45 protein-coding genes and 3 tRNA genes (2 of these 48 cut by a window edge) are annotated in these 57,671 nt (G+C 34.9%); 31 read left to right on the top strand and 17 right to left on the bottom strand.

The genetic code is table 11. From position 1 onward, the window contains the following. The 6 genes from E0I61_RS12225 to E0I61_RS12200 all read left to right on the top strand — a co-directional run. Positions 1–2,127, top strand: partial view of a hybrid sensor histidine kinase/response regulator transcription factor gene (locus E0I61_RS12225; RefSeq protein WP_132071739.1) — the 3' portion only. 2,079 nt of this gene lie to the left of the window's left edge; 2,127 of the gene's 4,206 nt are visible here — the last part of the coding sequence; its start codon lies beyond the left edge, outside the window; it ends in the stop codon at positions 2,125–2,127. Positions 2,128–2,333: 206 nt separating this feature from the next. Beyond that, positions 2,334–5,399: a SusC/RagA family TonB-linked outer membrane protein gene (locus E0I61_RS12220; protein WP_205728757.1), complete on the top strand. Its 3,066-nt coding sequence runs from the start codon at positions 2,334–2,336 to the stop codon at positions 5,397–5,399. Between the two features lie 24 nt (positions 5,400–5,423). Continuing rightward, positions 5,424–6,905: a RagB/SusD family nutrient uptake outer membrane protein gene (locus E0I61_RS12215; protein WP_132071737.1), complete on the top strand. Its 1,482-nt coding sequence runs from the start codon at positions 5,424–5,426 to the stop codon at positions 6,903–6,905. Positions 6,906–6,989: 84 nt separating this feature from the next. After that, entirely contained in the window at positions 6,990–8,054 is a 1,065-nt protein-coding gene (locus E0I61_RS12210) for a glycoside hydrolase family 130 protein (RefSeq protein ID WP_132071735.1), read from the top strand. Continuing rightward, positions 8,047–9,339 carry an MFS transporter gene (locus E0I61_RS12205; RefSeq protein WP_132071733.1) on the top strand — a complete coding sequence of 431 codons (1,293 nt, stop codon included), beginning with the start codon at positions 8,047–8,049 and terminating at the stop codon, positions 9,337–9,339. Before E0I61_RS12210 ends, E0I61_RS12205 begins: the two co-directional genes overlap by 8 nt. 109 nt (positions 9,340–9,448) lie before the next feature. After that, on the top strand, positions 9,449–11,170 hold the full coding sequence (locus tag E0I61_RS12200; RefSeq protein WP_132071731.1) for a glycoside hydrolase family protein: 1,722 nt from the start codon (positions 9,449–9,451) through the stop codon (positions 11,168–11,170). 123 nt (positions 11,171–11,293) lie between these two features. On the opposite strand, the gene E0I61_RS12195 is transcribed toward E0I61_RS12200, so the two are convergent. From E0I61_RS12195 to E0I61_RS12180, 4 genes are all read right to left on the bottom strand, one after another. Continuing rightward, on the bottom strand, positions 11,294–11,671 hold the full coding sequence (locus E0I61_RS12195; protein ID WP_132071729.1) for a hypothetical protein: 378 nt from the start codon (positions 11,669–11,671) through the stop codon (positions 11,294–11,296). Positions 11,672–11,843: 172 nt separating this feature from the next. Beyond that, a tRNA-Arg gene (locus E0I61_RS12190) sits at positions 11,844–11,917 on the bottom strand. Positions 11,918–11,939: 22 nt separating this feature from the next. Beyond that, positions 11,940–12,014 (bottom strand) — tRNA-Pro (locus E0I61_RS12185). Between the two features lie 18 nt (positions 12,015–12,032). Beyond that, positions 12,033–12,116: transfer RNA gene (locus E0I61_RS12180), tRNA-Ser, on the bottom strand. Positions 12,117–12,346: 230 nt separating this feature from the next. Here E0I61_RS12180 and E0I61_RS12175 point away from each other — a divergent pair. Both E0I61_RS12175 and E0I61_RS12170 read left to right on the top strand, forming a co-directional pair. Further along, on the top strand, positions 12,347–13,525 hold the full coding sequence (locus E0I61_RS12175) for an acetyl-CoA C-acyltransferase (RefSeq protein ID WP_131995178.1): 1,179 nt from the start codon (positions 12,347–12,349) through the stop codon (positions 13,523–13,525). 72 nt (positions 13,526–13,597) lie between these two features. Continuing rightward, entirely contained in the window at positions 13,598–14,359 is a 762-nt protein-coding gene (locus E0I61_RS12170) for a C40 family peptidase (RefSeq protein ID WP_132071727.1), read from the top strand. 56 nt (positions 14,360–14,415) lie between these two features. On the opposite strand, the gene E0I61_RS12165 is transcribed toward E0I61_RS12170, so the two are convergent. Next, the gene (locus E0I61_RS12165) at positions 14,416–15,687 is read right to left on the bottom strand and encodes a tetratricopeptide repeat protein (RefSeq protein ID WP_131995184.1); all 1,272 of its coding nucleotides are present in this window, start codon (positions 15,685–15,687) and stop codon (positions 14,416–14,418) included. A gap of 48 nt (positions 15,688–15,735) precedes the next feature. Further along, positions 15,736–18,357 carry a DNA gyrase subunit A gene (gyrA, locus tag E0I61_RS12160; RefSeq protein ID WP_132071725.1) on the bottom strand — a complete coding sequence of 874 codons (2,622 nt, stop codon included), beginning with the start codon at positions 18,355–18,357 and terminating at the stop codon, positions 15,736–15,738. A 262-nt stretch (positions 18,358–18,619) separates the two neighbouring features. Between gyrA and E0I61_RS12155 the strand changes: the two genes are divergently transcribed. The 8 genes from E0I61_RS12155 to E0I61_RS12120 all read left to right on the top strand — a co-directional run bounded on the left by E0I61_RS12155 (position 18,620) and on the right by E0I61_RS12120 (position 26,676). Next, positions 18,620–21,166: an ATP-dependent Clp protease ATP-binding subunit gene (locus E0I61_RS12155; RefSeq protein ID WP_131995190.1), complete on the top strand. Its 2,547-nt coding sequence runs from the start codon at positions 18,620–18,622 to the stop codon at positions 21,164–21,166. Between the two features lie 138 nt (positions 21,167–21,304). Further along, a complete protein-coding gene (gene rimK / locus E0I61_RS12150; RefSeq protein WP_131995193.1) occupies positions 21,305–22,678 on the top strand; it encodes a 30S ribosomal protein S6--L-glutamate ligase in 1,374 nt (457 codons plus the stop codon). 57 nt (positions 22,679–22,735) lie between these two features. Then, the gene (locus E0I61_RS12145) at positions 22,736–23,251 is read left to right on the top strand and encodes a DUF421 domain-containing protein (RefSeq protein ID WP_131995196.1); all 516 of its coding nucleotides are present in this window, start codon (positions 22,736–22,738) and stop codon (positions 23,249–23,251) included. A gap of 76 nt (positions 23,252–23,327) precedes the next feature. Then, the gene (locus E0I61_RS12140) at positions 23,328–23,924 is read left to right on the top strand and encodes a Crp/Fnr family transcriptional regulator (RefSeq protein WP_394346066.1); all 597 of its coding nucleotides are present in this window, start codon (positions 23,328–23,330) and stop codon (positions 23,922–23,924) included. Positions 23,925–24,197: 273 nt separating this feature from the next. Continuing rightward, a complete protein-coding gene (locus E0I61_RS12135; protein WP_132071724.1) occupies positions 24,198–25,076 on the top strand; it encodes a pirin family protein in 879 nt (292 codons plus the stop codon). 32 nt (positions 25,077–25,108) lie between these two features. Further along, entirely contained in the window at positions 25,109–25,999 is an 891-nt protein-coding gene (locus E0I61_RS12130; protein ID WP_132071722.1) for a pirin family protein, read from the top strand. Continuing rightward, complete coding sequence (locus E0I61_RS12125; RefSeq protein ID WP_132071720.1) at positions 25,996–26,388, top strand: OsmC family protein; 393 nt, start codon at positions 25,996–25,998, stop codon at positions 26,386–26,388. Before E0I61_RS12130 ends, E0I61_RS12125 begins: the two co-directional genes overlap by 4 nt. 6 nt (positions 26,389–26,394) lie before the next feature. Next, the gene (locus tag E0I61_RS12120; protein ID WP_132071717.1) at positions 26,395–26,676 is read left to right on the top strand and encodes a GNAT family N-acetyltransferase; all 282 of its coding nucleotides are present in this window, start codon (positions 26,395–26,397) and stop codon (positions 26,674–26,676) included. Positions 26,677–26,750: 74 nt separating this feature from the next. On the opposite strand, the gene E0I61_RS12115 is transcribed toward E0I61_RS12120, so the two are convergent. The 3 genes from E0I61_RS12115 to hutH are packed head-to-tail and all read right to left on the bottom strand — an operon-like array spanning position 26,751 to position 30,282. Next, entirely contained in the window at positions 26,751–28,043 is a 1,293-nt protein-coding gene (locus E0I61_RS12115; RefSeq protein ID WP_131995214.1) for an inorganic phosphate transporter, read from the bottom strand. Between the two features lie 30 nt (positions 28,044–28,073). Beyond that, positions 28,074–28,718 carry a DUF47 domain-containing protein gene (locus E0I61_RS12110; protein WP_131995217.1) on the bottom strand — a complete coding sequence of 215 codons (645 nt, stop codon included), beginning with the start codon at positions 28,716–28,718 and terminating at the stop codon, positions 28,074–28,076. Between the two features lie 49 nt (positions 28,719–28,767). Continuing rightward, a complete protein-coding gene (gene hutH, locus E0I61_RS12105) occupies positions 28,768–30,282 on the bottom strand; it encodes a histidine ammonia-lyase (protein ID WP_132071715.1) in 1,515 nt (504 codons plus the stop codon). 638 nt (positions 30,283–30,920) lie between these two features. On the opposite strand from hutH, the gene thrA reads away from it, so the two are divergent. The 4 genes from thrA (at position 30,921) to E0I61_RS12085 (ending at position 37,640) form a co-directional block, all read left to right on the top strand. Continuing rightward, positions 30,921–33,368, top strand: coding sequence for a bifunctional aspartate kinase/homoserine dehydrogenase I (gene thrA / locus E0I61_RS12100; RefSeq protein WP_132071713.1), 2,448 nt, complete (start codon positions 30,921–30,923; stop codon positions 33,366–33,368). A 96-nt stretch (positions 33,369–33,464) separates the two neighbouring features. Beyond that, positions 33,465–34,388: a homoserine kinase gene (locus E0I61_RS12095; RefSeq protein ID WP_132071711.1), complete on the top strand. Its 924-nt coding sequence runs from the start codon at positions 33,465–33,467 to the stop codon at positions 34,386–34,388. A 67-nt stretch (positions 34,389–34,455) separates the two neighbouring features. Continuing rightward, positions 34,456–35,745: a threonine synthase gene (gene thrC, locus E0I61_RS12090; RefSeq protein WP_132071709.1), complete on the top strand. Its 1,290-nt coding sequence runs from the start codon at positions 34,456–34,458 to the stop codon at positions 35,743–35,745. A 464-nt stretch (positions 35,746–36,209) separates the two neighbouring features. Next, a complete protein-coding gene (locus tag E0I61_RS12085; RefSeq protein ID WP_132071707.1) occupies positions 36,210–37,640 on the top strand; it encodes a hypothetical protein in 1,431 nt (476 codons plus the stop codon). Between the two features lie 83 nt (positions 37,641–37,723). Here E0I61_RS12085 and E0I61_RS12080 read toward each other — a convergent pair whose 3' ends face one another. Then, positions 37,724–38,632, bottom strand: coding sequence for an SH3 domain-containing protein (locus E0I61_RS12080; protein ID WP_132071705.1), 909 nt, complete (start codon positions 38,630–38,632; stop codon positions 37,724–37,726). 654 nt (positions 38,633–39,286) lie between these two features. Between E0I61_RS12080 and E0I61_RS12075 the strand changes: the two genes are divergently transcribed. Then, a complete protein-coding gene (locus tag E0I61_RS12075; RefSeq protein ID WP_132071703.1) occupies positions 39,287–39,649 on the top strand; it encodes a hypothetical protein in 363 nt (120 codons plus the stop codon). A gap of 332 nt (positions 39,650–39,981) precedes the next feature. Here the strand turns inward: E0I61_RS12075 and E0I61_RS12070 are convergent, their stop codons facing one another. After that, positions 39,982–40,521, bottom strand: coding sequence for a lipid-binding SYLF domain-containing protein (locus E0I61_RS12070; protein WP_131995238.1), 540 nt, complete (start codon positions 40,519–40,521; stop codon positions 39,982–39,984). A gap of 212 nt (positions 40,522–40,733) precedes the next feature. Here E0I61_RS12070 and E0I61_RS12065 point away from each other — a divergent pair, with 212 nt between their 5' ends. The 4 genes from E0I61_RS12065 to E0I61_RS12050 all read left to right on the top strand — a co-directional run bounded on the left by E0I61_RS12065 (position 40,734) and on the right by E0I61_RS12050 (position 45,088). Further along, positions 40,734–41,243, top strand: a complete 510-nt coding sequence (locus E0I61_RS12065) for a GNAT family N-acetyltransferase (RefSeq protein WP_132071701.1) — start codon at positions 40,734–40,736, stop codon at positions 41,241–41,243. A 148-nt stretch (positions 41,244–41,391) separates the two neighbouring features. Further along, a complete protein-coding gene (locus E0I61_RS12060) occupies positions 41,392–41,880 on the top strand; it encodes an SRPBCC family protein (RefSeq protein WP_132071699.1) in 489 nt (162 codons plus the stop codon). 355 nt (positions 41,881–42,235) lie between these two features. Further along, positions 42,236–43,765: a S10 family peptidase gene (locus tag E0I61_RS12055; RefSeq protein WP_132071697.1), complete on the top strand. Its 1,530-nt coding sequence runs from the start codon at positions 42,236–42,238 to the stop codon at positions 43,763–43,765. Positions 43,766–43,897: 132 nt separating this feature from the next. Then, a complete protein-coding gene (locus tag E0I61_RS12050) occupies positions 43,898–45,088 on the top strand; it encodes a BaiN/RdsA family NAD(P)/FAD-dependent oxidoreductase (RefSeq protein ID WP_132071695.1) in 1,191 nt (396 codons plus the stop codon). A 76-nt stretch (positions 45,089–45,164) separates the two neighbouring features. Here E0I61_RS12050 and E0I61_RS12045 read toward each other — a convergent pair whose 3' ends face one another. The 3 genes from E0I61_RS12045 to E0I61_RS12035 form a co-directional block, all read right to left on the bottom strand. Next, on the bottom strand, positions 45,165–45,548 hold the full coding sequence (locus tag E0I61_RS12045; RefSeq protein ID WP_132071693.1) for a DUF3037 domain-containing protein: 384 nt from the start codon (positions 45,546–45,548) through the stop codon (positions 45,165–45,167). Then, entirely contained in the window at positions 45,526–46,320 is a 795-nt protein-coding gene (locus tag E0I61_RS12040) for a HipA family kinase (RefSeq protein ID WP_132071691.1), read from the bottom strand. Before E0I61_RS12040 ends, E0I61_RS12045 begins: the two co-directional genes overlap by 23 nt. 77 nt (positions 46,321–46,397) lie before the next feature. Then, positions 46,398–47,252 carry an NAD(P)H-hydrate dehydratase gene (locus E0I61_RS12035; RefSeq protein WP_131995258.1) on the bottom strand — a complete coding sequence of 285 codons (855 nt, stop codon included), beginning with the start codon at positions 47,250–47,252 and terminating at the stop codon, positions 46,398–46,400. A 301-nt stretch (positions 47,253–47,553) separates the two neighbouring features. On the opposite strand from E0I61_RS12035, the gene gcvT reads away from it, so the two are divergent. The 4 genes from gcvT (at position 47,554) to E0I61_RS12015 (ending at position 52,507) form a co-directional block, all read left to right on the top strand. Beyond that, positions 47,554–48,636: a glycine cleavage system aminomethyltransferase GcvT gene (gene gcvT / locus E0I61_RS12030; RefSeq protein ID WP_131995261.1), complete on the top strand. Its 1,083-nt coding sequence runs from the start codon at positions 47,554–47,556 to the stop codon at positions 48,634–48,636. 6 nt (positions 48,637–48,642) lie between these two features. Next, positions 48,643–50,685: a S41 family peptidase gene (locus E0I61_RS12025; protein WP_132071689.1), complete on the top strand. Its 2,043-nt coding sequence runs from the start codon at positions 48,643–48,645 to the stop codon at positions 50,683–50,685. An 11-nt stretch (positions 50,686–50,696) separates the two neighbouring features. After that, on the top strand, positions 50,697–51,731 hold the full coding sequence (locus tag E0I61_RS12020; protein ID WP_131995267.1) for an LIC11966 family surface protein: 1,035 nt from the start codon (positions 50,697–50,699) through the stop codon (positions 51,729–51,731). A 62-nt stretch (positions 51,732–51,793) separates the two neighbouring features. Beyond that, entirely contained in the window at positions 51,794–52,507 is a 714-nt protein-coding gene (locus E0I61_RS12015) for a YebC/PmpR family DNA-binding transcriptional regulator (protein ID WP_131995270.1), read from the top strand. A gap of 168 nt (positions 52,508–52,675) precedes the next feature. On the opposite strand, the gene E0I61_RS12010 is transcribed toward E0I61_RS12015, so the two are convergent. Together E0I61_RS12010 and E0I61_RS12005 are read right to left on the bottom strand one after the other, a co-directional pair. After that, positions 52,676–53,716 carry a PLP-dependent cysteine synthase family protein gene (locus E0I61_RS12010; protein ID WP_131995273.1) on the bottom strand — a complete coding sequence of 347 codons (1,041 nt, stop codon included), beginning with the start codon at positions 53,714–53,716 and terminating at the stop codon, positions 52,676–52,678. Between the two features lie 71 nt (positions 53,717–53,787). After that, complete coding sequence (locus E0I61_RS12005) at positions 53,788–55,926, bottom strand: S9 family peptidase (RefSeq protein ID WP_132071687.1); 2,139 nt, start codon at positions 55,924–55,926, stop codon at positions 53,788–53,790. A gap of 70 nt (positions 55,927–55,996) precedes the next feature. On the opposite strand from E0I61_RS12005, the gene E0I61_RS12000 reads away from it, so the two are divergent. Next, the gene (locus E0I61_RS12000) at positions 55,997–56,317 is read left to right on the top strand and encodes a YbaB/EbfC family nucleoid-associated protein (protein WP_099715715.1); all 321 of its coding nucleotides are present in this window, start codon (positions 55,997–55,999) and stop codon (positions 56,315–56,317) included. A 73-nt stretch (positions 56,318–56,390) separates the two neighbouring features. Here the strand turns inward: E0I61_RS12000 and E0I61_RS11995 are convergent, their stop codons facing one another. Next, positions 56,391–57,413 carry a threonine aldolase family protein gene (locus tag E0I61_RS11995; RefSeq protein ID WP_131995279.1) on the bottom strand — a complete coding sequence of 341 codons (1,023 nt, stop codon included), beginning with the start codon at positions 57,411–57,413 and terminating at the stop codon, positions 56,391–56,393. A gap of 187 nt (positions 57,414–57,600) precedes the next feature. Here E0I61_RS11995 and prfB point away from each other — a divergent pair. Next, positions 57,601–57,671 (top strand): peptide chain release factor 2 gene (gene prfB, locus E0I61_RS11990; RefSeq protein ID WP_131995282.1). Its coding sequence is split into 2 segments (ribosomal slippage): positions 57,601–57,663 and positions 57,665–57,671, totalling 1,098 coding nucleotides (it continues 1,028 nt past the right edge of the window); the frame shifts between segments, so codons are not numbered across the junction.

The following is a 57,671-nucleotide window of genomic DNA, read 5'->3' as shown; positions in this document are numbered from 1 at the left end:
TATTTTTTGCCTCAAAAAATAAAAGAATCCTCTCTTGTTCCAGATATTCTTATTGATAAAATTAGCGGACAAAATCAAGCGATTCCATATTATCAGGGATTAGTGATAGCTCCCAATTCTAATACTCACCCTTCAATCGTTTTAAATCACGATCAAAACTTTTTTGACATTGAATTAGCGGCTTTGACATATATCAATAACGAAAAATGCCAATATGCCTATCTATTGATGAATTTTGATAAGGACTGGAACGCAATTAATAATCGAAGAATTATATCTTTTACCAATGTTCCTAAGGGAAATTATTCCTTGTGGATAAAATGGACTAATAGCGATGGGGTTTGGAGTAAACCGGTTCATGCTATTGATATTCGTATCAAACCAGTGTTCTGGCAATCAAATCTTGCTACTGTAATCTATTTAGTATTGATTGCACTTTTTATACTCTTTGTCTTGAGTTATTATAAAAAACGCCAATCATTGAGCCAAAATATGCTGCTTAGACAAAGAGAAGAAGAACTTCACGAAAACAGGCTTACCTTTTTTACGAATGTCGCCCATGAATTTCAAACTCCTTTAACTTTGATTGTTGGGCCTGTTCAAAAACTATCAGAAACAGCAAATCTCAGCGAAAGAAATCAGAAGTTCATTCAGATGATTCAGCGTAATTCTTCAAGATTATTGTTTCTAACACAGCAATTATTGGAATTCAGAAAAGCGGAATATGATTATTTAGAAGTGACTGCAAGGGAATTTGATTTGGTTAACTTGATAGAGCAAATCGCCGAATTGTTTGATGAATGGGCATTAGATAAAAATATAGATTATAATCTCGATATTCCGTCTTCATTACCCGGATGGTTTGATAAGGATAAAATTGAAAAAATAGTATTTAACTTAATGTCAAATGCTTTTAAATATACTCCTGTATATGGAAAGATTGATCTTAAATTCCACATTCAGGATGAGGGTTCAAAAAGATTAACCATCACTATTGTAAATACCGGTAAAGGAATTCCAAAAGAGAAATTAGATTCTCTCTTTGATCGATTTTTTCTGTCTGATACGAATAAAGGGATTGATCATGATATGTTTAGAACAGGTATTGGATTGGCCTATATTAAAAAACTGGTTACAGTATTAAGAGGCGAAATTTTGGTTTCAAGCGTTGCCAATGAGAAGACCACCTTTATCATTCTGGTGCCTTGCAGCAAAGACGCATTCAGCGAAAAAGAATTGGATGTAGAAGCAAGCCCGATTTTGATTTCTCAGCATCTTAAAAATATCCTTGAAGAAATTCCAAGCAAGTCTGATGATACTCCAAATAAAATTTCATCGCTTGAAGGTCTTGAAGACAATCGTAAAACGGTTTTAATAGTCGAAGATGAGAAAGAAATTCATCTGTTTTTGGATGATTTATTAGGAGAAAAATATAAAATTATTACAGCCTATAATGGTGTTGCAGCCTTAGAAATTCTTGAAAAAGAAATCCCTGATATTATCATTAGCGATGTAATGATGCCTTTGATGGATGGTGTAGAACTTTGTAAAAAAATCAAAACAGACATCAAAACCTGTCATATTCCGTTTATTATGCTTACGGCAAAAGATTCGGTTATACATAGAATTGAAGGTTTGGAAAGCGGTGCTAATTCTTATATTCCGAAACCTTTTTATCCCGATCATTTATTAGTGCGAATCCAAAAATTGCTGGAAGAAAAAGAACTCATATTAAAACATTTTTCCCAAGATACTTTGGTTGAAAATTTATCTGCTCTTCCCATAAATAACGAGGAAAAAGATTTTATAAAAAAGGTGATTGAACTTATCCGTAATAATATTGACAATGAAAATCTTCAAAGTTTATTTATTGAGAAAGAATTAGGGATCAGTAATTCGCAATTGTATCGAAAAATTAAACAGCTTTTCGGGTTTACTCCCGGTGATTTAATTCGGACTATACGATTGAAGTATGCAGCGGAACTTTTGCGTAAAAATGTATTGACCGTTTCTGAAGTTTGCTACCAATCGGGTTTTAATAACCGTTCCTATTTTTACCGTGAGTTTAAAAAAATATATAATACCACTCCTAAAAATTACCAATTGAAATACAAAGCTAAGTTTTAGATTGTTTTTGTAAAATACTGAAAAACAACATGATTTAATACAGGTGTACACTTTTGATGAAATAGTGTACACCTTTTTTTGTACTCTGAAATTACTTTTATAAAATGATTTTTGAATCAAAAAAAACCATTATTGCATTTAATTAACCAAATTTTTATTAACATGAAAAAATTAACTCAAATTATTAATAAATTTAACACTTCACTATGATGAGAAAAAATATCATTTATAATTTAGTTCTATTAGGAATAATTTTATCAGGGAGTATCATGCATGCCCAAACCGTTAAAGGTGTTGTTTCGGATAGTAGTGGTCCATTGCCACAAGTAAATGTTACTGTCAAGGGAACAGCTATAAATACCGTAACTGATTTTGATGGTAATTTTACAATTAACAAAGTAGACTCTAATGCTGTTTTAATTTTTAGTTATATAGGATATTTAACCAAAGAAATTCCGGTAAAAGGAAACAGCATTATCAATGCAATATTAACTAGTGATTCACAAAAATTAGATGAGATAGTTATTGTAGGGTATACCAGTCAAAAGAAAGCTTCCATAACTGGAGCAGTTAGTACCGTTGATATGGATGATTTATCCAAAACAAGGGTTGCCGATGTAGCTCAAGCCTTGCAAGGACAGATTGCCGGTGTTTTTGTAGCTGCCAATACTGGAGCTCCTGGTGATGGGATAAAATTACGTATTAGAGGAGAAGGTACACTTGGAAACAATGATGTATTGTATGTTATAGACGGAGTTCCTACCCGTGATATTTCTTTCCTTAATCAATCGGATGTGAAAACAATGACTGTATTGAAAGATGCTGCTGCAGGTGCTATTTATGGATCTAGAGCTGCAGGTGGTGTTGTTTTGATTACGACTAAAAATGGAATAAAAGGGATGACCAGTTTTGATGTTGAGATGTACTCAGGAATACACTTTGCCACTAATCTTCCTAAAATGTTGAATACGGATCAGTACTTAACGGTAAAAGATCAGGCTTGGCATAATACAGCAGGAAATGCGGCATCGGCTATTAGTCCTTATGCAGCAGACAGAAACAGAACCGACTTGGCCAATACCGATTGGCAAGATGAGTTATTCACTACAGGGATATCTAAAAATTTCCAAGCTTCGGCAAGTGGAGCTTCTGAAAACATGCAATATTTAATTTCGGGAGGTTATTTTGGACAAGACGGTATTGTGGTAGAAGACAATGATAAATACCAACGGTTTAATTTTAGAACAAACGTTAATGCGGATATTTCCAGTCGTTTTAAAGTGGGTACCAATGTACAGCTGAGCTACGCAAAACAAGATAAATTATCTTCCAGCGGTGATGCTCCTGGAGTTATACGTAATGCATTGATTCGTCCGCCGGTTTTGGGAGTTTATAAAGATGTAAATGATCCAACGTATTCTCAAAGAAATCCATATACTGATTTACCTTTTTATACCGGTCCAAATGATGGTTGGAGCAAAATTTATGAATATGGTTCAAACCCAATTGCCATTGTTAATTTTACGGATGATAAACGCAATACATTCCAAACCTTTGGAAATTTATACGGAGAGTATACTTTCTTAGGCGATAAATCTTTGAAATTCAAAAGTAATTTAGGTGTAGATATCAAATTTTCTCATAACAAAAATTTTAGTGAAAATTTTGGTGATGCTAATATCAATGACACTTCTAATCAATATTATGGTTTGGGAAGAAACAATAGGCCTAATGGTTTAGATGAAAATAGAGGTCAGGGAATGACATTTACTTTTACGAACACATTGAATTATGTTAAAACATTCAAAGAATTGCATAGCGTAAATGCATTGCTTGGCATGGAAAATATCAATAGCAAAGAGGCAGCAATAGGTGGTAGCAGACAAAATTTTGACAATACTACAGATCCTTTTAGATATCTTGATTATGGAAGTACAACTAATGCTTTCAGTTCAGGATCTGCAAGTAACTGGAGTTTGTTATCTTATTTTGCTTCTGGGACTTATGGATATGACAACAAATATTTTGCTACTGCGACAATGAGAGCGGATGCTTCTTCTCGTTTCGGTCCTAACAATAAATGGGGCTATTTTCCTTCGGTTTCTGCCGGTTGGGTTGTTTCTAAAGAAAATTTTTTGGAGAAAGCAGATTGGATATCTAATTTGAAATTGAGAGCAAGCTGGGGCCAAGCCGGAAATCAAGAATTACCAAATAATGCTTACGAAACATTGGTATCTTCTACAGGAGGAGTTGTAAATGTAGTACGTTATGGTAATCCAGATTTGAAATGGGAAACTACTACGCAAACTAACTTTGGAGTTGATTTAGGAATCTTGAATAACAAATTGACTTTTACAGCTGATTATTTTACAAAAACTACCGATGATATTTTATTAACCGTGGGCTTACCTGCAGTATCAGTGGGAGTTATAGAAAGAACTTACGTAAATGCTGGGGAAGTAAACAATAAAGGACTTGAATTTGGAGTAAATTTTCAAAACAACGACCATGAGTTTAAATACGGTATAAATGCAAACATTGCTACGCTAACAAACAAAGTGAACAAACTTCATGAATTTGTAAAAAATATTTCTGACGATTTTACGCATACTAAAACAGAAGTTGGTCAAGCAATAAGTTCGTATTATGGCTATCAATTTGATGGTATTTATCAAAATACAGGTGAAGTTAGTTCTCATTTATTTTCAAATACTAATGCAACTCAACCTGGGGACATTAAGTTTAAAGATATAAATAGTGATGGACAAATAAATGCTGATGACAGAACTTTTATTGGAAATCCAATTCCAAAAGTAACTTACGGTGTCAATTTTAATGCGAGTTACAAAAACTTTGACATCTCTTTCTTATTGCAAGGAGTAGAAGGGGTAGATCGTTACAATGATTTGAAACAAATCTTAAATTATGATAGCCGTCCGTTCAATTCTACAACCGCCGTATTGGATAGCTGGAATGGTGAAGGAACAAGTAATACAACTCCTCGCGTTACTTTTAATAATAATGGTGGTGGTAATGTTTCTAGTGTTTTTGTGGAGGATGCTTCTTATTTGAGATTGAAAAATTTAGAAATTGGGTATACTTTTAATAAATCTGCTCTTGGTATAAAAGACATGCGTTTGTACGCGTCAGGTCAAAATTTATTTACAATAACTGACTATACAGGCTTAGATCCGGAATCTACTTCGTTGATTGACAAAGGAACATATCCTCAATCTAGGTCGTTTATTTTTGGAGTAAGAGTTAAACTTTAAATAAAAAATTAAAAAATATAAATTATGAAAAATTTATTTAAAACCGGTATTCTAATGAGCTTGATGGTATTGGTAAGTTGTGAAGATGCGCTTACACAAGAGCCTATCGGATTAACGACTTTGGACCAGGCAAACAGCACTCCAACATTAAATACAGTAGAAAGTTCTGTAAACTCTTCTTATCAACTGCTCTCAAACCGATTGAACATATTGGCACAATGGGATTGGGGCGGAGGTCTTGTTTTTCAAAATGATTACATCATGCAGGATATCGCATCGGATGATATGGAGAAAAAATGGGCTTCAGATGGTGATCAGCCCTGGATGGACGAAATCAACAATTTCAGTTACACTTCAACCAATGGTGGTCCAAACGGATTATGGAAATATAACTATGAAGGGATTAAAAGACTAAATATTGCGATTGAATTATTAACAAAATCGGATATTGAAGCTATTACGGGAATTACTACTGCCAGAAAAAACCAATTGCTGGGTGAGGCATATTTCTTAAGATCGTACTACTATTTCTCTTTGGTTAATAATTTTGGGGATGTGCCATTAATTTTAGCTCCTGTAAAAACATACCAGGAAGCTTTTGATGTTGCAGTGAGAGCTGATAAGGCATTGGTTTGGGAAAGACTTAAAGCAGATTTAGTTTTAGCAAAAGGATTATTGCCAAACAGTAAATATTCGTCTACTCCCGAAAAATGGAGAGTTTCTAAAGGTGCTGTGATAGCACTTCAGGCAAAAGCCGCTTTGTATACTGAAAAATGGTCAGAAGTCGTAACTTTAGTTGACGAGTTAACACCGCTTGGATATAGCTTAAATGCCAATTATTTCGATAATTTCAGTACTTCTAAAGAGTATACAGATAATGAAGTCATTTTTTCTTATGACCATCAAACCAATACAACTCCAAGAAAAGGTAATGGAATTTGTGCTCCTTTAGGATGGGGATTTTTTGCTCCAAGCGCCGATTTCTTAAATTCATTTGAACCAAATGATCCGAGAAAACTTTATACAGTAGATGCAGCCAATCAGAATGTAAATAAAATTCTAGGAACTCTAGATGGTGGCAATAAAGGAAATGATGATGCAGTTACTAATAAAGTATACATGCGTTACGCAGATGCCTTACTTTGGAAAGCAGAAGCACTAAACGAAACCGGAAATTATTCAGGAGCGATTGCTATAATCAACCAAATAAGAAATAGAGCAAGAACTACTGTAACAACTACAGGCGGAATTGCACCAGTTGGGACTTTGCTTAACAGACTACCTTCTACAGATAAAGCGACTATAAAAGGCTGGTTGATTTCAGAAAGAAGAGCAGAACTTGGTTTCGAAAATCAAAGAATGCTTGATTTAAAAAGATGGGGAATCGCAAAAGCTGTTATGACCGCACACGGGAAAAATTTCCAAGATAAGCACATGTTGTATCCAATCCCTCAATCAGAAATTGATGCATCAGCCGGAACTTTGAAACAAAATACCGGATATTAATATTCCAAATAAAGGTTAACCCAAATTTACTCTAATATGGATTTGAGTTAGCCTTTTAAATTACAATAAACATTACTAAGAAGTATGAAAGATATAGCAAAACGTTTTACAGAAAACCCTTTATTATCACCGGCAGATATACCTGCCAGTAGCGAAGGCTTAGAAATTACCTGTCTTCTTAATCCAGGGGTATTTAAATTTGAAGGTAAAACTTGGCTTTTAGTCAGAGTTGCAGAAAGACCTGAGCAAAAAAATAATATAATTTCTTTTCCCATATTAACGGAAACAGGTACTATTAAAATTATTGAGATTCCAAAAGATGATCCTGAATTAATAGCAACCGACGCAAGAGTAATTAATTATAAAGGAGTTGATTATTTAACAACATTATCACATCTTCGATTGTTATGCAGTGAGGATGGTCGCCAATTTTATGAACCTGAGAATTATCCGCCATTAGTTGGTGAAGGGATCCTAGAAACATTTGGTATAGAAGATTGCAGGGTGGCTTTGATAGATGGGAAATATTATCTGACTTTCACTTCGGTATCAGATAATGGAGTAGGTGTTGGTTTGCGTACGACTACTGATTGGAAAGACTTTGAAAAACACGGTATGATACTACCAGCGCACAATAAGGATTGTGCCATTTTTGAAGAAAAAATTAATGGTTTGTTCTATGCTTTACACCGTCCGAGCAGTGTTGATATTGGTGGAAATTATATTTGGATTGCTTCTTCACCCGATGGGATTCATTGGGGGAATCATCATTGTATCATTAAAACAAGAAAAGGACTTTGGGATAGTAAAAGAGTTGGTGCCGGAGCTGCTCCCATAAAAACAGATAAAGGCTGGTTAGAAATTTATCATGGTGCCAATGAAAATCATCAATATTGTTTGGGTGCATTTTTAATGGATTTGAATGATCCTACAAAAGTAATTGCAAGAACAGAATTACCAATAATGGTCCCTACGACAGAGTACGAATTAAGCGGTTTCTTCGGAAATGTAGTATTTACAAACGGTCACATTCTAGAACCAGATGGAGATACGGTTACAATATACTACGGCGCTTCGGATGAATTTGTTTGTGGGGCTAAATTTTCTATTAAAGAAATCTATTCACTTTTAAAATTTAGCCATGTTTAAAAAAATCCAAACTGAAATTGATCATTTTCAAAGTCAGACCCATAATTTTCGCATCTTAATTTTTACCAATCTGGTTTATGCTTTGGTGTTACCTGTAATCGATATTTTCGTGGCAGCATACATCATGAGAAACTCCAATGACACTTCTAAAGTGGTTATTTATCAATTGGCAATTTATACTGGGATTCCGCTTACTTTTATATTGAATGGCTTTCTGTTGAAACATTTTAATATTCGTAAGTTATATTCCTTAGGAATGATGATGAGTGGCGTTTCCATGATTATCATGATGTCATTCAAAATATTGGATTTAACTGGAATCGGAATTGCCGGAATCACGATGGGTATGTCTTTTGGATTGTATTGGTCAAACCGCGACTATTTGGCATTGGCTATTACAAATGATAAAAATCGTAACTATTATTACGGTTTAGAGACTTTTATCTATACCATAATAGCTATTGTAATCCCAGCAACAATCGGTTGGTTTATTCAGTCGAAATCAGGGGAAGCAGAGAAACACGATGCCTATCTCATCATCACAGGAATTGTTTTCGCCATTACTATTTTGGCTTCCGTTGTTTGTTTCAGAGGTAAATTTGAAAACCCAGTGCAAAAGCAATATATCTTTTTCAAGTTTCATCCGCTGTGGTACAAATTATTGTCTTTGGCAACCTTCAAAGGTTTGGCACAAGGATTCTTGGTAACCGCTCCAGCTATGCTTATTTTTAAATTATTGGGAGAAGAGGGCGCCTTGGGGAGTGCACAATCTATAGGAGCAATTTTGGCGGCTATTATCATTTATTTCATCGGGCGCTTTTCTAAGCCGTCTGACAGAATAAAAACATTTGCCGCAGGACTTATACTTTTTGCTTTGGGTGCATGTTTAAATGGATTCTTTTACAATAAAACAGGAGTGATTATATTCTTATTGCTATTGCTAATTGCCAAACCATTAATGGATTTAGCCTACTTCCCTATTCAGTTAAGAGTCATAGATATTGTTTCTCATATTGAAAAAAGAGGTGAATTCACCTACATATTGAATCACGAAGCTGGTTTATATGTTGGAAGACTTTGCGGAGCCGGAACATTTTTGGTTTTGTATTACACCCTTTCAGAAGATTTTGCTCTCCGTTATGCCATAGGTATTATTGCGCTTTTGCAATTGTGTTCTATTTACATCAGTAAAAAGATCATTGTCGAAGGGAATATACTTTCTCCAGAAAAAGAAGAGTCTATTGATATTAAAGCTTTAGATCAAGTGGCAGAGCACATCGTGTAGTAATAAAAATTGATTTTTGATTAACGATTATTATTCGCTATCGTTCAGGTCAAAAATCGTTAATCTTCATTCTAAAATCTAAAACAGTTAATCTAAAATCTAAAATCCAATGAAAAAAACTTATTTTAAAATCGCCATTGCGGGTCTGCTGTTTTTCACCATCAATACAGAAGCACAAGTAATCCAGAAAAAAATAGCTCGTGTAGAGCAAATGCCCAATATTCCTGCTCAGCTAGAAATCATCGATTATAAAAAATTAGCACTTGATTTTGATAAAACAGTGTTCGATTTTAATGCCAAAGGCAAATATTGGCCATTAGTTTGGATGGACGATAGCCAGAAAAATTACCCTCAAACCGTGGTGGGATTATATACCGCCATAGCAGATGTACGTCAAGGAACGAACAACAAAGGAATGTTCCACGAAGCTCTAGCCACTATGGGTGCCACATTAGGTGCAACTTTGGTAGGGATTGACAAAAGAAATCAGCAAGACCTGAATTATGTTGGGATGACAAAAAATTATTTCAACAGCGAAACCAGTTGGGACATTATGATGAATAATACCTGTCCCGAAGTAGCCTTACTGGGTGGCGGTTACGGTCGTGACTGGTGGTATGATGTATACCCTAATTTATTGTTTTATGCCATATATGACAAATACCCAAATGAGCCCGGATTAGAAAAAATGGCTAGAAAAATTGCCGATAAATTTTATGAGGCCGATGTAGTATTGAATGGGAATTATGACTATTCCTTTTTTGATTACGCCAAAATGAAACCCATGAAGAACTCCATATGTGCACAACCTGATGCCGCAGCTGGACATGCTTGGGTTCTATACTCTGCTTATAAAAAATTTGGCGATCCTAAATATTTAAAAGGAGCAAAAAGTGCCTTGGCTGCTTTAGAATCACAAAAGATAAACCCAACGTATGAATTATTAATGCCGTTTGGAGCTTACTTATCAGCGAGAATCAATGCCGAAGAAGGGACTCACTATGACACGGATAAGATGCTGGGTTGGACTTTTGACGGAACCGCTATATGCCGCGAAGGTTGGGGTGTATTGGTAGGAAACTGGAATGGATTCGATATTTCAGGTACCGTTGGAAGTACTGTTGACCATGGTGGTTATGGCTTTTTGATGAATACTTATGATATGGCTTGGCCAATGGTTCCGATGGTACGCTACGATCAATCGTATGCCTCCGCTATAGGAAAATGGATGTTGAACGCAGCAAATGCCTCCCGTTATTTTTATCCGCAGTACATGCCAGATGAGCACGAAACCATCCCGCAATTAGCTAGCGCAGGAAAAGGGGTAATTGCCTATGAAGGAATTATCAAAAAATCGAATTACGACAAGTATTCTTATGTTGAAGCTCCAGTAGCACAAGGTGATGGACCTCTTTGGGTACTGGGACAAAATCCTGAAGAATCTCAGCTAAGTGTTTATGGTAGTGGTCATGTTGGAATCTTTGGGAGTATTATTAAAACAACCGATGTTGACGGAATTTTACAATTAAACTTATTGGCAACCGATTTCTTCCATGATAAAGCGTATCCTTCGTTCTTGTATTACAATCCGTATAATGAAACTAAAACGGTAACTATTACTGTTGAAAAAGGTAAAAAAGTAGATTTATACAATACGGTTTCTGGGACTTTTGTAGCTAAAAAGGTTACCACTTCCGCTAAAATAAAAATTGGAGCGTTGAACTCTGCTGTAATTGTATGCGTACCCGCTGGAGGCAAAATCAAATACAAAGGGGCAAAAATGCTCGTTAATAATATTGTAGTAGACTATAACTCACAAACCCAGAAATAAACCTTAAATACCACAATTTATTCCTGGTAGCTGTCTAGTTTTAATTTAAAATTAGGCAGTTGCTTTTTTTAAAATCTATCCTATATTCTTGAATAGACCATAATAAATCATCTTTTTATAACTCTATGCTATACAGCTATGAAAAAGAAACAATTTAAAACAACCATAATCATCTCCATAATCGGAATCACGGTAGTAGTTACTTATTTGCGTTTCATTTTTACAGGAAAATCCAATGACAGTAATCAGCTTATCTGCATAATCCAAAAATCCAATTTGCGAAAAATCTATCGCTAACATATCTTGATACGTTTTTTCGACATCAACAATACCGCTCAAAATCAATTTTCGTGCTCTGATTTTCAACTCCATTATAATAGGAGCCAAAATATCATAATCCGGATGTTTACTTGAAATCGTTTTTCCGTCGGTAATAAAATGATTCGCTTTACAAAAAGTAATTGTTTTAGATTTACGTTTGTTTTGGTGCGCAATTTCCACTAAAGGATACCATCTTGATTTTCTTTTCGAGAGGTAATAAGCTTGATTTCAATTTTCATGTTTGTGATTTGTTCGTGAAAATGTCGCAAAATGTTGCGTTTTGTTGTTGTAAATTAAGAAACGCAAAAATCATTAAACGCAAAAAACCCACTGAAAACAGTGGGTTTTGTTGTGAAGGCAGAAGGATTCGAACCTTCGACCGCCTGCTTAGAAGGCAGGTGCTCTATCCAGCTGAGCTATGCCTCCATTGCTCATGTAAAAAAATTAGTCGGGGTGGCAGGATTCGAACCTGCGGCCTCCTGCTCCCAAAGCAGGCGCGATAACCGAGCTACGCTACACCCCGAAAAGCAAAATTATAAAGCGGAGGGACAGGGACTCGAACCCTGGCACCGATTGCTCGATGACAGTTTAGCAAACTGCTCCATTACCACTCTGGCACCCCTCCAAGCTCAAAGAAACGTGTCCTGTTTTGCGGTTGCAAATTTAAGACATCTTTACGTTTCTCACAACTATTTAAAGTCTTTTTTTTAATATTTTTTATCATTTTTACAAAAACAGTTCACAATCAAATATATAGAATAAAAATAAATTTAAAAAAAGATAATGACAAAATCAAAATTTGAAATTGTTTAAAAAAGATTAAATTTGCTACATAAACCAACATTATAAAAAGTCATGAACAAAAGAGTTGTTATCGTTTCTGCCGTTAGGACACCTATCGGAAGTTTTATGGGGGGATTATCTACAGTTACTGCTCCAAAATTAGGAGCAATCGCTATTAAAGGTGCTTTAGATAAAATAAAGTTAGATCCGAATTTAATTGATGAAGTATTCATGGGCAACGTTGTCCAGGCTGGCGTAGGTCAAGCTCCTGCTCGTCAAGCCGCAATATTTGCCGGTTTACCAAATTCCGTTGCCTGTACCACAATAAATAAAGTATGTGCTTCCGGAATGAAAGCAGTTATGTTAGGTGCACAAGCTATTCAATGTGGTGATGCCGAAATTGTAGTTGCCGGAGGAATGGAGAACATGAGTCTGATTCCACATTACTTGAATTTAAGAAATGGAACTAAATTTGGTCCTGCAACCATGATTGACGGTATGCAGAAAGACGGACTTACTGATGCTTACGATAACAGCGCTATGGGAGTGTGTGCTGACTTATGTGCTGCAGAATATAATTTCACCCGCGAAGATCAAGATAACTTCGCAATTCAATCGTATGAGCGTAGTGCTAAAGCATGGGATTCAGGGAAATTTGATAATGAAATTGTTCCTGTTCCTGTTCCACAAAGAAAAGGAGATCCTATCATAGTTTCTAAAGATGAAGAATTCACAAATGTGAAATTAGATAAAATTCCATCACTAAATGCCGTTTTTACAAAAGACGGAACTGTAACTGCCGCCAATGCATCAACAATAAACGATGGAGCAGCAGCAGTAATATTAATGAGCGAAGAAAAAGCAATTTCACTAGGACTAAAACCTTTGGCTTATATTAAAGGGTATGCGGATTATGCTCAAGAACCAAAATGGTTTACCACAAGTCCTGCAAAAGCACTTCCTAAGGCATTAAAAAAAGCAGGATTATCCATTGATGATGTAGACTATTTTGAATTTAATGAAGCTTTTGCTGTTGTAGGCTTAGCCAATGCTAAAATTCTAGAATTAGAAAACGATAAAATAAATGTAAACGGTGGTGCTGTATCTTTAGGACATCCACTAGGATGTTCTGGTGTTCGAATAATTGTTACCTTACTAAACGTTTTAGAGCAAAATAACGGTAAAATTGGTGCCGCAGCAATTTGCAATGGCGGTGGCGGTGCTTCAGCAATTGTAATTGAAAGAGCTTAAATAATTATAAGTTAAGAGTTATAGGTTTAAAAAACTTATAACTCTTAATTCTTAACTCATAAAAGAACCTAAATGTTCGGAATTTGTAACCTGGCCATAATCCCACTCCGCTTTGAACCCAGTGATAGAAGCGAAATCGTTTCTCAAGTTTTATTTGGTGAACATTTTGAAATTTTAGAACAACTGAGACAATGGTCCAGAATCAGAATGCAATATGATGATTATGAAGGCTGGATAGATTCCAAACAACTACAACTGATTTCCGAATCTAGTTTTAATCAGTTATCTAACGAAGCCATCATTCTAAATGCTGATTTAATAGAATACATTACGGCACCAAATAATGTATTGATACCAATCCCGCTTGGCTCTTCTCTATCTTTTATACATCATAATGATATAAATATCTCAAACTTTGATTTTGAAGGGACTAAAACTAGTGGAGAGAAAACTAAAGAAAGCTTAATAAATACTTCATTTATGTACTTGAATGCTCCTTATCTTTGGGGAGGAAAAACTACTTTTGGTATTGATTGTTCCGGATTTACTCAAATGGTGTACAAACTCAATGGATACAAATTATTACGAGATGCTTCTCAACAGTCAACACAAGGAGAAGCTTTAAGTTTTATTGAAGAAAGTGAACCTGGAGACTTAGCCTTTTTTGACAATGAAGAAGGTAATATCATCCATGTAGGAATAATAATGGCCGATAATTATATCATTCACGCCAGCGGAAAAGTGCGAATTGATCGGCTGGATCATTTAGGAATATTTAATGCCGATACAAACAAGCATACTCACAAATTACGGGTTATCAAAAAAATAATATAAAAAAAGCCTATCCAGAATAATATTCGAGATAGGCTTTTTTAAATTTAAAAATAAAACTATTGAATCTTAGCTTTCAATGCTTTGTATTCTGCAGTCATTTCTAATGCACTGTAAACTCCTAAAAGAGTTTTCGAAACATCAACATTTTTAGGATCTAATTCTACTGCTTTTTCAAGATAAGGAATTGTTGCTTTAAAAAGATCTTCTCTTTTCTTTTTCAATTCATCATAACGCTTCATATCCTTTGTAGACGTTCCAAGTTTGTTCATTTCATCAATGATTACTTTCTCATTTTCTAATTTCAAGGCAGCTAAATTGATATACCCATTAATATATTTTGGGTTAATTTCTAAAACTCTTTTATAATATTTTTCAGCATCTGCAACATTTTTAGCATTTGCACTTAATACTCCCAAGTTAAAAATCAAATCAGCATCATTAGGATTTTTTTCCAATACTTCAGCAATAAGCTTTTTGTACATTTCAAAATCCTTTGTTTCCAAGTAAAGATTAGCTTCTGTTAAAGTCAAAGAAGTATCCTCCGGATTTGCTTTTCTTGCTTCAGAGATTGCTTTTTTAGCTTCTTCCGTTTTACCTTTTTCAACTAAAATCAAAGCCATATTTTTATAAATTTCACCCCTTTTAGAAGAAACAGTTTCCGTTCTTGGTTTTTCATGTGTTCCCATTTTCACCATTCTGTCTCTTTCTTGAAGCGTGATAAAAAAGTCTTCTTGACTTGTTAATTTATTAACCGCAAAATAACTAGTTCCTTTTCCAGAATAGTTTAAGGTTTTTAAATCATCATACAATTTAAGCGCTGCATCATAATCTTTAGCATTTACATAAGTAGAAGCCGCGTAATATAAATTGATAGTGTCTTTTTTATCTAACAAATAAGCGTCATATAATTTTTTAGCACTATCAGAATGCTTATCTACTTTCGAATCAGCAATTGCACCATTAATCAATTTGAATTTAATGTCTGTAATAGAAACTGCAGCTTGAGTTGAAAATTTCACTTTTCCAGAAGTTTTTTCAACAGCAATTAAATCTTGGTATGCTTTTGCAGCAAGCGAAAGATTGGTATTTGCATCAACATTTTTATTTGCTAAATCCAATAAAGAATTTCCTTTTACAAAGAAAAATTGTGCTTTCTCAGCATCTGGAGCATTAGCTATTAAAGATTCCGCCTCCATCAAAATGGTTACTGCTTCTTGAGATTTACCAGCTTTCAAGGCTTTTTCAGCGGCTTTAATTTGATCTTTTTGAGCAAAAGTAGCTACTGATATCAATAATGCTGATGCTAGTAATACATATTTACTTTTCATAATATTCTATTTTTGTTTAATAATTATTCTTGGTTTTCCAATTTTTATTTATGCTTCGTCATCATCTTCTTCTTCTTCTTCAGCCTCATCATTAGCTTCATCTTCTTCAGAATCGTCCTCGTCATCATCTTCAGCACCTTCTTCCTCAAGAACTTCTAAGACCGGTTTCACTCTTTCGATAGCTTCTGTTTCGATGACATTCCCATCTTCATCAACAACAACTTCATTTACATCGTCTTTCATTACTTTTGTAACCGCTGCAATCGAATCGTTTCCTTTAATATTAATCAGTTTCACACCTTGTGTAGCGCGTCCCATAACTCTTAAATCTTCCACAGCCATTCTGATAGTCAATCCAGATTTGTTGATAATCATTAAATCATCAGCATCTGTAACGGCATTTATCGAAATAAGTTTCCCTGTTTTCTCGGTAATATTTAAGGTTTTAACTCCTTTTCCACCACGATTTGTAATTCTGTATTCGTCTAGGCTTGAACGTTTTCCGTAACCGTTTTCGGCAACAACTAAAATTTCACTGCTCATGTCATTAACAGTAACCATGCCAATTACTTCGTCAGTATCGTCTTTTAGTGTAATTCCACGTACTCCAGAAGCTGTTCTTCCCATTGGACGGGTTTTAGTTTCTTCAAAACGAACTAATTTACCAGATTTCACAGCCAAAATAATTTGACTTTCGCCATTAGTTAATTTAGCTTCCAATAATTCATCGCCTTCTTTAATCGTAATTGCAGCAACACCATTTACCCTTGGTTTAGAATATTTCTCTAAAGAAGTTTTCTTAACCTGACCTTTTTTAGTCACCATAATCAAATTATGACTTTTGATGTATTCTTGGTCTTTTAAATCTTGAGTACAAATAAACGCTTTTACTTTATCGTCACTTTCAATATTTACAAGATTTTGGATTGCTCTACCTTTAGCGGTTTTACTTCCTTCCGGTATTTCATAAACACGCATCCAGAAACATTTTCCTTTTTGAGTAAAGAACATCATATATTGGTGATTCGTTGCCACAAACATGTGTTCTAAGAAATCTTGATCTCTTGTTCCTGCACTTTTTTGACCTACTCCTCCTCTATTCTGAGTTTTGTATTCCGTAAGATTCGTACGTTTAATATAACCTGCATGCGAAATCGTAATAACTACATTTTCATCAGCAATTAAATCTTCAATGCTTACATCTCCTCCTGAATATTCTATTACAGAACGGCGCTCATCTCCATATTTCTCACGAATTTCAGTTAGTTCTTCTTTAATCAAGGCAATTCTCAAGTTTACATCCGCTAATAAAGCTTTCAAATGCTCGATTAACTTCATGATTTCATCGTATTCTGTTCTTAACTTATCTTGTTCCAGACCTGTTAATTGTCGCAAACGCATTTCTACAATGGCACGAGATTGAATATCTGATAATTTAAATCTTTCGATTAATTTTTCTCTGGCTTCTTCGGTACTTTTTGAAGCTTTGATTAAAGCAATTACTTCATCAATATTATCCGAAGCGATAATCAAACCTTCTAATATATGCGCTCTTGCTTCCGCTTTTTTTAATTCAAATTGCGTTCTGCGAGTCACAACATCATGACGGTGTTCGATAAAATAATGAATCAAATCTTTCAGATTCAACATTTGCGGACGCCCTTTTACAATTGCAATATTGTTTACACTAAACGAAGATTGTAATTGTGTAAATTTATAAAGCGTGTTTAAAACCACGTTTGGTGTCGCATCACGTTTTAAAATATAAACGATACGCATCCCGTTTCTATCGGATTCATCTCGAATATTTGCAATTCCATCAATTTTTTTGTCATTAACCAAATCAGCTGTACGCTTAATCATATCGGCTTTGTTGACTTGATAAGGAATTTCAGTAACGATAATACATTCTCTTCCGTCAACCTCTTCAAAACCTACTTTAGCACGCATTACAATACGTCCTCTACCAGTTTTGAATGCTTCACGAACCCCTTCATACCCATATATAATACCCCCAGTAGGAAAATCCGGGGCTTTGATATGCGTCATCAATTCATCAATCTCAATATCATTATTATCCATGAAAGCCAATGTACCATTGATCACCTCGGTTAAGTTGTGAGGCGGCATATTGGTAGCCATACCTACCGCAATTCCTGTTGCCCCATTTATTAATAAGGTAGGAACACGAGTTGGCATAACTGTTGGCTCTTCTAGCGTATCGTCAAAATTTAATTTAAAATCTACGGTTTCTTTATCTATATCTGCCAGGATTTCTTCCGAAATTTTTCGCATTCTAGCCTCTGTATAACGCATTGCTGCAGGACTATCCCCGTCCACAGACCCAAAATTACCCTGGCCATCAATCAATAAATAACGCATGCTCCATTCTTGAGCCATACGAACCATGGCATCATAAACAGAAGTATCACCATGAGGGTGGTATTTACCCAGAACTTCCCCGACAATTCTTGCGGATTTTTTGTGGGCTGACCTCGAGTTAACACCCAAATCATGCATTCCAAATAGTACTCTTCGATGTACTGGTTTCAAGCCATCTCTAACATCTGGAAGTGCTCTTGATACAATTACCGACATCGAATAATCGATATAGGCCGTTTTCATTTCATCTTCTATGTTAATAGGAATTAACTTTTCTCCTTCAGACATAAGTTGTTATATTAAAAAATTATATTAGTTTCAAAACGTGCCAATATACGGCTTTTTGAAATTTTTCAGCCTATTTCATTATACTTATTTCAATGATTTATTAACAAAATTAACTTCGCTTTTGGTTAATAAATTAAGGGAAATTTAACTTTAAAATCATTATTATTTTTGTCTATTAGCTGACACCACTTCTTAAGGGAATGGTTTTTGTTTTTGAATCACTAATTCACTAAATTTACAGTACCAAATTACCAATAATATTATGGATGATAATTTTTCACCAAGAGTAAAAGACGTTATTACTTACAGCAAAGAAGAAGCTTTGCGACTAGGTCATGACTTTATAGGAACTGAGCACTTAATGCTGGGTATCTTAAGAGATGGTAATGGGAAAGCAATTCAAATATTGAACAACCTATCTGTCGATTTAGATCATTTACGCAGAAAGGTAGAGATTCTAAGCCCTGCAAGCCCTAGTGTAGAAGTTAATGTCGAAAAGAAAAACCTACACCTGACACGCCAAGCAGAACGAGCGCTTAAAACCACTTTTCTGGAAGCAAAAGTATTTCAAAGTTCGTCTATCAGCACAGCGCATTTATTGTTGTGTATTTTAAGAAATGAAAACGATCCAACAACCAAGCTATTGAATAAATTAAAAATTGATTATGATATAGCTAAAGAACAATATCTAAACATGACTCCAAACGAAGAAGATTTTACAGAAAATTTGCCACGAAACGAATCATATAATGACGATTCAGGACAAGATGACAGTCTAAAAGAAGGAACTTTCAACAATCCAGCCAATAAATCAAATAAAAAATCCAAAACACCTGTTTTGGATAATTTTGGAAGGGATTTAACTGAAATGGCCGAAGAAGGAAAACTAGATCCTGTTGTGGGACGCGAGAAAGAAATTGAACGCGTTTCTCAAATTTTGAGCCGTCGTAAAAAAAATAATCCTTTACTTATAGGTGAACCGGGAGTGGGAAAATCAGCTATTGCCGAAGGTTTAGCGTTGCGAATTATTCAGAAAAAAGTATCTCGTACTTTATTCAATAAACGTGTCGTTACCTTGGATTTAGCCAGCCTTGTTGCAGGTACAAAATACCGTGGCCAGTTTGAAGAGCGCATGAAAGCGGTAATGAACGAACTTGAAAAAAATGATGATATCATTCTTTTTATAGATGAAATTCACACTATTGTTGGCGCTGGTGGCGCAACAGGCTCACTCGATGCTTCTAACATGTTCAAACCTGCATTAGCTCGTGGAGAGATTCAATGTATTGGTGCTACAACATTAGACGAATACAGACAATACATAGAAAAAGACGGAGCATTAGAAAGACGTTTTCAAAAAATAATCGTAGAACCAACTTCTGTTGCAGAAACAATTACCATTTTGAACAACATCAAAAACAAATATGAAGACCATCACAACGTTACGTATACACAAGAAGCAATCGAAGCGTGTGTAAAATTAACCGATAGATACATGTCCGAACGTTTCTTGCCGGACAAGGCTATTGACGCATTAGACGAAGCAGGTTCAAGAGTTCACATTACCAACATTGAAGTTCCTAAAGAAATTTTAGATTTGGAACGTCAATTAGAAGACGTACGTGAATTGAAGAATGTTGTTGTGAAAAAACAAAAATATGAAGAGGCCGCTAAACTTCGTGATGATGAAAAACGTATTGAAAAAGATTTAGCCATTGCTCAGGAACAATGGGAAGAAGACGCAAAAAACAACAGGATTGAAGTTACTGAAGACAATGTTGCCGATGTCGTTTCTATGATGAGCGGAATACCCGTAAATCGTATAGCTCAAACTGAAAGCAACAAACTAGCTAAATTGCCAGAACTTATTGAAGGTAAGGTGATTGGACAAAGAGAAGCTGTAATGAAAATCGCTCGTTCTATTCAAAGAAATCGTGCCGGATTAAAAGATCCGAATCGTCCAATTGGTTCTTTTATTTTCTTAGGTCAAACCGGTGTTGGTAAAACCCAATTAGCGAAAGTATTAGCGAAAGAGTTATTCGATTCTGAAGATGCCTTGATTCGAATTGACATGAGTGAATACATGGAAAAATTTGCAATCTCTCGTTTAGTTGGAGCACCTCCGGGATATGTAGGATATGAAGAAGGTGGTCAATTGACAGAGAAAGTCAGAAGAAAACCATATTGTGTTGTCTTATTGGATGAGATTGAAAAAGCACATCCTGATGTTTTCAATATGCTATTACAAGTTTTAGATGATGGTTATTTGACAGATAGTTTAGGTCGAAAAATTGATTTCAAGAACACTATAATTATCATGACTTCGAATGTTGGAGCCAGACAATTAAAAGATTTTGGACAAGGTGTTGGTTTTGGAACTGCTGCCAAAGTTGCTCAGGCTGACGATAATTCGAAAAGCATCATCGAAAACGCATTGAAAAAAACTTTTGCTCCTGAATTCCTTAATAGAATTGACGATGTAATTGTATTCAATGCTTTAGAAAAACATGATATTGATTTGATTATCGAAATCGAATTAAAAAAATTATTCGCTCGTGTAGCTGAATTAGGCTACCAATTGAATCTTTCTGACAAAGCAAAAGCTTTTATTGCAGAGAAAGGTTTCGATAGACAATTTGGCGCCAGACCATTAAAAAGAGCCATTCAAAAATATGTTGAAGATGCCCTTGCAGAAGAAATTATCACTTCGAAAATTACTATAGGAGATGAGATTTTTATGGATATCGAAGAAGGCTCACAAGAATTAACTGTGCAAATTCATAAAGCTGGGGAACCAACAAATCCTTAAATTTATAACCAATTATAGCAAAATAGACCCGTTACGTTTTTATAACATAACGGGTTTATTCTTTACAGTAAACACACTTTTTTTGAAAACAAATATTTACATTTGATTTTTATAAAAAAGGTTAATTAAAATTAATTTATGTCAGATAACAAAGTTATTCTAGGTAGTGAAGAATGGTGTTCCTTTCCAGAATTAGGGATTCCTACTATTAAAGCCCGAGTAGATTCAGGTGCAAAAACATCCGCTTTACATGCTATAAACATTGCTCCATTTATTAAAAATGAAAGCAACTGGGTGAAATTTGACATTAACCCGATACAAAATAATCTAAAGACGGTAATTCATTGTGAAGCACCTTTAATTGACAAACGCATCGTTAAAAGTTCGAGTGGTTTTAGAGAACAGCGCTATGTTATTCAAACAAATCTACAAATAGGAAGTTCAAAATGGCCTATTGAAATGACGTTAACCAATCGAGATTCTATGGGTTTCAGAATGCTTTTAGGCCGTGAAGCCATGAGCGGAAGAGTGCTGGTTGATCCGGAACAAAAATATCTTTTAGGGCAGCCTACTTCAGATGCTTTAAAAGAATTGTATAAAAACTCTGAGAAAGCAAGCTCTGGTTTGCGGATCGGGCTTTTGGCAAGTAATCCTGAATTGTACAGCAACAAACGTATTATGGAAGCGGGTGAAATGCGTGGTCACGAAATGCATTTTCTGAACATCAAGGAATGTTACATGAAACTGGATGCAAAAACGCCTGAAATTCATTATCGTGGGGGTAAAATACTAAATCAATTTGATGCCATTATACCCAGAATCAGGCCTAGCATTACTTTTTACGGTTGCGCTTTGACGCGACAGTTTGAGGCATTAAAAGTATATTGTTTAAATTCATCTAACGCAATTACACAATCACGCGATAAATTATACTCTTTGCAATTACTGTTGAATCATGGCGTAGAAATTCCTACTACTGGTTTTGCTAATTCTCCATTGGATACCGATGATTTGATAAAAATGGTTGGTGGTTCTCCTTTAATTGTAAAATTATTGGAAGGCACGCAAGGAAAAGGAGTTGTATTAGCGGAAACAAAAAAAGCAGCCGAAAGTGTTATTAATGCTTTCAAAAGCTTAAATGCCAATATACTAGTTCAGGAATTCATCAAGGAAGCCAACGGAAAAGACATTCGTTGTTTTGTGATTGACGGAAAAGTAGTTGCTGCCATTCAGCGTGAAGCGATGCCTGGCGAATTTAGGGCTAACATTCATCTTGGAGGAACTGCATCGATTATAAAAGTAACTGCGGAAGAAAAGAAAATTGCCATAAAAGCAACGAAAGCAATGGACCTAAAAGTGGCAGGAGTCGATATCATTCGTTCTTCAAAAGGACCATTATTATTGGAAGTAAATTCATCGCCAGGATTGGAAGGCATTGAAGGCGCTACCAATAAAGACATTGCAGGAGAAATGATAAAAGCGATTGAGAAGAATTTTAAGCTAAAACAGTAATCAGCCTCAGTTTTCAGCCTATTGAGAAACTTTGAACTTTATATATTAAACAAAAAAATGAACGAATATCTTGATATAATACTTCGAAGTACTGCCGTTTATTTTTTTATGGTTATCGCCTTGCGCATTTTTGGCAAGAAAGAATTGTCTCAACTGAACACTGCCGACGTGATATTGATATTACTGATAAGCAACTCCGTTCAGAATGCTATGGTGGGAAATAACACGAGTCTTTATGGAGGATTAGCTGCGGCAACTGTATTGTTTACCATCAATTTTATTTTAAAGAAATTGATATACAAATACAAGAAATTCGGTGCTTTTATGCAGGAAAAACCAGAAATTCTAATTCATAATGGCAATTTGGATTTTAAAGTATTAAGCAAATTAAACATTTCTTCTGATGAATTAAAAGAAGCGATGCGTGAACATGGCATTGAATTTTTTAAAGATGTAAAATTGGCGATGCTAGAAATAGACGGAAATATTAGTATTATATCCGGAGACAAAAATTTAAAACAAACCCATTATAAACGCAAACGCAATCACAAAAATTTGAGTGGAATAAATTAGACCTAAAGAACACAAAAAATATTTAAAGGAGTTATAAAAAAATATAAAACAGAAGTATCACTGTAGCCCTGAAATAATTATGCTCGATTCCTTCAAAACTTATTTTCAATCGAAAACAGATTTAACCGATGAACAATTCCATTCGATTACGGATACGTTGCAATCCAAAAAAGTAGAAAAAGGTTCCATTCTACTCCATCAAGGTGACATTTGTCATCACTCTTTTTTTGTATCCAAAGGATTATTGCGTTCCTACACCATAGACGAAACCGGAAAAGAACATATCATTCAATTTGCGCCTGAAAATTGGATAATTTCGGATAGAAGCAGCTTTTATTTCAATGAACCTTCTGAATTATTTATTGATGCCATTGAAGAAACGGAAATTGTTTTTATCGATAAAAACTTCATTAATGCCGCAGCAGAAATCAGCGTTTCTTTTCGACAACAGGACAATATTGCTTTGCACAATCACATTCGCCAACTTCAAAAACGAGTCAATCTTTTACTGGGAGCCACAGCTGAACAACGGTATTTGGATTTCATAGCCATTTACCCAAAGCTTACTTTACGGATTTCGCAGTGGATGATTGCTTCCTATTTAGGCATTACACCCGAAACTTTAAGCAGAGTTCGCAAGGAATTAGCCAAAAGGAATTTTAAACCTTATTAACCTCAGTTAGATTATCAATTTTTAACCAGATACATAGAAAAAATATTTTTAAACATAATTATACTATCTGAAATAGAGCAACGCGACTTTTTTAAAATGCAAAATTCTATGTTTCTATGTGGTTTAGATTTTTTTTTTTTACAATGTGTTTTACATTTTGATATTAATCAAGTTCAGGTTATTAATTTCCTTGCCCATTCATTTCTTATCCTACATCAATGCGTCTAGTATTAAATCATAGTAAATTTGTACTATAATTTAAATACTATAGAAATGAAAACAAAAAACGTAGAATTAGTATTAGCTCCGCCTACACCACATATGGTTGGTGACGGATTTAGAGTCCATAACTTTATTCCGAGTGGTCGTAATTTAGATATGAAAAGAATGAGTCCATTTATTATGATGGATTATAATTCTAAATTTTATTTTCCTCCAACAGATCAACCCAGAGGCGTAAGCGTCCATCCACATAGAGGTTTTGAAACCGTTACAATTGCCTATAAAGGTAAAGTGGCACACCATGACAGTTCAGGAAATAGCGGGATTATTGGCGAAGGTGACGTACAATGGATGACTGCAGCTTCGGGAATTTTACACAAAGAATACCATGAAGAAGAGTTCAGTAAAAATGGTGGCGATTTTCAAATGGTACAACTTTGGGTCAACCTTCCGGCAAAAGATAAAATGTCAACCCCAAAATACCAAGGAATTACCAACGACCAAATCAATAAATTTGAGCTTCCTGAAAATGGCGGTGAGATTGAAGTCATAGCAGGACAATACGAAAATGTGAAAGGTACCGCTTCAACATTTACACCAGTGCATTTACTAAATGCCAAATTGGATAAAGGCGCAAAATCATCTTTTAATTTTCCGGCAAACTACAACACCGCATTATTGGTGATTGAAGGAAGTATAAAAGTTAATGATGTGAAAAATGTTCCTGCAAACCATTTTGCATTATTCGAAAACGAAGGAGAAGAATTTATCATTGAAGCCACTGAAAATACAATCGTTTTGATTTTAAGTGGAGAACCCATCGATGAACCTATTGCAGCTCACGGTCCGTTTGTGATGAACACCCAAGCCGAAATCATGCAAGCATTCAATGATGTGAATATGGGCAAATTTGGATTTCTGGAAGATTAATTCCTTAAATTTATAGTTTAAAAACAAAAAAAATGTCAAACATAAAACTGATAATAGAAGAACGCCCAAGCAACATTGGCAACTTTATGGTTGGGCGATTGCTTCCCTTTAGAGAAAAGAGAATGGTTGGACCATTTGCATTCATTGACCACATGGGACCAACCTGCATGAGCGATTACGAGAACCTAGATGTCCCGCCGCATCCACATATTGGACTTTCTACTTTGACCTATTTGTTTGAAGGAAGTATTATGCACAAAGACAGCCTGGGAACTGAAATGGAAATCAAACCCGGGCAAATCAATTGGATGACCGCTGGAAAAGGAATTGTTCATTCCGAACGAACACCTCAGTATTTGCGTAATTCCGATAAAATGTTACACGGACTTCAAATTTGGGTAGCATTACCAAAGGATTTAGAAGAAATGGAACCTTCCTTTTTTCATGTTCAGGAAAAGGAAATTCCAGAATGGAAACTGGATAATGTTTCATTTAAACTCATAGCAGGCGAAGTTCTTGGCAAAAAATCTGCCGTTCCGGTTTATAGTCCGCTTTATCTTTTAGAATTAAAAAGTACCACCCGCCAAACAGTCACTATTGGTGACCATTTATTTGGCGAAAGCGGTTTGTATATTTTAGAAGGCAGTATAGAAAGTGAAGGAAATGTTTTTGGTCCAAAACAACTTTTAATAGCCAAAGACAGTAAACTCTGCACTTTCGAAATGGCAGAAAATACCACCATTTATATTTTTGGAGGAGAACCTTTTCCTGAAGAAAGAATTATCTATTGGAATTTTGTGGCTTCAAGCAAAGAATTGATTGAAAAAGCAAAAGAAAAATGGCTAGCGCAGACTTTTGATAAAGTTCCGGGCGAAAACGAATTTGTTCCGCTTCCGGAGCAAAATAAAAATTTTCGATTATGATTAAAATAATAGCACATACTGGCACAGAACTGTACAAAACAGAAATAAAATTGGCTAACCATACTATTATTTCTGATGAACCTGAAAGTAGTGGAGGAAAGGATTTAGGCTTTGAACCTAAGGAATTATTGGCTTCATCATTGGCGGCTTGCACGAGTATTACAATACGGATGTATGCGAACCGAAAAGGATGGGATTTAACCGATGTAAAAGTTGAAATCACTTTTGATACGGATCCAGCAGAAAACAAATTTAAAATAATTCGCAACATTCAATTCTTCGGAGATTTAGACAATGATCAAAAAGCCCGATTATTAAACATAGCAGATAAATGTCCTATACACAAAATTTTAACCAATCCTATCGAAATAACAACAGAATTAAATTAGAAACTCATGATAATTGAACAAATAAACGAAACCAAAAACGGCTATTTTAAAGCTATTCTTAATGAAATAGAAGCCGGAAGAATGACGTATACCTGGGCTGGAATCGATAAATTCATTATCGACCATACCGAAGTAAACCCCGGTTTTGCAGGTCAAAGTGTGGGTAAAAAACTGGTAATGGCAGCGGTAGAATTCGCTAGGGAAAACAATCTTAAAATCATGCCTCTATGTCCTTTTGCGAAAAGCGTTTTTGACAAAACTAAAGAAATACAGGATCTTCTGTTTTAAAAAATTTAATTTTTTAAAACATAAAAAAACCATTCGTTGACGAATGGTTTTTTTTTATGATTGTTATTTTAGCATTAAAGAAAAATACTAAAAATATAGTACAATATTGCAGCCAAAATTGCCGAAATTGGAATAGTTAAAACCCAAGCCCATAATAAGCTAACAGTCATCCCCCAACGTACGGCTGATACTCTTTTAGTAAGCCCAACTCCAATGATAGATCCAGTAATAGTATGCGTTGTACTTACAGGCACTTTAAAATGTTCTGTAAAATATAATGTCAATGCTCCAGCAGTTTCTGCGGCAACACCTTCAAAAGAAGTCACTTTTGTAATTTTTGACCCCATTGTTTTGACGATTTTCCATCCTCCGCTTAAGGTTCCTGCCGCAATAGCAGAATAACAAGCTAAAGGAATCCAACCTGGCATTTTAAATGCACCTTCATCGTTTGGCAGCACTACATCTAACCAAGCTGGTAAGGTTTCTTGTGCTACTCCACTAGTATGAATATAAACAGCAACAGCTGCAGCAATAATACCCATCACTTTTTGTGAATCATTCCCACCATGTCCTAAACTAAAGGCTGCTGAAGACAATAATTGCATTTTTTTCAACCATGCCGTAGCTTGATGTAAATTTAAACTACTGAATATTAAACAGAATGTGCTTATTGACAGGACTATAAAAGCCACCAAAAACCATTTGATATTATGTGCTTCAAAAGCGACACTCCAAAAATGAGATTCGAAACGAGGATGTCCTTTCTTTATTATATCTTCATAATAATGCATCTGACTTTCCACAAACCAAATTGTCAAGACCATTAAAGAAGTTGTAAAAATCTTTGGGTAAATACTCTTTTTAGAGGCATTAAGAAGCCATATCGATATCAAGTAAGAGATTAAAGCCCCTAACAATGGTGCCAATATAATAAAAGCAACAATGATTAAAACTCCTGAAGGCATACCACCATCTTTTCCTTCTTTGTACCAAGAAACTACACCAAAACCTGCATGAGCAATTGCTGCTCCGGCAAAACCACCAATTAAGGTATGTGATGAACTGGATGGAATTCCTTGCCACCAAGTAAATAAATTCCAGATGATAGCCGCTATTACACCGGCCAGGATTACAACCAAGTTGATATCCATGGTATTGGCTGTTTTTGCAACAGTATCTGCTACACCAAAACCAAAAACCCAATACGCCAAAAAGTTAAAAAAAGCCGCCCAAACTACTGCTTGGAAAGGGCTTAGTACTTTTGTGGCAACAACGGTTGCTATAGCATTGGCAGCATCATGAAAACCATTAATGTAATCAAAAATTAAAGCCAGAACTATAATAACTATAAGTAAAGTAAATTCCATAATTATAATTTCAGAATAAAACCGATTGAATTAAGAATGTTTTACAGAAATTGATTCTAAAACACTCGCTACACTTTTACATTTATCCGCTGCAGTTTCTAAAACTGACAACACTTCTTTGTACTTAATAATGTTTTTCGCATCCGTTTCGTTTTCAAATAAATCAAGAACTGCTTTATCATAAACATTATCTGATTTATTTTCTAACTTGTTAATTCTAACACAAGCATCAGTAATATTCTTAATTTTTTTTAAATCTCTTAATTCTCTTACCGCAACATCAATATTTTGACAAGCTTCAAGATTGATTTCAGTTAATTTTCTGATCGATTTTGTGATTTTATCCACTTGATACAACTTCATTCTACTTGATGCACCCTGAAGGTTATCCGCAACATTGTCTATTGAAGTAATTAGTGCGTGTATATCTTCTCTATCGAATGGAGTAATAAAGTTTCTACTTAACTCTAAATTTGTTTGACGAGTTATGTCTTCTCCTTTTTGCTCTAAAGCATCAATTTTTTGAAAAAGAACATCACGTTCCTTCAAAGGAAGATTTACTGCTTCATGCAAGTTTGTAGCAATTTCAATTAAATTACTAGAAGCTTCCTCAAAAAGAGGGAAGAACTTTTTATCTTTAGGAACCAAAAATTGGAAAAAATTATTTATATTCATTTCATTAAAATTTAGTTCGGCAAAATTACTTCATTATTTAAAGCTAATGTTAAGCTAATGTTAACAAATCGTCTTCGATTTGAAAACTATTTAAAAAAGAAACCGTCTTCTCAATATCGTAATGTAAAATTCTGTCTTCTTTTATCAAAGGAACTTCTTCACGATACGCACTTAAAAACATTTCTATAAAATCACTGGATTGCAACGGTCGTCTGTATTCTATAGCTTGAGAAGCATTCATCAGTTCGATAGCTAAAATTCGTTCTAAATTATCCAAAACGCGTAAGGCTTTTGTAGCAGCATTTGCTCCCATGCTTACATGATCTTCTTGTCCGTTACTGGAAACAATACTGTCAATACTGGCAGGAGTCGCTAATTGTTTATTTTGACTGGCAATACTCGCTGCTGTGTATTGCGGAATCATCAAGCCGGAATTCAATCCCGGATTATCTACTAAAAATGCAGGAAGATTTCGCAACCCAGAAATCAATTGATAGGTTCTACGTTCCGATATACTTCCTAATTCAGCCAACGCAATTGCCATGAAATCTAACGCTAATGCCAATGGCTGTCCATGAAAATTACCTCCGGAAATGATTTGATTACTTTCAATAAATATATTTGGATTATCCGTAACCGAATTAATCTCTGTTTTGAAAACTTTCTTTACGTAATCAAAAGCATCTTTTGATGCTCCGTGAACTTGCGGCATACATCTGAAAGAATACGGATCTTGAACATGTATTTTTACTCGTTCGATGATTTCGCTTCCTTCCAAAAATCCTTTTATACGATTTGCCGTTACTATTTGACCTTTATGAGGTCTAATAAAATGAATCAACTCATGAAAAGGTTCTATTCTTCCATCAAAAGCTTCCAATGAAATAGCTCCAATCAAATCTGCTAAATAAGAAAATTTGCTGGTTTTCATCAAAATATGCGCGCCATACGCACTCATAAATTGGGTACCATTTAATAAAGCCAATCCTTCTTTAGACTGCAGCACAATTGGTTTCCAGTCAAAATGTTTTAAAACTTCACTTGAATGTACTTTTTTACCTTCAAAATACACATCGCCTTCACCCAATAATGGTAAAGATAAATGTGCCAAAGGAGCCAAATCTCCCGAAGCTCCAAGAGAACCTTGCGTATAAATTACCGGAAGAATATCATTATTATAAAATTCAATTAAACGTTCCACGGTTTGCAATTGGATTCCGGAATGTCCATAACTCAAGGATTGGATTTTTAGCAACAACATCAATTTTACAATTTCGGCTGGCGCTTCCTCTCCCGTCCCACAAGAATGCGATTTAACTAAATTTTCCTGTAGTTTGGATAAGTTCTCATTTGATATTTTTACATTACATAGCGAACCAAAACCTGTATTTATACCATAAATAGGTTCAGAATGAGAAGCCATTTTTTTGTCTAAATAATCCCTGCATTTTTGGATATTAACTTTGGCTTCTTCAGACAAAGCCAATGATTTATGATGTGAAATAATTTCTTCTAACGTTTCAAAACTGAGTAACTGAGTACTTATATAGTGTGTATTGTCCATTTTTATTTTCTAATTAAAGGGTAAAATTCAATAAATCTATATTAATAAACAACATTTATTGATGATAATTTAAAATTCAAATCTAAAAACTAACTAACATTAGGTTTTATGCATAAACAGTTACAAATTAATTAACTTAAGATCTGAGATATAAGGTCCTGAAATTAATACGAGTTGCCATAATAAATTTAGAAATAGTCAATATAACTATTCAAATCAGCTTTATTAAAGGAACTAAATATTTTTATTAAAGTTATTAAATGAATTGCAAATCGTTTAATAACTTTAATAAAAATACGAATAACTCCAACATAGACGCTAAAAATTAACCAATATTCAATAATCCTCTAATTGGAATTAAAAAATTAAAATATTCGCAAAAAATACAATTAAAGGCTTCCCTTTTTATAAAAAACTGTACTTTTGAGAAATCAAATGACAAACAACAGAACAACATATCACACTTCGATAACAACTCAACTTTGGGTTGCTTCTTCTGTTACATTTACTACAACAACTACTACCCCTTAGGGGTATACATTTTACATATAATCCTATTTGTTATATTTTTTTTCTAAAGAAAGAAAGTATTTGAATATATAATAAACATTTGCATTTTTAAAATAAAACAAACAAAAATGAAAGTATTAAAATTTGGTGGGACTTCGGTTGCCAATGCACAAAACATAAAACGGGTTTTAGATATCGTCATCAATAAAGCAAAAGAAGAAAAATTAATCGTTGTAGTTTCTGCTTTTAGCAAAGTCACTGATTTGCTTCAACTTGCTTCCCAAAAAGCCGCTGCCGGCGATGAAAGCTTTAAAGAAATTCTTGCCGATTTAGAGAAAAAACATTTAGACGCTTTAAAAGAACTTATCCCAGTAAGCGAACAGAGCAGCCTGTTAAGTCATATCAAAAGAATTATCAATCATCTTGAAACACTGTTAGACGGTTGTTTTCTTTTAGGTGAATTATCTCCTAGAACCTCGGATACCATTTTAAGTTTTGGCGAATTATTGTCTTCTTACATTATCGCTGAAGCATTAAAACAAAATCTAAAAAATAGTGCTTATAAAGACAGTCGCGAATTGATAAAAACAAATAATCATTTTGGAAAAGCGGTAGTTAATTTTGAAATTTCTAATCAATTAATTGCTGATTTTTTTGCTTCGAATGAGAATCAAGTAGTTGTAATGCCCGGATTTATTGCCGCATCGCTGGACGGAATCAACACCACTTTAGGTCGCGGTGGTTCTGATTATACTGCCGCCATTCTCGCCGGAGCTCTGAATGCAACTGACTTAGAAATTTGGACTGATGTCAACGGAATGTATACTGCCAATCCAAAAATTGTAAAACAGGCACAACCTATTGCATTCATTTCCTATCAGGAAGCTATGGAATTGTCACATTTTGGTGCCAAAGTTTTATATCCGCCAACCATTCAACCGGTGTTGAAAAAAAACATTCCAATTCTTATCAAAAATACTTTTGAACCGGAAGCCGAAGGAACCTATATTTCAAATCAAGAAATGGATCACACAAATCCTGTAAAAGGAATTAGCCATATTGACAATATAACTTTAATTACGCTTGAAGGGTCAGGAATGATTGGTGTTGCCGGTTCATCCAAAAGACTTTTTGAAGTATTGTCATATGAAAATATCAATGTGATTTTTATTACACAAGCCTCATCGGAACATTCTATTTGTATCGGAATTCTAAATTCTGACGCTGATGTTGCTGAAGATGCGATCAACTGCGCTTTTGAAGTGGAAATTTTGCAAAACAAAATCGATCCTTGTATTGTTGAAAAAAACCTGTGCATCATTGCTTTGGTTGGCGAAAACATGAAAAATCATCAAGGTTTAAGCGGTCGAATGTTCAGCACTTTGGGTAAAAATAACGTGAACATCCGAGCGATTGCGCAAGGTGCTTCCGAAAGAAATATTTCGGCAGTAATCAACGAAAGAGATGTAAAAAAAGCACTGAATTCGTTGCATGAAAACTTTTTCGAAGAAAACACCAAACAATTAAACCTATTTGTAATGGGCGTTGGAAATGTGGGGGAGAAATTCATTGAACAAATTTACCAGCAAAATAAATTCCTAAAAGACAATCTAAAAATAAACGTAAGGGTTATTGCGCTGTCTAATTCCAGAAAAATGCATTTTGACGAGGACGGAATTTCCTTAAAGAATTGGCAATCAATTTTAGAAAACGGCCAAGTAGCAGACAAAGAAAAGTTTCTTTACAATGTAAAAGAGCTCAATTTACGCAACAGTATTTTTGTTGATATTACTGCAAATGAAAGCGTATCTAAAACCTACGAACAGTATTTAAAACGCAATATTGCCGTAGTGACTTGCAACAAAATTGCCTGTGCATCAGAATACGACAATTATAAAAATCTAAAGAAATTATCCAGAAAATTCAATGCCCCTTTCCTTTTTGAAACCAATGTTGGAGCTGGATTACCCATCATCGATACCGTAAAAAACCTGATTGCTTCAGGTGATAAAGTGAATAAAATTCAGGCAGTTTTATCGGGAAGTTTGAACTTTATTTTCAATAATTTCAATGAAAATAACACTTTTCATAATGTCGTCAAAGAAGCTGGCATACAAGGATTTACAGAACCAGACCCAAAAATTGATTTGAGCGGAATTGACGTTGCCAGAAAGATATTGATCCTGATACGAGAAAGCGGTTATAAAATGGAAATTGACGAAATCACAAACGAGTCATTCATGCCTGCTGAATGTTTGGATACTACAAATAACGAAGCCTTTTTTAACTCTTTAATTACACACGCTTCCCATTTTGAAACTATTTATAAGGAAGCATTGAGTAAAGATTCCCGTTTGAAATACGTAGCGCAATTCGAAAACGGAAAAGCAAATGTTGGTTTGCGTTTTATCCCGAAAGACCATCCTTTTTACAATCTGGAAGGAAAAGATAATATCGTATTATTTTTCACGGACCGTTATGTTGACCAACCTTTATTGATAAAAGGTGCCGGTGCCGGAGCTGCAGTTACGGCTTCAGGAATATTTGCTGATGTGATTAGAATTGGAAACATATAATTCAGTCGTAAAGTCGAATGTCGTAAAGTCTGAAAGTTAACCACTTGATTTTATCCACATTCCAAAGACTTTATGACGTTAAGACTTTAAAACTTTATGACAACTATTAAAATATTTTGCCCCGCTACAATCGCTAATCTTTCCTGTGGATTTGATGTCCTGGGGCTTTGTTTAGAAACTGCTGGTGATGAAATGATTATTCGAAAATCAGCTATAAAAGGCATTCGCATCACTAAAATAGTGGGTGCCGACTTGCCTTTGGAAACCGAAAAAAATGTGGCCGGAGTATCTGCTTTGGCGATGTTGGAAGCTGTTGAAACGGAATATGGATTCGAAATAGAAATCTACAAACACATCAAAGCCGGCAGCGGAATTGGCAGCAGTGCAGCCAGTTCAGCGGGTGCTGTTTTTGGCATCAATGAATTACTCGGACGACCATTTACAAGAAAAGAATTGGTGCAATTTGCCATGCAAGGCGAAAAACTAGCCAGTGGAAACGCTCATGCCGATAACGTTGCTCCTGCCCTTTTGGGTGGATTTACGTTGGTAAGAAGTTATAATCCTTTGGATATTATAAAAATTGAAAGCCCATCCGAATTGTATGCCACTGTGGTTCATCCTCAGATTGAATTGAAAACTTCGGATGCCCGTTCGGTATTGAAGCAGAACGTTTCACTCAAAAGCGCCATCATGCAATGGGGAAATGTCGGCGGATTAATCGCTGGATTGTACACGAAAGATTATGAGTTAATCGGACGTTCGTTGCACGACGAAATCGTGGAACCGTTGCGCAGTGTCTTGATTCCGGGTTTTGATTTAATCAAGCAAACGGCTTTAGAAAACGGAGCTTTAGGTTCAGGAATTTCGGGTTCAGGTCCTTCTATTTTTGCTTTAAGCAAAGGAAAGGAAACCGCTGATAAAATCGCCAAAGTCATGAGTGCAGTTTATGAAGAAATGAATTTACCGTATGAAATTCACGTTTCAAAAGTAAATGATGAAGGAATGAAAATAATTTTATAAGCAATAAGCATTAGGCATTAAGCAAAAAGCTTACTGCATAAAGCATACTGCGTAAAGCAAATAAAAAATGAAATATTACAGTTTAAACCATAACGCACCCAAAGTTTCTTTCCAACAAGCCGTAATACAAGGATTAGCAACTGATAAAGGATTGTATTTTCCGGAAACAATTACCCCGTTAGCTCCTGCTTTTTTTGATACTATAGAAAATTTAAGCAATGAAGAAATCGCTTTTGAAGCCATCCAACAATTTGTGGGTGACGAAATTCCCACCGACACTTTAAAAGAAATCATAGCAGAAACCTTGTGTTTTGATTTCCCTGTGGTGGAAGTCGAAAAAGGCATCTATTCCCTTGAACTATTTCATGGCCCGACTATGGCTTTCAAAGATGTAGGCGCGCGCTTCATGTCGCGTTGTTTGGGTTATTTCAATAAAGACAACAAAGAAAGTAAAAACACGGTTCTTGTCGCTACTTCCGGTGATACTGGTGGTGCTGTAGCCAGCGGTTTTCTTGGCGTAAAAGGCGTTGAAGTGATTATCCTGTATCCGTCCGGAAAAGTGAGCGATATTCAGGAACGGCAATTGACCACTTTAGGTCAGAATATTAAAGCGCTTGAAGTAGACGGCGTTTTTGATGATTGTCAGGATATGGTAAAGAAAGCGTTCTTGGATGACAGCTTAAAACATAAAAACTTGACTTCGGCGAATTCGATTAATATTGCACGCTGGTTGCCACAAATGTTTTATTTTTTCTTTGCGTACAAAGTATTAAAAAAACAAAACAAACCGTTAGTTTTCTCTTGCCCAAGTGGGAATTTTGGAAACATTTGCGCGGGTATCATTGCTAAAAAAATGGGATTACCAATCGAACATTTTGTAGCGGCTACGAATGTGAACGATACTGTGCCGAGATTTTTAGAAAACGGAATTTATGACCCAAAACCTTCTATCGCCACAATTTCGAATGCAATGGATGTTGGGAATCCAAGTAATTTTATCCGAATTCAGGAAATGTACCACAATGATTTGGAGCAGTTCAAAAAAGATTTTTCATCCTTTACTTTCTCTGATGAGGAAACTTTAGGTGCGATGAAAACCATCTACAATACAGACGGTTACATTGCAGAACCTCACGGAGCAGTTGGATATCTTGGTTTGAAAAAAGAATTACAAAACCACACGGATGCGATTGGGATTTTCTTAGAAACCGCCCACCCAATTAAATTTTTGGATATCGTAGAACCCACTTTAAACGTAAAACTGCCAATTCCTGCACAAATTGAAAGTGTTTTAGGAAAGGAAAAAGTAAGTACTAAAATTAAAACCTACGAGGAATTGAAAGCTTTTTTAGGATAAAATTAGTTCCTCTAAAACAAATAAAAAAACGACTAAGAATTCAATTTTAGTCGTTTTTTTGTACCTAAATAAATCCAGTTATAAAATGGTTCTAAACTTGTATTTTAGAACACAAAAAACAATTCTACCGGTTTTATACATCAATTTTAAATATATAATTATGAGTAATTTACAGGAAAACAAAGCAATAAATTTCGTCACAAAAAAATAAAATTCCAGTTCTGAAAATATAGCTTGAATAATGATTTATTATACCTACTTTTGCAAAAAAATCGAGTTGTCCATTCAAGTCTTGTACGAGGCAAAAAAGCAACTTGAACCCCATTAAAAAAACAACTAAGTATTTAAGAAGCTGTTTGAACTTTACTAAAAAGCAACAGATTAAAAAAATACTTCAAAAAAACTACCTGATAAAGTAGCTTCCCATATCAACATAATTTATTAAAAGAAGGAGAAAAAAGTGTATGACGGATCATAGCATGAATGCTGTTAGTTTTGAAATTGAATTATTGGATAAGCACAAAGATTATAGGAATCAATATAGATCAAATGATTTGTATTGGGGCATAGGAATCGAAAATGAATGTTATTTAGAGTTTGAAAATCATCGTGTGGTGGACAAACATTTTTTGCTGACTAAAGGACTTCATGAAAAGTATAGTGTGAATCATTTTAAGAATTACAAAGAAAATATATACCAGAATTCATTGCAAAAAATATTATCCGATAAAGAATATTATTTGCCGGTACTGATGAACTCCCATTCGTTTACAAAAACGGACATCAACAATCAGCATAAGACTTTTGACCCCATAGACAATGAAGCGAATCCTGAATATTCAGGGGAAAGTATCTTTGAAATATTACAAAAAAACAACCCTTATTTTATAGACGAGCTTCAAAAAGAATTCATTTTTGACGGCGACACAGTTGAATTTGTTACACAAAAATTTTACAAAACAGATATTGACTCGGCCATTACTGAACTGGCTACAATAAAACAAGGTTTCATAAACAATTTGCAAAGCGCTTTTCATAAAGAGAAAATCTTTACGGAATACGGCCCCATAAAAATATGTTCTGAAAACCATCCCTTTGCCATATTTATTTCAAACGACACTAATTATTCTGTTTTTAATAATATGACTTATCATTTCAATTTAACTATTCCTACTGAGTTAAATAAGGACGGTGAAATTAAGGACAAAATAGATTTTATAAAAAAACACCAGAAGGCTATTCGATTATTCCAATGGTTGAGTCCATTATTTATGATAAAATTCGGTTCTTCTGATTATTTATCGCATAATGACAGCAGCGTCAATTTAACAAAGGCATCACAACGATGTGCTATGTCAAGATACATTGGGGTGGGCACTTATGACACCAATGTGATGAAAACCGGAAAAATTGTCCAGATGAATTTTGACGAACATCCCATGCATGAGAATCCAATGTGGTGGGTGAACCGTTATTCTGAAATATCAGATTATGAAAAAATTGATAAAATTGGGCTTGACATCAATTTTCACAAGCACAAAAATCATGGCATTGAGTTTAGAATATTTGATTATTTCGACGAAAAACACTTGCAGGAGGTTTTGAATTTTCTTGTTTTTATTATGGATCATGCCCTGTTAAATGAAATCGAAAATCCTATTTGCGATTTGGAATGGAATAACTTTGTCTACGAATCTATTATACACGGCAAAGAAACCTGTGTACCATCGAACCTTATCGTTCTTTTAGAAAAGATATTGTCTATTAAAATAGAATCGAATGATCCTTTATTAATTTACGATCAAATATACAGCAGTTTACACGTTGCCTATTATGAAAAAGGCTTTTGTAGTTCTTTACTAATTAAAAAACAAGCCGCATTACAAATGCAATAGCGCCTTTTTAAAACAAGCCCTACATAATTACACTTCTTGCAGACACAAACCTACAAGAAGTGTAATTGTTTACAAGGATTTATCTAATTATGATAATAAAAGATCACAGAAGAATACCCTTTTTCTGGATCTTTATTGTTCCACCAATCTTCTCTGATTTCTGAAAAATAATTATAATTATCAGCACCTGCTTGGGATTGTAACGGATAAATTACTTTGCCGTCTTTCCTATAGGCTTTGTCAGTATCAGTTTCCGGAACCACCACTACAATATGCCCTGATTTATTCAAGACAAATCTTTTGGCACAGATGATTCCCACTCCACCATTGGCATTTACTTTTTTTTGAAGTTCATCAACATCATCGATTCTTTCCCATCCAAACTCCTTCGATGATTGCAAAAACCAATCATAGATATAATTTGAATAAAAAGGTTTTACCGTACCATCAAAAACCACAGCCACTTCGTTGCCTTTTTCAAGCTGCTCGATTGCGGTATCAGTCCATCTCAATCTGGGGATATAGACCTTGGCAAAAAAACAATAATCAAAAGTATAAATATTACAATAGGTATCCGATGCATCTTTCTGATACCGGAAACTTTTTGAAACATTCAGCACATTGATTATCTTACGAATTGACGTCAGTTTAGATTCAAGACTTGTTAAATCCCTAAAAGGAATTGAAGGATCGCCAATAGGTTTGTATGTTTCCTCTTTGCTATCCAGACTTGCTTTCGCACCCGGTTCAAAATTAGGTACTTCAATATCCGTACTTTTTTCATTGGTTTCATCAACGAGCTCAATGTCTTTTGAAAACACAAATCCCTCTTTTTCAGTGTTTAAAAGTTTTACTTTCCACCAATCCGATGCTGTTTTCTCAATTAATTTAACGGTATGTCTAAAAGGTATTTGTATTAAAATTTTGGAATTATCATGCGTTGCCGGAAAATCTCTGAGATTTAATGACGTGGTAGCGACTCTATATTTCATACTAATCAGTTCATTATAAATGATTCTACTGCCAAAATACTAAAAACAACCAAGAAAGCACCATAGATAACCATTATTTTAAGATTTTTTTAGAACTAATTCTAAAAACCAATAGTGCCAAACGGCAATAATGAGTCCTATTTAGCCCGAAGAAAAAGGGGAGCGTGCAAGTTAAGATTTAGAAGGAATTGAAAGCTTTATTTGCATAGTATTTAAAGATTTATTCTAAAACACAAAACGGCTGAGAAGTGATTTTTAGTTGGTTTTTTATGAGAATTAGTTTTCTGTAAGTAAAATCATTAAGTTTGAATTTAATATTATTAGAAAGCACGATGTAACATGAATAAAGAACTAAATGGATACGTAATTTATTGCAAAGACACTCACAGAGATGTTCCGTTCGGTGTTGTTTCTGATAAAAAACCAAAATAAGCTACTGACTTAAAAGGATCTAGCTTTTTTTATACCTTGGCTTTAAAATAAAACCATAACTACACTCATAAAATAGGCATTCAGCAATTTTAATAACTAATTAGGAAAATTATGAATACAACAGAGCAGACAACACAAAAGCAATCAAAGTTCAGTATCAAAAATATTTTTCTTCCTGACTACGAAAACTACGAAGGTGTTCGCAGAATCAATATTTATGTCATGCGGCTGTTCTTCGCCCTTATGTTTGTTTTTCTTGCCCCAGAATCATGGAAAGTTATTCTTAGCCATGAAGGTGCGTGGGATCCTACAAGAGCTGTTGCCTGGTGCACTTGGACGGCTTACTCAACACTTGCGATTTTAGGCGTTTTCCACACACTTCGAATGTTACCCATTATGCTTTTTATGATTTTCTACAAAGGACTTTGGCTTATTGTTGTCGCTTATCCTTTATGGTCAGCCGGCACGCTCAAAGGTTCACCAGCCGAAGAAATGACCTATGTGTTCTCGGGAATTATCATACCGATACTTTTCATGCCATGGAAATATGTATTCCAAAAATACATTTTGATAGAGAAGAAATGATTTATAAATAAAATTACTTCTTGTGGAAACTAAAATTTACTCGCTAAAAAACAAAACGGCTGAGAAATATTTCTCCCAGATAGGACCAGCGCAATGTCATTAATTTAAGAAAAAAAATCCAATGATTGCTGATTTTTGATTAACGATTCTTGATTTCAGACGTGATAGTCCCCTTAAAATCGACAATCTTATATTTACCAATACAAAATCAGAAATCTGCAATCGTTACTCTTCAATCTAAAATATCTTAACTTACTGACATTGCGTTCGCGCTAGCAGAATAAAACACATTTTTTGCCTAAATCGCTCGGATTTCAACAGCAAAAATAGTGTTACAGCTTATTAAACTTAAACTTCTGCCCACCAATCGATGCCTCATACATCAGTCCACCCTTCTGCATGGTGAACACCATAACGCCTTCCGTATATTTTACATTCGCTGAGGCGCCTTCCGTCACGGCTACTGCGGAAGCTTGTGCGGAAAACTCGAATTTGCTCTCTTTAAACCGTTCCAATTCCTTTCTTGACTCAAAAAATATTACCTCTCTATACGCCTGTCCACCGGCCTGGAATCCTATGCTCACTTGTGTCAACTTTGCCATGCCTATCCTCTTGTTCTGTTCATAGACAACCCCGTTGCCTGCTGCTCCTCCAATACCGATTCCTCCCTTTCCAACATTGGGAAAGATGACATAGCCAGACGCTTTTTCAAAAAGTGCTTTCATCAGCGGGTCACTTTTAATGAACTCCGCCTTTGCTGTTTTGCTGTCAGCAATAATTTTATTCTTTTTAGCGGTCGATTGCCCGAATATTGGCGCTATGCTTATTACGCAAGCCATCACTATTACCCAAATAATATTTAAATTTTTCATAATTATATATTATTAAATTGTTGCAAATTTTCTTTATTCAAAGGTAAAAAAATTTTCTTATTTAATGACTAAATATACTGATTATCAATACTATATAAATAATTTTATTCGTTTAAAAAATAATTATTTTATCAAAAAAAAGAAGTGATTAATCCCTTTTTTCTACCTTTGAAGAACAACAAAGCAATAACCCAAGAATAGAAGTATTATCTATGATTATAAAAGCAACAGTAGAAGACGTTTCCCTATTAAATACATTAATCAATTCAGCCTATCGCGGGGAATCGTCTAAAAAAGGATGGACCACTGAAGCGAACCTTTTAGAAGGACTCAGAACAACTGAACAGGAACTGACTGAAACGATTCAAGACCCAAAAAATACCATTCTAAAATTTACGGAGAACAATCAGATTATAGGTTGTGTATTGTTGATTGAAAACGAGCAGCAATTGTATTTAGGAATGCTGACGGTTTCGCCTGAGCTACAAAATAGTGGCGTAGGAAAAAAATTATTGCAACAGGCAGAAATTCATGCTTCGGCATTGGGATTACCTAAAATTGTAATGACTGTAATATCTGTTCGGGAAGAATTGATTTCATGGTACAAACGCAACGGTTATGTTGACACTGGAGCAAGAGAACCTTTTCCGGTAAGTGATGTTCATATTGCTATTGCGGAACAGCCTTTGGAATTTATTGTATTGGAAAAAAGGATTTCATAGTCTTTATTAATTGATTATTCATGAAATTGGATACTAATTTGAGTAAAATAAACTAACTTTAATGGTTCATTTTCATTCCGAAAAAAAAGGAATGACCACTGCTTCAATCAATTATACCAAGTAGTAATCAATCATAAATCAAAATAAAATGGCAACTAATAGCAAAACACTTGTTGTAAAAGATTTAAAAGAAAAATCAATTCTTGTATCCAGAACATTTAGTGCCCCGCTTGAAAAAGTTTGGCGTGCGTATACTGAAAGTGAATTATTGGAACAATGGTGGGGACCACAACCTTGGAAAGCCGTAACCAAAACGATGAACTTTTCTGTTGGCGGGTATTGGTTGTATGCTATGGTGGGTCCCGAAAATGAAAAACATTGGGGACGAATGGACTATACAGCCATAACACCAAATTTAAGTTTTGAAATTAAAGATAGTTTTTGTGATGAAGAGGGAACTATAAACAATTCCTTGCCGGTTTCTACAGGAACTATTGCTTTTGCTACAACAGAATCGGGTACTTTGGTTGAATTCAAGATGTTTTATTCCAATGAAAAAGAGATACAAACCATGATTGAAATGGGCTTTGAACAAGGCATTACCGCTTGTCTCGAGCAATTGGAAACGTTATTTTAAGAAAATAAAATCTAGCGATAATCAATCGGATATCGATATTTCTCTCCATCTTCGGGTTGCTCGCGTAAGGGATTGTGGCGGCATCCTTTATTTTTTTCCTTTAAAAAAATAAAGATACAGCCAAAAGCCCGACCCCAAAGCTCCAGATACGTAAATGGAAAAAGGAATTTTCTGCTTTGGGGTTACGCCCAAATAAAGAGTATTTGCATGCAACTATTTTTCACGAACAGAGTTTCAAGGTTTGAAAATTACTATTCTGCTTTCCGCTTTTGTCACTCAATTAAAAAGCAATATATTAGTGCTTTCAAAATTGTATCAGAAAAACAGTATTGAAATACCCCAAACCAATCTCTTTATGAAAAAAACAGTACTATCCTTGGTCTTCATTGGATTTTTTGCGGCTTTACATGCTCAGCCACAAAAAACACCTACAACACCTGTCGCTCCAAAAGAAGAAAATTCTGCTTCAAATCTTACTTTCAATCCGGATTCGCAAGTGGTAACGGAACATAGTACGACTATCAAAGGTCAAAAAGTGCCCTACAAAGCCACCACTGGTACGATGCCGGTTTGGGACGAAGATGGAAAAGCAATTGCCGGTTTATTTTACACCTATTACGAACGTTCCGATGTAAAAGATCGTGCCGCCCGCCCTTTGGTTATTTCCTTTAATGGCGGTCCGGGCTCTGCTTCGGTTTGGATGCAGATTGCGTATACAGGTCCAAGTTTAATCAATATTGATGATGAAGGTTATCCGTTACAGCCTTATGGAATCAAGGAAAATCCGTATTCGATTTTGGATGTTGCCGATATTGTTTTTGTAAATCCGGTCAATACCGCGTATTCAAGAGCTACGAGCAAAGAAATACCAACAACTAAATTCTTCGGTGTAAATGCCGACATTAAATACCTCGCCGATTGGATCAATGGATTTGTATCCCGAACCAATCGCTGGGCTTCGCCAAAATATCTTATTGGCGAAAGCTATGGTACCACACGAGTTTCAGGACTTGCTCTCGAGTTGCAAAACAGCGAATGGATGTATCTGAACGGTGTTATTTTAGTATCGCCAACTGAATTGGGAATCACTCGTGGTGTCGCTTCTGAAGCGGCATTGAAACTGCCTTATTTTGCCGCTACGGCCTGGTATCATAAAATGCTGCCTTCTGATTTACAGAATAAAGATTTAACAGCCATGTTACCGGAAGTAGAAGACTTTACGATAAATGAACTGCTACCCGCATTAAGCAAAGGAGGCGCATTAGACGACCAAAAAAGAAAAGAAATGGCTGCTAAAATAGCACGCTATTCCGGACTTTCGGAAAAAGTGGTTTTGCAAAATAATTTAGATGTACCGTATGATTATTTTTGGAAAGAATTGTTGCGCGATCAAGGGTTTACCGTAGGAAGATTAGATTCCCGCTATAAAGGAATTGACCGTAAAGCGGCTGGTGACGGACCCGATTTTAACGCAGAACTTACTTCTTGGCTCCACTCCTTTACTCCTGCCATTAATATGTACTTGCGCAATAATCTAAACTACAAAACCGATTTCAAATACAATATGTTTGGCTCCGTGAGACCTTGGGATGATTCAAATGATAAAACCGGAGAAAACCTGCGTCAGGCCATGGCGCAAAATCCGTATTTACATGTAATGGTTCAGTCCGGATATTATGACGGAGCCTGCGATTATTTCAACTCGAAATACAACATGTGGCAAATGGACCCAAGCGGAAGACTAAATGACAGAATGTCTTGGAAAGGCTATAGAAGCGGTCACATGATGTACTTAAGAAAAGTAGATTTGGAAACTGCTAACGAAGATATCAGACAATTTATAAAACAATCCTTGCCTAAAGCCGGAGAATCTGCAAAATATTAGGTTTGGTATTATTTTTATAAAAAGGCTGTTCAAAATGATTTTGAACAGCCTTTTTTTTGCTTTACAATTACAATAACTAATATAAAAATCCATATCAGCCTTAATGGGTAAAACAAAGCCTATTTTTGTGGCGTGAAGAAATCAGTTTCAATTATTGGAGGAGGACCCGCAGCACTTATACTCGCTGCATTACTCGATTGTCAGAAATTCAAGGTTACCATCTACGAAAAAAACAAAACACTGGGAAGAAAATTTCTGGTGGCCGGAAAAGGAGGATTTAACCTCACCCATTCGGAACCGATTGCTGAACTTATAGCACGGTATACACCACCGCATTTTCTGGAAAAAGCACTCCTTGATTTTGATAACGACGATTTCCGGAATTGGATTGATTCCATTGGTATTCCAACCTTTATCGGCAGTAGTAAACGTGTGTATCCCGAAAGCGGCATCAAACCCATAACGGTGCTCAACGCAATTCTGAATGTTCTCGATAAACAAGGTGTTGTCATTCAATATCAACATACTTGGACGGGTTGGACGAACAACGATGATATCGTTTTTAATACGGATACAGAAATAAAATCAGACTATACCATTTTTGCCCTCGGCGGTGGGAGCTGGAAAGTAACCGGTTCAGATGGTATCTGGCTTGATTTATTCGAAAGGCAAGATATTGCTATCGTTCCTTTTCAATCATCAAATTGTGCGTATCGTGTGAACTGGCCGGAAGATTTCATCTTGGAACACGAAGGCAGTCCGCTTAAAAACATAGCCATTAGTTGTTTGAACAAAAGGCAAAAAGGCGAAGCGGTTATCACTCGTTTTGGTTTAGAAGGCAATGCCATTTATGCTCTTAGTCCACAAATTAGGAAGGAACTTGAAAGCCAACAAAAGGCCAGCATTTTTCTGGATATGAAACCAACATTGCGTTATGATGATTTGCTTCAAAAGATCAAAAAATCAACCTTAAAAAAGACGAGCGAAACATTACAAAAAGGGGTAAAATTGAGCCCTGCACAGATTGGGCTTTTGAAAAAATACCTTTCGAAAGAAACCTACCTGAATCCGGAATTATTGGCCCAAAACATTAAAAAATTAAGTCTCGAAATAACCGGTTCTTCCTTATTAAATGATGCTATATCTACCACAGGCGGTGTTCAACTAATTGCCGTGGATGAAAATTTTCAATTGAAAAATAAAAAACACAATTATTGTATTGGCGAAATGCTGGATTGGGATGCGCCCACTGGTGGCTATCTGCTGCAGGCTTGCTTTAGTATGGGCATGCATCTTGCGCGTCACCTGAATAGCATCTCTTAAATTTTATGGATTATAGTGTGGATTCCAAAAAAGTATTTTAATTGCGAAATGACTTTCCAACAGTTTTAAAATTTATTTACAATACCATTTCTTCAAATAAACGTTGCGCTGTTTGTTCCAAATCATCACACAATCCCGGATGTGGTCTTGAGGTTTGAATGGCAGAGCTGCGAAGTGCAGTCAACCAACGGAAACGTGATGGAATATCAAATTGTCCTATTGGTCCGCCTGATTTTTCGCCATGCGCCACTTTCTCAAATGCCTGTAAATTTAAATGCAATTGTTCTAAATCTAAATCGGCTGAAAATAGTTGTAATTTGGCTTCATTCATCGAGCAGAGCACTTTTATAAACTTCGCTTTTTTACAAAAGAGAATAATACCCACATTGAGGAATTCTTCGCGTTCTACCATTGGTACAACCCGGATTACGGCATACTCATATAAGTGCTTCTCTTGCATTTTGTGCTTCGTTTATAAAAATTTCGGAATGGTTCAAACGTATGGATAAAAACTGAAAATAGACTTCCCGAATGGCTTCGGGAGTTTCATCGGTATCTTCCCAATTTAACCATACTTCTGGAATAAGATTCACGATATTCTGTAATACCTCTTTCGTCAATATTTTTTTGAATAGTACATCAGTTTCTGGCAACAAGGAAGCTTGAGGCAACAATACATGATCTTTTATCAATGCAAAAGGACTTTGCGCATGCTTTTCCCAATTGGTCCACGAATGCTGAAAATAAAGACTTGCACCATGATCGATCAGCCATAATTCTTTATGCCAAATCAACATATTGGTGTTTCTAAATGTTCTGTCCACGTTTGTAATAAAAGCATCTAACCAAACAATTTGGGAAGCTAGTTTTGGGTCAACCAAAGTGACAACAGGATCAAAATTTATGGCTCCCGATAAATAATGTAATGCCAAATTGAGTCCCTGACTGCCTTGAAGCAAGTCCTGAATTTCTTCATCGCCTTCTGAACGTCCAAAAGCTTCGTCAAGATTTGCGAAAACAAGTTCCGGCATTTTTAGATTTAAAACACGGGCAATTTCCCCGCCAATTAATTCGGCAATCAAGGCTTTTACACCGTGTCCGGCACCTTTGAATTTCAATACATATTTAAAATCATCATCAGCTTCAGCGAGCGCAGGCAAAGAACCGCCTTCCCGCAAAGGAGTGATGTATCGCGTAACGTTTACGGTTCTAAGATGAGGTGTTTTTTCCATAATCGAATTGGATAAAGCTATTTTGCTTGGATACAAACTTACAAATAAGTAGGATAAAATTCATTTATGAGTACTATTTACTCCAATTTTTCTAAACTCAAAAAGGCTTTTCCAATATTCGCAATAACATCTGAAGCGATAAAAGATTGATAACCGGTTTCCGGTAACGCAATTTCAGCGGTTAATCCGTGAAGGTACACCCCAAGAATTGCGGCGCTAATGGGTTCATAGGATTGCGCCAGTAAACTGGTAATCATTCCCGTCAAAACATCGCCACTTCCTGCGGTTGCCAAAGCGGCATTTCCGGTGGTATTTTCGTAGAGAGTTTCTCCATCTATGATACGGCTTGGCGCACCTTTCATTACGATTATAACTTGGTATTGTTTTGAAAAGGAGATTGCCATACTCCTTTTTTCTTCCTCGGAATGCCATTTTCCTATCAATCGTTCCAGTTCTTTGGGATGTGGCGTTAAAATAGTTTTGGGCGGTAATAACGAAAGCCATTCTTTGTTTTGGGATAAAATATTCAACGCATCGGCATCGATTACTAAAGGCGTTTTATTTGTTTGCAAAAACTGATGGAATGCGTTTTGGGTTTCAATTTTCTGACCTAAACCAGGACCAATTCCGATGGCTTGTGGCGTTATGTCGAAAGTGATATTGGAGATTAATTTCTCTTGATTGTCTGTTATGACCATTACTTCGGGAATGGCAATTTGCAGAATATCATAACCACATTTGGGAATAAAAACAGTGACTAATCCGCAACCGGTTTTCAAGCACGCTTTGGCAGACAAACTCACTGCTCCTATTTTTCCATAACTTCCACCAATGATTAAAGCGTGTCCCTGAATTCCTTTGTGAGTGTGTTTGTCTGGCTGTTTGTAGTGTTTGAGGATTTGTTTTTGGTCGATGTAAATGGAATTCGTCATGGAAATTTGTTTGTTTAAAATTACGAATTTAATAAGAAACAAATTCGTTAATTGTACCGAAATTCCCTAGCCCTGATAAAAGTGGCATCCTTTATTTAAAGCTTCCAGCCTTTTGAAGACTGGAAGCTTTAAATAAAGATATAGCGAATAGCAGGAAATAGCTCCTAAAAATAATTGTTATAAATCCTACTGTACGAGTTATTCCGAAAACGTTTGAAAGTTTAAACTTTGCTTCGCTCGGACTTTGTCACCCGAAATAAAATCAATAAATTAGCGACTTCAAATTTTATATAAAAACACAATGAAAAATACTGCGCTTACGCACATACACGAGAGTTTGGGAGCAAAAATGCTTCCGTTTGCCGGATACAATATGCCAATTTTATATGAAGGAGTGAATGCGGAACATGAAACGGTGCGAAATGCCGTGGGTGTTTTTGACGTTTCTCACATGGGTGAATTCTTGCTTACGGGTCCAAATGCATTGGCTTTGATTCAAAAAGTGACTTCGAATGATGCTTCGACTTTGACCATCGGAAGAGCGCAATATTCTTGTTTACCGAACAATGAAGGTGGAATTGTAGACGATTTGATTGTTTATAAAATGAAAGACGAGCAGTATTTATTAGTGGTAAATGCTTCGAATATTGACAAGGATTGGGATTGGATTTCGGCTCATAATGATTTGGGTGTGGAGATGAAAAACTTATCCGATGATTATTCATTATTGGCAATTCAAGGACCAAAAGCGGTTGAAGCGATGCAATCCTTGACCTCAAAAGATCTATCTGCGATTCCGTATTACCATTTTGAAGTGGGTGATTTTGCCGGTATCGAAAACGTAATTATTTCGGCTACTGGATATACTGGTTCCGGAGGTTTTGAGATTTATTGTAAAAACTCAGAAGCAGAACAAATTTGGAATAAAGTATTTGAAGCGGGTGCGGCTTTTGGTATCAAGCCAATTGGTCTTGCGGCTCGTGATACGTTGCGATTGGAAATGGGTTTTTGTTTGTACGGAAATGATATCAATGACACGACTTCTCCATTAGAAGCTGGTTTGGGATGGATTACAAAATTTACTAAAGAATTCACGAATTCTGAAAACCTGAAAAAACAAAAAGAAGCTGGTGTTACTAAAAAGCTAGTCGCTTTTGAAATGCTGGAACGTGCGGTGCCAAGACACGATTACGAAATTGTGGATGCTTCAGGAAATGTAATCGGAATTGTAACTTCTGGAACAATGTCGCCATCGATGAATAAAGGAATTGGTATGGGTTACGTAACAACGGAACACAGTGCTTTGGACAGCAAAATTTTTATCAGAATCCGTAAAAATGATGTCCCTGCGAAAGTGGTTAAACCGCCTTTTTACAAGAAATAAAAATAAATGAAGAAACTTTCACTCGTATTGTTGCTGGCTACATTTTCACTTTTTGGTCAAAATGAGGCAAAAACTTGTGAAACACTTTCTAAAATAAATGCATTAATACAACGTGAACATTATCATCCAAAACCGGTAGACGACAGTTTATCGGTTTTTGTTTTTGACAATTTTATGGATGCTTTAGATTCTAACCGAAACTTATTTACCAAGATTGAATATCAAAAACTACGCAAACATAGACTCCAACTAGACAATTATATTTTACAGAACAATTGTTCCTTTATGAATGATTTTGTTGCTGTTTATAAATTGGCTTTAACCAGAAAGAAGAAAGTTTTAGAGAAAATACAAGAGGAGACTTTTGATTATACTACGCATGACTCCGTTAAATTCTCGAAGAAAAACTTCCCATTTGATTTGGTTTTAACTGATATCGAAAGAGTCTGGAAAAAGAGAATCCGGTATGATATTCTGGAAGATATTTCGAAGTTAAGTTCTAATTTAGATTCGCTCACTCAAAATTTTTCAAAGCTCGAAAAAACTGCCAAAGTAAAAATATTTGACACCAATTTATGCAAAGTAAATAGTATTCTTGAAGGCAATAACAGATTGGAAAATGACCTTCAAAATAATTTTTTGAATATTTTTTGCACCTATTTTGATCCTCATTCCAATTATTTTTCAATGGATGCCAAATCCAGTTTTATGTCGGGTTTATCAATGAGCAATCTTTCGTTAGGATTGAATATTGGATTTAATGAAAAAGAGGAAATTATTATCGAAGAAATTGTCCCAGGTGGTCCGGCCGCTAAAACGGATAAGTTTGAAAAAGACGATGTAATTCTAAAAGTATCCAATACCAAAGGAGATGAATATTCTGTTTCATGTGCCTCAATAGAAAAAATTGGAGAATTGATTTTTTCTGATTCGAATATAGAAATTGAGTTGACCATTCAGAAAAAAAATGGGACGATACAATCTGTCCTCCTCAGAAAGCAAGTAATGAAAACCACTGAGAATGCAGTTTTCAGTTATATTGCCGAAGCGGAAACAAAAATTGGTTACATCAATATTCCTAGTTTTTATTCTAATTTTGACGGATACTCCTTTCAAGGCTGTGCCGATGATGTTGCCAAAGAAATCGTGAAACTTCAAAAAGACAATGTTGAAGGTTTAGTGATCGATCTTCAAAACAATGGTGGAGGATCGATGGAAGAAGCTATTAAATTAGCCGGAATGTTTTTAGATATTGGTCCTGTATCCGTTTTGGTTAATAATAAAAATAAGCAAACCATTTTAAAAGACGGCAATCGTGGCAGTGCTTATAATGGTCCAATCGTACTGTTAATCAATGGGAATTCAGCATCAGCCAGTGAATTTTTTGCTGCCTCAATGCAGGATTATAACAGGGCGATCATTATTGGAAGTAAATCATTGGGCAAAGCTTCTATGCAGACCATTTTACCATTGGACGAAAATAATCAACAAGATTTTGTAAAACTAACCATTGAAAAATTCTACCGAATTACCGGTGACAGCCATCAAATAAAAGGAATCATTCCGGATATTGTACTTCCGGTTTTGTTTGACAGTATAATTCAGCGGGAGATTAGTTTTAAAACAGCTTTGAAATATGATGTGATTGCTACAAAAGCCAGATTTAATCCATTTTCAAAAACCTATTTTCCAAAAATAGTCGAATTAAGCAATTCAAGAGTAAAAACTGCCTCTTGTTTCAATGAAATCAGTTTGGCTAACGAGCAAATAAATGCACTTTATAACAATCCAAAAAAACCAACACGCTTGATTTTTAAAGATGTATTCAACGATATTCATGAAATTGATTCGCTTTGGAAAAAAGTAAAAAAGATTGTAGACAGCCAAAGTAAAAGTACGATTTCAAATAATTCCTATGATTTGGAAAAATTAAAATTTGATGTTTTCCAACAGGATATTAATCGCTATAAAATCAAAGGGGTGAAAAACAATCCCTATTTAGAAGAAGCAATTGCCATAATAAACGATTATAAGAATCTGAATAAATAACCAGCAAAAAAATGAAATTAACCTTTACTTCGATCCTGTTTTTAATTACGATTACCTTTTCTAATGCGCAAGAATTCAAAACTCCTGTTGACTATTTAAATTACATTGGCAAAGAAACCGATGCCATTTCTCGAACAACATGGAAATACACTTCGGCAGTTGCGCATAGTAAAAATGCCCGAAGAATTGATATAACCCGTAAAACATTAGTAAAAAGTATTCAGAATACCACTAAAAAAATTGAAGCTTTAAAGGATGGCTATAAAGGCGATGTTGAATATAAAGATCAACTGCTGGCGTATTTATCAATTTCTGAAAAACAAATCAATCAGGAATATGAAAAAATCATAAACATGCAGGAAGTGGCTGAGCAATCGTATGATTTTATGGAAGCTTTTATTTTGGCAAGAGATTTAGTCAATACTAAAATCAATGAAGAAGTAGATAAATTGAATGCCAACCAAAAAATATTTGCAACTAAATACGGTATCCAAATTGGAGAAGACAAAAGTGAACTGGGTAAAAAAATGAAAATCTCTAATGAAGTTTTTGAAAATCATACTCAATTATATCTGATTTTTTTCAAAGTAAATTTCACAGAATCACTTTTGATGAATGCCGTTGCTCAAAACAATTTGAATGCCATTCAACAAAACAGTAATGCATTAGAGCAATATTCGAACGAAGGTTTGGACAAGCTAAAAACATTTAAAGCCTACAACAAGGATTTAATGCTGGTAAATGCCACCAAAAAAGTATTGGAATTCAGTAAAAAAGAAGCATTGGAATTTAGTCCCAAAGTAGTTGCCTTTATGATGCTTAATCAAAAATTTCAAGAGAGTAAAAAAACAATGGATAACAAATCAGCCACTTCCAGATCAAAGGAAGAAGTCGATAATTTCAATAAACTGGTAAACGAGTTGAATAAAGAAGTTGGGAATTATAATGCTATCAACAACAAATTCAATTCAGAGCGAGCCAATACAATCAATTTTTGGAATGTAACAGGAGATGCTTTTATTTCAAAGCATGTACCAATTGATTGATAAAAATTTTTGAAAAAATAACTAATAGCTGTATTTTTGCAGTTCAAAATAATAAATTAGAAATGGGAAGAGCGTTTGAGTTTAGAAAAGGAAGAAAAATGAAACGTTGGTCGGCAATGGCCAAAGCATTTACCAGAATTGGTAAAGATATTGTAATGGCTGTAAAAGAAGGCGGACCTAATCCTGATGCCAACTCCAGATTAAGAGCCGTTATTCAGAACTCCAAGGCAGTAAATATGCCAAAAGAAAATGTAGAACGTGCCATTAAAAAAGCTACCGATAAAGATACTGCCAACTATAAAGAAGTTTTATTTGAAGGATATGCGCCTCATGGAATTGCAATTCTAGTTGAAACGGCTACTGATAATAACAACAGAACTGTTGCCAATGTTAGAAGTTATTTTAACAAATGCAATGGAACTATGGGAACACAAGGTTCGGTTGAATTTATGTTTGATCATACGTGTAATTTTAGAATTCCGGCAAACGGAATCGATCCTGAAGAATTAGAATTAGAATTAATCGATTTTGGTGCTGAAGAGGTTTTTGAAGATGAAGACGGTATTTTAATATATGCTCCTTTTGGAAGTTTTGGAACCATTCAAAAAGAATTAGAAAACAGAGGTTTAGAAATTCTTTCTTCCGGATTTGAAAGAATCCCTCAAATCACTAAGAAACTTACAGAAGCTCAGGTAGCGGATGTAGAGAAACTAATTGAAAAAATAGAGGAAGATGATGACGTGATGAACGTATATCATACTATGGAAGAAGAATAGATTTTAGATTTCATTTCAAACTAACTCCAGATAATTCTGGAGTTTTTTGTTTCTAATTTTATCTTGTATGACTCTGTTAAAAAGAAAAACTCCATTCAAATAAGTATGAATGGAGTTTTTTATGTCTAAAAATCAAAGAATTCTGATTATCTGACTGTCTAAGAAAGTCTATTTAATAAATTCGATTTTTTGAGCCTCTTCTTCATTGATACTGTCAAAGAAACCTTGTTCGTTCATCCAGTTATCACTAAATACCTTACTCATATAACGAGAACCGTGGTCTGGAAAAATAGCAATTATATTACTGTTCTCATCAAATTCTCCCTCTTCGGCGTATTGTTTTATGGCTTGCATTACTGCTCCCGATGTATATCCTACAAATAGACCTTCTTTTCTAGTTATTTCTCTTGCAGAATGGGCACTTTCTTCATCGGTAACTTTCATGAACTTATCAATAAGATCAAAATCAGTTGCTGATGGAATTAAGTTTTTACCTAAACCTTCAATTCTGTAAGGATAAATCTCATCGTTATCGAATTCTCTGGTTTCATGGTATTTTTTTAGCACTGAACCAAAAGCATCTACTCCAAGAATTCTAATATTAGGATTTTGTTCTTTCAAGAATTTTGCAGTTCCGGAAATTGTTCCTCCAGTTCCACTACAAGCAATAAGATGTGTTATGTTACCATTAGTTTGTTTCCAAATTTCCGGTCCTGTGGATTTATAATGTGCATCAATATTCAATTGGTTAAAATATTGATTGATATAAACAGAACCTTTTGTTTCTTCGTGCAAACGTTTGGCAACATTATAATACGAACGTTCATCATCAGCGGATACATGTGCAGGACAAACATAAACTTTTGCTCCCAAACTACGTAACATGTCTATTTTATCTTTAGATGATTTAGAACTAACCGCAAGAATACAATTATATCCTTTTATGATACTTACCATCGCTAAACTAAAACCAGTATTCCCAGATGTAGTTTCTATAATGGTATCACCTGGAGATAAAATTCCTCTCTTTTCGGCTTCTTCTATAATATATAATGCTATTCTGTCTTTTGAGGAATGTCCCGGATTAAAAGCTTCTACTTTTGCGTAGAAATTACCTTCTAACTCTTCTGTGATTTTATTTAGCTTAATAAGTGGAGTATTACCTATTAATTCTAAGACATTATTGTAAGCGTTTATTTCTTTTTTCATAAAAAAATAGTTAGTCGTGGGCAATTTTTAATTTAACCACGAACGTTGCAAATTTAACAAAAAAATTCTAATTACTTTTTAATTTCTTCTAAATCTAATAAAAAACTAAATTCCTTTGCTAATTCCTTAATGGCTTCAAACCTTCCAGAAGCTCCACCATGACCAGCGTCCATGTTTGTATCTAGATATAAAACAGTATCATTATTTGTTTTCAAAGTTCTTAATTTTGCGACCCACTTAGCTGGTTCCCAATACTGAACTTGTGAATCATGAAGACCTGTAGAAACATACATATTAGGATAATTTTGCTTTTTTACGTTATCGTAAGGGGAATAAGACAGCATGTAATCGTAATATTTCTTTTTGTTAGGATTTCCCCACTCATCATATTCACCTGTAGTAAGTGGGATACTATCATCAAGCATGGTGGTCATTACATCCACAAAAGGAACTTGCGCAATAATTCCATGATATAATTCAGGCGCAATATTCACGACAACTCCCATCAATAACCCTCCCGCTGAACCACCTTCGGCATATAAATGTTCAGGTGAAGTGTATTTTTGATCTATTAAAAATTTAGAACAATCAATAAAATCAGTAAACGTATTTTTCTTTTTTAATAATTTTCCATCGTCATACCATTGCCTTCCTAAATCTTCGCCACCGCGAATGTGTGCTATCGCATATATAAAGCCTCTGTCTAATAATGTCAGTCTCGTAGAAGAAAAAGTAGCGTCCATGGAGTGTCCATAAGACCCATAAGCATACTGCAATAAGGGATTATTTCCGTCTTTTTTTAATTCTTTTCTATACACCATAGAAATTGGTACTTTGGTACCATCTTTGGCAGTTGCCCAAACTCGTTCTTCGGTATAATTATTTTTATCGAATTTGCCTCCAAGAACCTGCTGCTCTTTTTTAATTTCTTTCTCTTTGGTCCTCATATTGAAATCAATAACCGAAGAGGGAGTTGTCATGGATTGATATCCGTAACGCAAGATTTCTGTTTCAAAATCTACATTAGTTGTCGTATATGCTGTATAGGTTTCACTTTCAAAAGGCAAATAATATTCCCCTTCTCCACTCCAAGGCATAATCCTGATTTTATTCAATCCATTAGAACGTTCTTCGACTACTAAATAGTTGGCAAAAATTTCGATATCTTCCAATAAAACCTGTTCTCTATGCCCAATTACTTCTGTCCAATTCTCTTTTGAAGTGGCCGTTTCAAGGGTTTTCATCAACTTGAAATTTTCAGCCTTGTCCGCATTAGTCATTATATAAAAACTATCCTTGTAATGATTAATGCTATATTCTACACCACGAATTCGTTTTTGAAAAATTTCAAATTCTCCATCAGGATTGTCTGCATTTAGAATTCTGTATTCTGTTGTCAGTGTGCTTCCAGATTCAATTGCCAAATATTTTCTAGACTTAGATTTAGCAATTTCAACATTATAGGTATCGTCTTTTTCAAAATAAACTAAAACATCTTCTGCAGATTTTGTACCTAATTTATGTTTGAAAATCTTATCTGATCGTAAAGTAACTTCGTCTTGACTGGAATAAAAAATGGTTTTATTATCATTTGCCCAAACCGCAGTTCCGGTAACTTTTTCTATTTTATCTTCTAAAATTTCATTGGTTTCTAAACTTTTTACCTGAATGGTGTAAATTCTTCTTCCAACAATATCAAAGCTATAAACTGCCAATTTGTTATCCTGACTCACACTCAAACCTCCTAATTGAAAGTACGAATGGCCTTTGGCCATTTCATTACAATCAAACATAATCTCTTCTTTTGCCGAAAGACTTTCTTTCTTTCGAGAATAAATAGGATAATCTTTCCCTTTTTCAAAACGAGTGATATAGTAATAGCCATTGTATAAATAAGGAACTGATTGATCATCTTCCTTAATTCTTCCTTTCATTTCCTCAAACAATTCTTTTTGAAAATCTTTGGTATGATCCGTCATTTTATGATAATACTCATTCTCTTTATCCAGGTAATCAATAACTTCAGGATTTTCTCTGTCATTTAACCAGAAGTAATTATCAATTCTTGTGTCATTATGTTTTTCTAATGTTTTAGGAATTATTTTAGCTACTGGAATTGGACTATTTTTTAACATTTGTTGTGCTTTTGTATTAGTAAATGAAGTTGCAAAAATAACACAAAGAGAACTTATGATGAGTTTGTTTTTCATGAATATTTTATTGAATATAACTATGCAATATAGTAATTTTGCAATTCAATTAATTTAAAAAAATTAAAACATGGATTTAATGGGAATGATGGGTAAACTTAAAGAAACCCAACAAAAGATAGAAGACACTAAAAAACGTTTAGACACCGTTCTTATAGACGAACAAAGTACCGATGGTTTATTGAAAGTGACACTAACTGCCAATAGATCTATTAAATCAATTACTATTGATGACTCCTTATTGGAAGACAAAGAGCAATTAGAAGATTATATGATTTTGGTATTAAACAAAGCTATCGAAAAAGCTACTAAAGTAAATGAAGCTGAACTTGATGCTGTTGCAAAAATGGATATGCCAATGATTCCGGGAATGGATAATTTGTTCAAGTAATTATGAATTATAAGTTATGAATTATGAGCTCTGACAACTTGAAAAACTCATAATTCATAACTCATAACTTTTTTTAAACCAATTTTTGCAGGGTTTCCAGAACATACGTATGCATCACTTCACGATAATCAAGATGTGTTACAATCCTCAATTTTCCATGTCCCATAGAACTGATTGAAATATTTTTCTGTTTTAATAATTCAATTAAATTCTTTTCAATGCAATTTGGAACCAATGAAAAAATCAAAATATTAGTCTCAACAGGTTCTACTGATGCTACCCAACTTAGCTTTTTTAATACTTCGGCAATTTCTTTAGCTCTTCGATGGTCTTCAGAAAGGCGTTCTATGTTGTTATCTAAAGCATAAATTCCGGCTGCTGCCAAATATCCTACTTGACGCATCCCTCCACCTAATATTTTTCGGATTCGCAACGCTCTGTGAATAGTAGCTTTATCAGCCAATAAAACCGATCCAATTGGCGCTCCCAAACCTTTAGACAAACAAACAGAAATAGTATCGAATAATTTCCCAAATGCTTTTGGATCTTGATTTTTGGCTACCAACGCATTCCAAATTCGGGCGCCATCCATGTGAAATTTTAAATTATTGGCATCGCAAACCTGCTTTATTTTTTGTAAATCTTCCAGTTCATAACAAGCTCCTCCGCCTTTATTGGTTGTGTTTTCCACACAAACTAAACTCGTCAAAGGACTGTGATAAAATTCAGGATCATTAATCGCTCCCGCCACTTGTTCAGCAGTTATCATTCCGCGATTTCCGTCTAATAAACAGCACGAAACTCCACTGTTAAAAGAAACACCACCACCTTCATAATGATAAACGTGTGCGTATTTGTCAGCTATTAATTGTTCTCCAGGTTGTGTATGTAATTTTATAGCCGTTTGATTCGCCATTGTTCCTGAAGGGAAGAAAAGCCCTGCCTCCATACCAAACATAGCTGCAACTTTAGCTTCTAATTCAATAACAGTCGGGTCTTGTTTATATACATCATCACCCACAACTGCTTTGAACATGTATTGCAACATTTCGTTAGAAGGCTTTGTGATTGTATCGCTAATTAAATTTATTTCCATATTTTTTTTTATCAGTACGGACAATTCGTGAATTGTACCTTCGTAAAATTTTTCTATTTTTGTGCCACAAATTTACATAATACCATTTGTTAATTCAAACTAGTTCAGTTAAAACTAAACTAAATATATTACACAACGGAATTTTTTATAAATATTTGAAAATAGACTTATTTAATTAATAGAATTTATGACAACTACCGAACAAATTAAAGGTATTGTAGAGCGCCTTGGTGCGTTGAGGAGGTATCTTTGACGTTG

Origin of the sequence: Flavobacterium ranwuense (assembly GCF_004349315.1) — a bacterium.
Lineage (GTDB): Bacteria > Bacteroidota > Bacteroidia > Flavobacteriales > Flavobacteriaceae > Flavobacterium > Flavobacterium ranwuense.
This window is presented reverse-complemented; position numbering and strand designations above follow the sequence as displayed.

Excerpts from the sequence above, each read along its gene's own strand:
- E0I61_RS12000 (WP_099715715.1), top strand. The coding sequence starts at position 55,997 with ATGGATTTAATGGGAATGATGGGTAAACTTAAAGAAACCCAACAAAAG.
- E0I61_RS12040 (WP_132071691.1), bottom strand. The coding sequence starts at position 46,320 with ATGGAAAAAACACCTCATCTTAGAACCGTAAACGTTACGCGATACATC.
- gyrA (WP_132071725.1), bottom strand. The coding sequence starts at position 18,357 with ATGTCTGAAGGAGAAAAGTTAATTCCTATTAACATAGAAGATGAAATG.
- E0I61_RS12210 (WP_132071735.1), top strand. The coding sequence starts at position 6,990 with ATGAAAGATATAGCAAAACGTTTTACAGAAAACCCTTTATTATCACCG.
- E0I61_RS12035 (WP_131995258.1), bottom strand. The coding sequence starts at position 47,252 with ATGACGAATTCCATTTACATCGACCAAAAACAAATCCTCAAACACTAC.
- E0I61_RS12045 (WP_132071693.1), bottom strand. The coding sequence starts at position 45,548 with ATGCAAGAGAAGCACTTATATGAGTATGCCGTAATCCGGGTTGTACCA.
- E0I61_RS12065 (WP_132071701.1), top strand. The coding sequence starts at position 40,734 with ATGATTATAAAAGCAACAGTAGAAGACGTTTCCCTATTAAATACATTA.
- E0I61_RS12025 (WP_132071689.1), top strand. The coding sequence starts at position 48,643 with ATGAAGAAACTTTCACTCGTATTGTTGCTGGCTACATTTTCACTTTTT.
- E0I61_RS12215 (WP_132071737.1), top strand. The coding sequence starts at position 5,424 with ATGAAAAATTTATTTAAAACCGGTATTCTAATGAGCTTGATGGTATTG.
- E0I61_RS12200 (WP_132071731.1), top strand. The coding sequence starts at position 9,449 with ATGAAAAAAACTTATTTTAAAATCGCCATTGCGGGTCTGCTGTTTTTC.
- E0I61_RS12005 (WP_132071687.1), bottom strand. The coding sequence starts at position 55,926 with ATGAAAAACAAACTCATCATAAGTTCTCTTTGTGTTATTTTTGCAACT.
- E0I61_RS12120 (WP_132071717.1), top strand. The coding sequence starts at position 26,395 with ATGATAATTGAACAAATAAACGAAACCAAAAACGGCTATTTTAAAGCT.
- E0I61_RS12170 (WP_132071727.1), top strand. The coding sequence starts at position 13,598 with ATGTTCGGAATTTGTAACCTGGCCATAATCCCACTCCGCTTTGAACCC.
- E0I61_RS12080 (WP_132071705.1), bottom strand. The coding sequence starts at position 38,632 with ATGAAATATAGAGTCGCTACCACGTCATTAAATCTCAGAGATTTTCCG.
- thrA (WP_132071713.1), top strand. The coding sequence starts at position 30,921 with ATGAAAGTATTAAAATTTGGTGGGACTTCGGTTGCCAATGCACAAAAC.
- E0I61_RS12055 (WP_132071697.1), top strand. The coding sequence starts at position 42,236 with ATGAAAAAAACAGTACTATCCTTGGTCTTCATTGGATTTTTTGCGGCT.
- E0I61_RS12165 (WP_131995184.1), bottom strand. The coding sequence starts at position 15,687 with ATGAAAAGTAAATATGTATTACTAGCATCAGCATTATTGATATCAGTA.
- E0I61_RS12205 (WP_132071733.1), top strand. The coding sequence starts at position 8,047 with ATGTTTAAAAAAATCCAAACTGAAATTGATCATTTTCAAAGTCAGACC.
- E0I61_RS12010 (WP_131995273.1), bottom strand. The coding sequence starts at position 53,716 with ATGAAAAAAGAAATAAACGCTTACAATAATGTCTTAGAATTAATAGGT.
- E0I61_RS12060 (WP_132071699.1), top strand. The coding sequence starts at position 41,392 with ATGGCAACTAATAGCAAAACACTTGTTGTAAAAGATTTAAAAGAAAAA.
- E0I61_RS12020 (WP_131995267.1), top strand. The coding sequence starts at position 50,697 with ATGAAATTAACCTTTACTTCGATCCTGTTTTTAATTACGATTACCTTT.
- E0I61_RS12220 (WP_205728757.1), top strand. The coding sequence starts at position 2,334 with ATGATGAGAAAAAATATCATTTATAATTTAGTTCTATTAGGAATAATT.
- rimK (WP_131995193.1), top strand. The coding sequence starts at position 21,305 with ATGTCAGATAACAAAGTTATTCTAGGTAGTGAAGAATGGTGTTCCTTT.
- E0I61_RS12015 (WP_131995270.1), top strand. The coding sequence starts at position 51,794 with ATGGGAAGAGCGTTTGAGTTTAGAAAAGGAAGAAAAATGAAACGTTGG.
- E0I61_RS12110 (WP_131995217.1), bottom strand. The coding sequence starts at position 28,718 with ATGAATATAAATAATTTTTTCCAATTTTTGGTTCCTAAAGATAAAAAG.
- E0I61_RS12145 (WP_131995196.1), top strand. The coding sequence starts at position 22,736 with ATGAACGAATATCTTGATATAATACTTCGAAGTACTGCCGTTTATTTT.
- E0I61_RS12085 (WP_132071707.1), top strand. The coding sequence starts at position 36,210 with ATGACGGATCATAGCATGAATGCTGTTAGTTTTGAAATTGAATTATTG.
- E0I61_RS12095 (WP_132071711.1), top strand. The coding sequence starts at position 33,465 with ATGACAACTATTAAAATATTTTGCCCCGCTACAATCGCTAATCTTTCC.
- E0I61_RS12075 (WP_132071703.1), top strand. The coding sequence starts at position 39,287 with ATGCGGCTGTTCTTCGCCCTTATGTTTGTTTTTCTTGCCCCAGAATCA.
- E0I61_RS12115 (WP_131995214.1), bottom strand. The coding sequence starts at position 28,043 with ATGGAATTTACTTTACTTATAGTTATTATAGTTCTGGCTTTAATTTTT.
- E0I61_RS12130 (WP_132071722.1), top strand. The coding sequence starts at position 25,109 with ATGTCAAACATAAAACTGATAATAGAAGAACGCCCAAGCAACATTGGC.
- thrC (WP_132071709.1), top strand. The coding sequence starts at position 34,456 with ATGAAATATTACAGTTTAAACCATAACGCACCCAAAGTTTCTTTCCAA.
- E0I61_RS12175 (WP_131995178.1), top strand. The coding sequence starts at position 12,347 with ATGAACAAAAGAGTTGTTATCGTTTCTGCCGTTAGGACACCTATCGGA.
- E0I61_RS12125 (WP_132071720.1), top strand. The coding sequence starts at position 25,996 with ATGATTAAAATAATAGCACATACTGGCACAGAACTGTACAAAACAGAA.
- gcvT (WP_131995261.1), top strand. The coding sequence starts at position 47,554 with ATGAAAAATACTGCGCTTACGCACATACACGAGAGTTTGGGAGCAAAA.
- E0I61_RS12135 (WP_132071724.1), top strand. The coding sequence starts at position 24,198 with ATGAAAACAAAAAACGTAGAATTAGTATTAGCTCCGCCTACACCACAT.
- E0I61_RS11995 (WP_131995279.1), bottom strand. The coding sequence starts at position 57,413 with ATGGAAATAAATTTAATTAGCGATACAATCACAAAGCCTTCTAACGAA.
- E0I61_RS12070 (WP_131995238.1), bottom strand. The coding sequence starts at position 40,521 with ATGAAAAATTTAAATATTATTTGGGTAATAGTGATGGCTTGCGTAATA.
- hutH (WP_132071715.1), bottom strand. The coding sequence starts at position 30,282 with ATGGACAATACACACTATATAAGTACTCAGTTACTCAGTTTTGAAACG.
- E0I61_RS12155 (WP_131995190.1), top strand. The coding sequence starts at position 18,620 with ATGGATGATAATTTTTCACCAAGAGTAAAAGACGTTATTACTTACAGC.